Raw genomic sequence first — 53,545 nt, 5'->3', positions numbered from 1 at the left:
CAGGTGCCCAAAGGTCTTCCTGTCAGCCATCGCACTCGCAGCGCTCGTCATTTACTGGCTATGAGTCCTGACCCTAGTCATTCTCGAGACGAGAGCAAGTCATATTGGGAGCGTTTTGTTGCTGTCACAAACAAGGATCTGAACCTCACCAAAGCACACGTAAAATATCTTGAGGGGCGCCTGATCACACTATTAAAAGAGGCGAAAAAATCCAACGTCGCAAACAAGACGGACCCCAGTTTTGATAGACTTCCTGAAGCCGATATTTCCGATATGGAGTCTTTTTTGGATGAACTCCAACTGGTGCTGCCCGTAGTTGGTGTCGATTTCTTCAGAAGAGCTTCTTCATTGCCGACATCGCCTTCAAGTGATTCCACGGAAAACAACCCAACATTCACTCTTCGTCACGAAAAGAAGGGTATCTCGGCGACAGCAAAAGAAATCGATGGAGAATTTGTCCTGATTGCCGGATCTCAGGGAGATCTGAACGAGTCGGTCTCATTTCATGAAAAACTGAAATCCCTACGTGTCCAGCAAATGACTGCAGGGAAAATCAAGCGAAACGGCAGTCATAACTTCGTTCTTGTGGATGACATTGCATTCTCCAGCCCGAGCGCGGCTTCAGTTTTCTTGTTTGGCACATCACGAAATGGACGCACGGACTGGTTGGTTGAAGGTGCATCAGTAAACTACGGTGAATGGAAAGACTCCCTTCTCACCGAAAGGCCTGTGGATTAGAAAAATCCTGGCTTTTCAAAACTGTGAATGCGTCTTCCAGTGCTGAAAGCAGGCAATTGGCGTGACGGGAAGGTCAGGCGCGGACCGTTGCGTTGCGCGAAACGTCCCACCAAACCCCAATCTTTCCACGCCTTCGCCGCAGGACCATCCAGATTTAAACAAAATCTTAAGGATAAATGCCTGTAGTGGATGAACGGGCCTGGGGTATCCTCCCCTGACGTCCGACACGTCAGACAGGAGGCAACGACATGGCTGGTATCATGCTGGGAACACTCACCGGGTTCTTTTCGGCGATCTACAGCCTTGTGGTGCTGGACCTTTCGGTCCTGATGAGCCTGCTGGTCTATTCCGGTGTCGGCGTGGCGACCGCCCTGCTTGTCATCCTGGCGATGGTCCTGCGCCCCTCGGACGCGGCGCAGGCGGCTTATGAGGACACCCCGGTCGAGGCCTGATCCAAGCCGATTACGCCGGGCTTTTGACCCATCCCACGATCTGACCTTCCCGCAAGGCGCCCGACTGGCGCTTGCTTTCACGACCGCGCTCGAATGCCACCATAGTGGGGATACCGCGGATCTGGTAGCGCGCACCGGTGGATTGGTGATCCTGCGTGTTCAGCTTGACCAGGCGCGCCTGCCCCTTCAGCTTTTCCGAGGCCTTGGAGAATTCCGGCGCCATCATCCGGCAGGGGCCGCACCAGGGTGCCCAGAAATCCACCACCAGCGGCAGATCGTCGTTCTTGGCGGCCTTTTGCAGGATCGCCGGGTCGATATCCATCGGCGCCTTGGGCAACAGCGCCTCACCGCAGGTGCCGCATTTGGCCCCCGCCGTCAGTTTTTCCTCAGGCACCCGGTTGAGCTGGCCGCAGGACAGGCAGGTCAGGGTTTTCGCTCCCATGGCAAGGCACTCCAATTTGGGGCAGGCGACGGGCCTGCGAAACACATTCTGGATTTCATATAAGACCGTCAGGGCGCGACACAAGAGGGCCGTGCGCAGGCGCGCCATGCCTGATCATGGCATTGTGAACACGTCCAGGCGGCCTGACCCCATCGCCCCATTGACGGGGGTTCTGCACCCGATCACACTGATGTTGAAAGACGCATTTTGCGAACGAGGCCGATATGATTTCACGCCGCCTGTTTCTGGCGACTTCCGCCGCTGCCGCTGCCCTTCCCGGAGTTGGCGCTGCACAGGAAGACTTCGATCCCACCCCGCAGATGGTCCGGATCCGCAAGGAATTCGAACCTGGGCAGATCCTGGTGCTGCCGCGCTCTTACTACCTTTACTACGTGACCGAACCACGCAAGGCGGTGCGCTATGGCGTTGGTGTTGGCCGGGCCGGGCTGGAGTTCACCGGCAGTGCCGTGATCGGCGCCAAGCGGGAATGGCCCAGCTGGCGCCCCACGGACGAGATGATCGAACGCAGCCCGCGCACCTATGGCCGCTTTGCCGGCAACAAGTATATCCAGCCGGGCGGACCGGAAAACCCGCTGGGCGCGCGGGCGCTGTATCTGTTCCAGAACGGCGTCGATACCTATTTCCGCATCCACGGCACCAACAAGCCGGATACCATCGGCAGCTCGGTCTCCAATGGCTGCATCCGCCTGCGCAACGAACATGTGGTCGATCTCTATGAACGGGTGCCCGTGGGCACCGTCGTGACGGTTCTTTAGGGTCGGACAGACCGGACAGGCGTATTTTCGCCACACAAGGCCGCATGCTTCTATGGCGCCGGGCGCGTTTTCCTTGCGCGATGCGGGTCGCATGGCCAATTCTGTTACCGCGACGTTACGCGAATGACATTACTGTACCCCTCACAGGCACGGTCGTGACCATCTGCTACTGCGGCCGCCTGACCGCATCGACGGTTAGACTGAGACTAGACTTTAGGAGTACAGACGATGGCCACAGGCACCGTCAAATGGTTCAACACAACCAAAGGCTATGGCTTTATTGCCCCTGATGCGGGTGGAAAAGACGTATTTGTTCACATTTCCGCTGTCGAGCGGTCCGGGCTGACCGGCCTCGCCGACAACCAAAAAGTTTCCTACGAGCTGCAGCCGGGCCGCGATGGCCGCGAATCCGCGGTGGATCTCCAGCTGCTCTGAGATCGGGGACTTCCCTACCCCCGGCGTGTGTTTCCGGCGGCTCCTGCTGAGGAGCTGCCTCTTTCCTTGTGCACGACCGCGGGTCACGGCAGCACCCCAATAGGTCAGTCCGCCAGACGGTTCACCAGGTCCAGCGCGCGCGGCCCCAGGGCTGCGACATTGAGCCGGACGCCCTCTTCGTTGGGGTGGATATCATCGTCCTGCATGAATTGCTGCGCCTCAGCCGGATCGCCGCCCACCTGCTCGAATATCCCGGCAAAGGCATCGGGGTGCAAAAGCGCGCCGTATTCCGCCGCCAAGGCCGGATATACCGCGTCAAACGCCGTCCGGTAATCGGGTCCGTAGTTGTTCGGCGCCCGCATCCCGACCAAGAGAACCTCGACCCCCTGCGCCCGCGCCGCCGACAGGATCTTGGCGAGGTTGGATTTCATCTCTTCTGCCGACAGCCCCCGCAGCAGGTCGTTGCCCCCCAGAAGCACGATCAACCCGTCGGGATTATCCGCCAGGGTCCAGTCGATCCGGGCTGCCCCACCTGCCGAGGTATCCCCCGAGACGCCCGCATTTGCGATCTCCACCTCAGCGCCGTTGTCGCGCAGCCAGGCCTCCAGCTGTGGTACGAAGCCATCCTCCTGGTGCAGCCCGTAGCCCTGCACCAGACTGTCGCCCAGCGCCGTGATCCGCACAGGATCTGCGCTCAAAGCTGAGCTCCAGAGCATAGAAACGCCGATCAGAACTCCAATTCCCGCCCATACCTTGCGCATCGCTGCAATCGCTCCATATCCCAAGTAACATTTCCAACAGGCCCGGCTTCATGACAGATCACACCCGTCCCGTCCTGCATCTATCAGATGCGTCTTTGACCCTGAATGGCAATACCGGCCCGGTCCGTATTCTTCAGGACATCACGCTGGATGTGCAAAAGGGAGAGACCCTGGGTCTGATCGGCGCTTCCGGGTCGGGGAAGTCTTCGTTGCTGATGCTGATGGGCGGGCTGGAACAGGCAACCGGCGGCACCATACATGCGCTTGGTCAGGATCTGACCGCGATGAACGAGGACGCGCTCGCCCGCTTCCGCCGCGCCCATATGGGGGTGGTGTTCCAGAACTTTCACCTGATCCCGGCCATGACTGCGCTGGAGAATGTGGCAACCCCGCTGGAGCTGGCCGGAGAGGCAGACGCCTTTGACCGAGCCCAGGCGGAACTCGATGCGGTGGGGCTGGGCCACAGGTCCGGCCACTACCCGGCGCAGCTGTCGGGGGGCGAGCAGCAGCGCGTTGCCCTGGCCCGCGCCCTGGCGCCGCGTCCCGCGATCCTGCTGGCGGATGAGCCGACGGGCAATCTCGACGAATCCAACGGTGCTGCAGTGATGGACCTGCTGTTTGGCCTGCGCGACCGCTATGGCGCGACGCTGGTGATGGTGACCCATGCCCCGGAACTGGCGGCGCGTTGCGATCGCGTCGTGCGCCTGCGCGATGGCCGCCTGATGGAAGACCAGACCGCCCATGAGGCCGCCGAATGAGCCTTGCCAATGACCTGGCGCTTGCCTGGCGCTTTGCCCTGCGCGAGCTGCGCGGCGGCCTCAAGGGGTTTCGCATCTTCCTGGCCTGCCTGGCGCTTGGCGTTGGAGTGATTGCCGCCATCGGTTCGATCCGTGCCTCGATTGAGGCCGGGCTGGCGCGCGAAGGCGCGACCATGCTGGGGGGCGATGCGGAGATGTCCTTCACCTACCGCTTTGCCAATGACGCAGAGCGCGCCTGGATGGAGACCATCGCCGACCGCGTGTCAGAGGTGGCGGATTTCCGGTCCATGGCCGTGGTTGGCGATGAACGCGCGCTGACGCAGGTGAAGGCGGTCGATGGCCTTTATCCGCTGACCGGAGTCCTGCGGCTCTCTCCCGACATCGCGCTGGACAGCGCCCTTGCAGGCTCGGATGGGCTGCCCGGCGGCCTGATGGAGCGGGTTCTGGCGGATCGGCTGGGGCTGACACCCGGCGACAGCTTCCGCCTTGGGACCCAGGATCTGCGCCTGATGGCCCTGATCGAAACCGAGCCGGACGCGGCGGCCTCGGGCTTTACCCTTGGCCCGCGCACCATCGTGGCGACACAGGCGCTGTCGAACTCGGGTCTGTTGGAGCCTGGCACGCTCTATTCCTCGAAATACCGGCTGGATCTGCCCGAGGGCGCCAACCTGGCCGCCCTGCAAACCGCCGCCGAGGCCGAATTCTCCGAATCCGGCATGCGCTGGAAAGACGCCCGCAATGGCGCCCCCGGCATTACCTCGTTTGTAGAGCGTCTGGGCGGTTTCCTGGTGCTGGTGGGTCTCTCTGGCCTGGCCGTGGGTGGCGTCGGTGTCTCTGCCGCCGTGCGCGCCTTTCTGGCGGGCAAGACCGAAACCATCGCAACCCTCCGCACCCTTGGCGCCGAGCGGCAGGTGATCTTCCTCACCTATTTCCTGCAGATCGGCGTTCTGGCGCTTCTGGGCATTGCCATGGGCATGGCGATTGGCGGCTTTGGCCCCGTGCTGGTCGGCCCGCTGATTGCGGCGCAGCTGCCCTTTCCGGCGATCTTCTCCGTCTATCCCGGCGCCCTGGCCGAGGCGGCGCTTTATGGCCTTCTGACCGCCTTCATCTTTGCGCTTTGGCCGCTTGCCCGGGCCGAACGGATCCGCGCCGCCGCCCTGTTCCGCGATGCCTTTGCCGGAGGAAACCGCCTGCCCGCCCCGCGTTACCTGCTGGCCACTGCAGTTGCGCTGGCCCTGCTGATTGGTGCGGCGGCCCTGTTCAGCGGCTCGGTTGAGCTGACGCTCTGGACTGCCGGCGGGCTGGGTGCTGCGCTTGTGGTGCTGATGCTGGCGGCGCTGGTCCTTGGCCTTCTGGCGCGGCGCGGTGCCCGCGTTGCGCGTGGCCGCCCTGCCCTGCGGTGGGCCCTGGCGGCGATCGGCACCTCACGGGATGGCGCGGTTCCGGCAGTGCTGGCCCTCGGACTGGGGCTGACTGTTCTGGCCGCCATCGGCCAGATCGACGGCAATATGCGCCGGGCCATCACCGGCACCCTGCCCGATGCGGCGCCCTCCTATTTTTTCGTTGATATTCAGCGCGATCAGATGCCCGCGTTCCTGGACCGGGTCGAAGGTGATCCCGCCGTCAGCCGTATCGAAAGCGCGCCGATGCTGCGTGGTATCGTCACACAAATCAATGGACGCCCCGCCCGCGAGGTGGCCGGAGATCACTGGGTTGTACGCGGTGACCGTGGCCTCACCTACGCAGGCGCCAAGCCCGCGAACACCCAGGTCACTGCAGGCAAATGGTGGGGCGAGGATTACAGCGGCCCGCCGCAGATCAGCCTCGCCGAAGAAGAGGCCGGAGAGTTGGGGATCGCCATCGGCGACACCATGACCGTGAACGTGCTGGGCCGCGATATCACCGCGACCGTGACCAGCTTTCGCTCGGTGGATTTCTCGACCGCCGGCATGGGCTTTGTCATCGCCATGAACGAAAGCGCCCTGGCCGCAGCGCCGCACAGCTATATCGCCACCGTCTATGCCGAGGCCCAGGCCGAAGCGCAGATCCTGCGGGATCTGGCGCAGGAGATGCCCAATATCACCGCCATCCGGGTGCGCGATGCGGTGGACCGGGTTTCGGACATCCTGCGGCAACTGGCGGCGGCCACCTCCTACGGTGCGGCGGCGACGCTGCTGACCGGATTCCTGGTGCTGCTGGGCACGGCTGCCGCCGGTGAACCCGCGCGCCGCTATGAGGCGGCCTTGCTCAAGACGCTAGGCGCCCCGCGCAGCCAGATCCTGAGCAGCTTTGCGCTCAGATCCATCATTCTGGGCGCTGGCGCCGGAATGGTGGCTCTGCTGGCGGGGATCGCAGGCGCCTGGGCGGTGAATTCATACGTGTTTGAAACCAGCTACAGCATCATCTGGCCCAACGCGCTGGCGGTGGTGGGCGGCGGCATCCTGACCACGCTGCTGGCGGGGCTGGCCTTTGCCCTGCGCCCGCTGGCGGCACGCCCGGCCCGCATCCTCAGGGCACGGGATTGATGGGCATGGCGCAAGACGGCAGAGGTCAGCGCGTGCAGGTCACCGGTTGCAGGATGCGCAACAAGGCGGGGTTGTCGCAGACCAGGGAGGCCAGGGAGATATCATCGAGGGAGGCGTAAAAGGCCCGCGCCGCTTGCGACAGTGCCTCTTTCAGGCGGCAGGCATTGATCAGCGGACAGGTGTTGTCGGCATCGGCAAAACATTCGACCATCGGCAGATTGCCTTCCACCTCGCGAAAGATATCGCCGATGCGGATCTCGTCAGCGCTGCGCCCCAGGCTCATGCCGCCATTGCGGCCTCGTTGCGTATGCAGATAGCCAAGCTGGCTGAGCTGGTTGATCACCTGGGCAAGATGGTTTTCGGAAATGTTGCAGCAATCTGCAATTTCAGATTTTGTCACCAGCCTGTCGGCATTTGCCGCGCAGTACATCAGCAACCGGACGGCAATATTCGTCCTCTTGGTAATTCGCATGGTTTTGCATCCCCCAAAACATGCAGATAATACTATACAATCCATCGCCTTCCGGTTTGATTTGGATCAATTGGCAACAGGAGGCTTCCGGCGCCCATGACCGCCCCCTACTTCTTTGGCTACGGCAGCCTCGTGAACACGGCCACCCATGACTACGGCGATCCGCGGCCCGCGCGGCTGTCGGGCTGGCGCCGGACCTGGGCGCATACGGATCTGCGCGAGGTGGCCTTTCTGACCGCCACGCCCGCGCCGGACAGCGCAATCGACGGATTGATCGCCGCCGTTCCCGATGCCGACTGGCAGGCTCTGGATCAACGGGAATATGCCTATGACCGCATCCTGGCCTCGGATGCCGTGGATCATGATCTCGCAGGGACGCCGGAAATCTCGGTCTATGCGGTGCCTGCCGCGCGACAAAATCCCGGCAGCGCCCGCCACCCGATCCTGTTGAGCTATCTCGATGTGGTGTTGCAAGGCTATCTGAACGTCTTTGGAGAGGCGGGTGTGAGGGACTTCATTGCCACCACCGACGGCTGGGAGGCGCCGCTGCTGGATGACCGCGCAGCCCCGATCTATCCACGCCACCAGCCGCTCAGCGCCAGGGAGTGTCGCCTGTTTGACGACATGATCGACAGCACCGGCATGTCCCGGATTGCAGCCGGTCCATAGCCACGCCTCAATCGGGGCGACGCAGTACCCCGTATTGCGCATAACCCCGATAGAGCTGGTGGAACTCGGTCGAACCGGAGATTTCTGCGGCCAGTTTTTGCAGGGCGCGCTGCAGATACATGCGCGGATGCACGTGGAACCGAGCCAGCCAATGCCCCAGCATCACTCCAAACCAGCGGGGCCAGCCGTTTTGATCTGCAAAGTCAACCACATGCAGTTCTCCGCCCGGAGCCAGATGCGCCGCGGCCCTGCGCAAGGCCGCCTCCCAATCCGGGATCATTGACACCCCGTAGGAGATGAAGATCCGGTCAAAGCCCTGGCGCTGGAACAGCGCAGCGCCATCAAATGTGCAGGCGTCGGCCTCGGCCAAGCGCACCTCCTGCCCCAGCTTGGCCCGCGCCGAGAGCAGCATCTGCGAGGAGATATCCAGCCCGTAGAAGCTGCAGTCCGGATATCTGCGCGCGGCCACCTGCAGATTGCGCCCGGTGCCACAGGCGATTTCAAGCACATGCGATCCATCTGCGGGGGCCAGCTCCGCGATCAGCCTGTCCCGCCCGAACAGGTAGTATTTGCGCGTGAGATCATAGATCACGCGTTGATGGCGGTAGGTGTCGTCCATCAGCTTGGCATGGGTGTCGGACCTGCGCTCCAGCATCGGCTTATCCCTTGTAGCGGTAGACGTGGAAGGCGCCATAGATGGCCGAGCGATCCCGTTCGGTTCCGCGCGCCGAAGCGTCTTTGTCATAGGCCCAGTGGTTCATGAGATCCGGCCTGACCCGCCCCGGCAGGATATCGGTGGTGCCACCGGTGCGGAAAATGACCCGCGCGCCCGGGGCGGCGGTACGGGTAATCTCGGCCCATAGGACATTGAGCTGCACGTCGTTCATCCAGTCCTGAGCATCCAGCAGCACGAACCCCTGTTTGGAGCGCGCCCGCTCCCCTTGCAGGTAGTCGGTGAGTGAGCGGTTGGTGATCTGCCCCCGTTCGGCATATTCGGACAGGGCGGTGAAGTTGCGGGCCTGCAGATAGGGAGGCAGCGCGCCATCAGGGGCTGGATCATAGCAGCGGGCAAAGGCTTGCCAGGCAAAGTAATTCTCCCGGATCGGAAAATCACACATCAGCTTGCGCACCCGCTCGCGCAGAACCGGCAACACATCGCCGCCGCCATCCCGGGCCAGCTTGTCATATTGCGCGGGCGGAATGCCGAGACCAAACAACGCCGCGCGGTAGCCCGCCAGCCAGCGCACCAGCCACATGTCGAACAGGGGCGCAATGTGCTGGTCAAAATAGGCCTGCTGTTCTTCCAGCGTCCGGGCGGCCAGCAGCGGGGTGAAATTCACCCCGCCCAGGCCGGCAACCAGATGCACGGCGCCCAGGAAGCGGCCCAACAGCCCGTGACGGTAAAAGCCTCTCTGGAACAGGGAGATCCGGCGGCGGATGGGCTGGCGCGCCTCCCAATAGGCGCGGGTTTCGGGATCCAGCTCGGCGCGAATATAGCGCTCATAGAGCGCCCCATTGCTGGCCATGTCGGCGCGCGCGAAGAACTGATAGAAGGCCGCATGATCCGGCAGGCTGCGCGCCGCCGCCAGCTTGAGCCGCCCCAAGGCGATATGTGCCGGGGAAAGATCAACCGCTGCAACCGAGGCAGGGCCCGCGGTCAGATAGGACATCAGGTTACAGCTGCCCGAGGCGATGCAGACCAGATTGTCGCCCGGTGCGATCTGCAGCGCCTCCATATCCACAACCGGATCTTCCCAGATCTGCGGATAGACCAGCCCCAGGAACAGCCGGGAGAATAGCCGTTCCAGCCAGCCCGTGGTGGCATCGCTGTCTTGCAGCACGGCGGCATCGAGCCGGGCCTGTGCGGTTTGTGTCATCAGATTGGCCTTTTCATGCGTCTTGCAACTGTCTGTCCTTGCGGCGGGCCCGACGGGTGCGATGGCGGGCGCGGCGCGCGCTCCGCTCCCAGTCGATCAGGGCCAGGCGACCGTCCTCCATCTCGACCACGGCGGTGCAGCTTTCGACCCAATCTCCGGTGTTGACGTAGGAGATCTCGCCGATGTCGCGAATGGCGGCGCTGTGGATATGACCGCAGATCACCCCGTCATAGCCGCCCCGCCGCGCCTCGGCGGTGAGGACGTTTTCATATTCGCTGATGAAGTTGACCGCCTGTTTGACCTGGTGCTTGGCCCATTTCGAAAGCGACCAGTATTGCCCGCCCCACAGGTGGCGCAGCCGGTTGATCCGGGTATTGAGCCAAAGCATGAAATCATAGGCCCGGTCGCCAAGATGGGCGAGCCACTTGGCGTTGACCACAACGGAATCGAACTGGTCACCATGGGTCACCAGGTAGCGTTTGCCGTTTGCGGCGGTGAAATCGGCCGTCTGTACCACCTCGATGCCACCGAAATGGGTGCCAAGGTAGGAGCGCAGGAATTCGTCGTGATTGCCCGGGATCAGGTAGATGCTGGCGCCGTCATGCGCCTTGGACAGGATCGCCTGCACCACGTCGTTATGCGCCTGCGGCCACAGGAAGCCTTTGCGGCGGATGCGCCAGGCATCGATGATGTCGCCAACCAGATAGTAGCTATCCGCCTCATGGCGGCTCAGGAAATCCAACAGCAGCTCTGCCTGGCAACCGGGCGTGCCCAGGTGAATGTCGGAAAGGAAAATGCTGCGGTATTTCATGCTGCGTGCCCAAGCCAGTGTGCCTTGGCCGAAGCAGTAACGCAGTTCATTGACAGGAACGTGACGCTGGCACAGATGCAAAAGGGGAGCCGGCGGCTCCCCTTCAAAACATCACCTAAATCACGGGAAAAGGCGCGATCAGCCCTTGGCGCGCACCGTTTCCATCAGCGCAAGAAGCGCGCTCATGTCGGGGCCGCGCTCCATGCCGGTGACAGCGTGGCGCAATGGCATGAACAGGGATTTGCCCTTGCGGCCCGTGGCCTCTTTCACCGCAGAGGTCCAGGTTCCCCAGGTATTCGCGTCATAAGGGCCATCGGGCAGCAGGGCCATCGCCTCTGCGATGAAATCCTTGTCCTCGTCGGCGATCAGCGGCTCGGCACCATCGCGGCACAGGGTCCACCAGCCCTCAAGATCCTTGAGCGTGGTGATATTCTCCTTCGCCATATCCCAGAAGGCGGCCTGTTTTTCCGCCGGAACGCCAAGCGCATCCACCTGCGCCTGCACCGCATCCAGGGGCAGGCTCTGCAGGTAACGTGCGGTCAGCGGGAACAGATCCTGCACGTCGAACTTCGTAGGCGCCGCCCCAAAGCGGTTGATATCGAAGCCCTCGATCAGCTCAGCCATGTCAGAGCGCAGTTCCACCGGATCGGAAGAGCCCAGACGCGCCATCAGGCTGAGCAAGGCCATCGGCTGCACACCCTGCTCGCGCAGATCGCGCAAGGCCAGCGTGCCAAGCCGTTTGGACAGCGCCTCGCCCTGGGGGCCGGTCAGCAGCGAATGGTGGGCAAATTCGGGAACCGAGCCGCCCAGCGCCTCGATGATCTGGATCTGGGTGGCGGTATTGGTCACGTGATCCGATCCGCGCACCACATGGGTGACGCCGAATTCCGTGTCGTCTACCACCGAGGCGAGCGTGTACAGGAACTGACCATCGCCGCGGATCAGCACCGGATCCGACACCGAGGCGGCATCGATCGAGATATCGCCCAGGATACCATCGGCCCATTCGATGCGCGCGTGATCCAGCTTGAAGCGCCACACGCCATCGCCGCGCTCGGCGCGCAGGGCCGCCTTTTCATCCTCGGACAGGGCCAGGGCAGCGCGGTCATAGACCGGCGGTTTGCCCATATTCAGCTGCTTCTTACGCTTGAGGTCCAGTTCCGTGGGCGTTTCAAACGCTTCGTAGAAACGACCGATCTCGCGCAGCTTGTCGGCCGCCGCGTGATAACGGTCCAGCCTTTCGGACTGGCGCTCCACCCGGTCCCACTCCAGACCCAGCCACTCCAGATCCTGCTTGATCGCATCAACATATTCTTCCTTCGACCGCTCTGGGTCGGTATCATCAATGCGCAGAATAAAGGTGCCGCCCGCCTTGCGGGCGATCAGGTAATTCATCAGCGCGGTGCGCAGGTTGCCGACGTGGATATAGCCTGTCGGCGAGGGAGCAAAACGGGTGGTGGTCATCAAAGGTCTCCTGTTGATCAGCCCCATCTCACAGAAGCGGCGTTTTGTCCAGTTTCCCGAAGGGCGCGACAGGCGGCGCGGCTCACCGATCGGCGGGCTTGCCTCACGTTTCCGTGATCTGACTTCGGCAAGACCTTGCAACCCCAGCGGGCGCCCTAACTCTGCAGAACGAGACACCAAAACCAAGACCAACTGCCGACAGAGAGGAAATTCAAATGACCATCACTCTTTCCCGCCGCGCGGCCCTGACAGGCGCTGCCGCCCTGCCCCTTGCCGCCTCTGCAGCCCCGGCCCTTGCCGATGGGCACGGTGCCAAGGCCCCGGCCAGCCATAGCCGCAGCTTCAAGCTGGGCGAGTTCACCGTTACCACCCTGCTGGACGGCAGCCTGCCCCGCGACGGCGCCAAGGCGATTTTTGGCGGTGGCGCCACGGACGAGGAGTTTGCCCAGGTTTCGGCGCAGAACTTCATCCCGGCCGACATGGCACAGTTCTTCTTCACGCCCACTTTGGTCGACACCGGCAAGGAAAAAGTGCTGTTCGATACCGGTCTCGGCCAGGGCGGCATCCAGAAGGCACTGGCCGAAGCGGGCGTCACCCCGGATCAGATCGATGTGGTCGTGCTGACCCATATGCACCCCGACCATATCGGCGGCATGACCACGGATGGCGCCGCGACCTTTGCCAATGCCCGCTATGTGACCGGGCGCACCGAATATGATTTCTGGGCCAAGATGGATGCCGGCAACCGGGTCGGCGATCTGGTTGCCCAGAAGGTCACCCCGATGGCCGAGAAAATGTCCTTTATCGAGGACGGCGGCGAGGTTGCCTCGGGCATTTCCGCCATGGCCGCCTTTGGCCACACCCCCGGCCATATGACCTACATGCTGGACAGTGGCGGCCAGCAGCTGGTGCTGACGGCGGATCTTGCCAATCACTATGTCTGGTCCTTTGCCCATCCCGAATGGGAAGTGCGGTTCGACATGGACAAGGAAGCCGCCACTGCCTCGCGCCGCAAGGTGCTGGATATGCTGGCGTCGACCCGCGTGCCGATGATTGGCTATCACATGCCCTTCCCGGCTGCCGGTTTCGTTGAAACCCGTGACCAGGGCTTCCGCTTTGTGCCGGTCAGCTATCAGATGATGGGCTGAGCTTCACAGGCTTGGGTTTGGCGCAGGTCGGCTATGGCGCGGGAGGAACGGCCCGCGCCTTTTTGGTAAAACGGTCCAGCGCAAAGGGGCGCGGATCGACGATGGGCGCATCCCCGGTCACCAGATCCGCCGTCAGCCGCCCGGCGGCAGGACCAATGCCAAAGCCGTGACCGGAATAACCGGTGGAGACGAACAGCCCCGGCAGATCGTCCACCTGGGAAATCACCGGGATGGCATCGGGCGTGACATCGATCATGCCGCCCCAGCTTTGCACCACATCGGCGCCCTGCAGGACCGGAAACGCCTTTTGTGCCGCGGCCCAGCAATTGCGGATCGCCTTTTGCGAGGGTTCGGGATCCAGCACCCGGCACAGCTCGAACGGCGTGCGCTGGTCCGGCAGCCAGCGCCGGTCCTGACCCGCCTCGATGCGCCAGCGATCCGACAGGCGGAAGCGGAGCGAGCGCCATTCCTCAAGGAAGGCTGGCAGAAACTTCAAACCCAGCCGGAAACTGTCGGGCACCAGATCCACCACGTTTTCCGTGCCATCGGCAATCGAATAGCCGCCATCTTCCCTTTTGCGCAGGGCAAATCCCTTGGCCCACATGGCAACCTCGGGGCCGTCCTGCACGGAGGAGGTGCGCAGGACCGAGTTCAGCACCTTCAGTTGCGGCAGCCAGACGCCCGCATTGCCGAGGAACAGCCGCGACCAGGCCCCGCCCGCGACCACCACGGCGGAACATTCGACCCGTCCGCGCTCGGTCATCACGCCGCTGACCTTCCCGGCCTCGACCTCAACGCTGCGCACCGCGCATTCGGTCATCACCTTGGCGCCTGCCGCCCGCGCCGCGCTGGCAATCGCATGAGTGGCCAGTTGCGGTTCAGCCCGGCCATCCAGCGGCGTGTGAAGCGCCGCAATCGTGCCGGTCTGATGCCCCGGCATCGACTCGGCCAACTGCCGCCCCCGTACCATCCGGGTCGGCGCATCGAAGGGAACCATATGCTGCGCCCAGGCTTCCAGATCCGCGGCGGCCTTCTCCGTTTCGGCGGTGAACAGGATACCTGCGCGGGTATAGCCCGTGGGGTGGCCGGTACGTTCCTCCAGCCCCTCCCAGATCTCATGCGCCTTGGCCATCAGAGGCAATTCACGCGGGTCGCGCTGGGACATGCGCACCCAGCCCCAGTTGCGCGAGCTTTGCTCGGCACCGATCTGCCCCTTTTCGCACAGAAGCACGGAATACCCCCGCTCGGCCAGTTCAAGAGCGGTGGTGGCGCCGATGATTCCCCCGCCGATGACGACCGCATCAACGCGTTTGGGCAGGGCAAGATCAGCTTGGAAATGGGGCAGCTTAGGTCCAGGCATGGATCGGTTAATGCCGTGCCGCCCGGGCGCGGTCCATAGGTCAAAATGGCTCTGCTGCGCACAAGGGCCCAGCTGTGGTTTTTTGGCGTCAGCCGCCCCGTCAGCTGGGATCGCGCCAGCCGTTTGCGATCGGATAGCGCCGATCCAGCCAGAAGGCGCGCGGCGTCAACCGCGTCCCTGGAGCCGACTGGAAGCGCTTGTATTCGCTGATATAAATCAGATGCTCCACCCGTTTCGCCACATCGCGATCGAACCCCGCAGCGACGCAATCGGCGATCGAACCCTCCTCGTCCACCAGGATCGTGAGCAGCGCGTCCAGCTCGGGGTAGTCGGGCAGGCTGTCGCTGTCCTTCTGGTCCTCGCGCAGCTCGGCTGATGGCGGCTTGTCGATCACATTGGGGCGGATCACCTCGCCCGCCGGTCCCATCATCCAGGGCCGGTGATTGGCATTGCGCCAGCGGCAGGTCTCAAAGACTCGGGTCTTGTAGAGATCCTTGATCGGGTTATAGCCACCGTTCATGTCGCCATAGATGGTGGCATAGCCCACGGCGACCTCGGACTTGTTGCCGGTGGTCAAAAGCATCTCGCCAAACTTGTTGGACATCGCCATCAGCAACAACCCGCGCAGGCGGGACTGGATGTTTTCCTCGGTGATATCTGCGTCACGCCCTTCGAACAGCGGTGCCAGCGTGTTGGTGATCGCCGCGCGGCCCTCGCTGATCGGCACGTAGTCGTAGCGCACGCCCAGCGCCTTGGCGACGGCCTCGGCATCCTCCAGCGATTCCGTGCTGGTGTATTCCGAGGGCAGCATCACACAGCGCACGTTTTCAGCCCCCAGAGCATCCACCGCAATGGTGGCGACGATGGCGGAATCCACCCCGCCCGACAGCCCCAAGAGCGCTTTCTTGAAGCCGGTCTTGCGCATGTAGTCGCGCAAGCTCTCGACCATGGCGCGGTAATCCTGCTCCCATTCGTCGGGCAGATGCGCCTTTTCGCCCTCCACCGCGCGCCAGCCCTCGGGGGTGCGTTCCAGATCCAGCTGGGTAAGGGCCTCGTCAAAGGTCGGCATCTGCAGGGCCAGCGCCCCGCCGGGGTTCAGCACGAAACTGGCACCGTCAAAGACCTGATCGTCCTGCCCGCCCACCATGTTGAGGTAGATTACCGGCAGCTCCGTCTCGATGCAGCGCGCCACCATCATGTTGTAGCGCACCTCCATCTTGCCCCGGAAATAGGGCGAGCCATTGGGGATCAGCAGGAACTCGGCCCCGGTTTCAGCCAGGGTTTCGGCGACATCCTCGTGCCAGCCATCCTCGCAGACGGGGCTGCCGATACGGGTGTCATCGATGGCATAGGGTCCACCAATCGGCCCGGCGTCGAAGACGCGCACCTCATCAAAGACGGTTTCATTGGGCAGGTGATGTTTCAGGATGCGCGAGGCGATCCGCCCCTCCTTCAGGATCAGATAGGCATTGTAGAGCTTGCCGCCCTCGGCCCAGGGCGCCCCCACCGCCAGCGCCGGACCATCGGCGCAGTCCACCGCCAGCTGTTCGGCGGCGGCCATGGCGGCGCGATGGAAGGCGGGCTTCATCACCAGGTCCTGAGAGTTGTAACCGGTCAGGAACATCTCGGGCAGGGCCACCAGCTGGGCGGCGGCTTTCTTGCCTTCCTCCCAGGCCGCGCGGGCCTTGGCCGCATTGCCCGGAATGTCGCCCACCGTGGGGTTCAGCTGCGCCAAAGTGATACGGAACCGGTCTGCCATGGTGATCGCGCCCTTCGCAAAGTCTGTTACCTGCCGTTTATCAGATCCGGGGCCAAGGGAAAGAGCGGGGCGCTCAAAAGACATTGCGACAGGGCGGAGTGTCGCATAGTTTCCAAGCAGAGATGCTATGAGAGCAGGCGCCTTGCGCCGACTGACACCGCGCCCCGGACCCATCTGGCCAGGGCAGAATTGAAGGGCAGGCAGAGGTTTCATGACCCGTTTCGGCACCGCATTCGCATTTTCGACCGCTTTGGCCCTGGGCTCTGCCGGGCTTGGCAGCAGCGTTCAGGCCCAGGAGGGCCAGGTTCTCACCACCCAGGATGAAATCGGCGGCGTCTACGAGGGCACCTTTCGCGGCGGCTTGCAGCACGGCACCGGGACATACACGCTGCCCAGCGGCTACAGCTATTCAGGCGAATGGGTCGATGGCGAGATCCGTGGCCAGGGGGTGGCACGCTACCCCAATGGCGCCGTCTACGAAGGCGAATTCGCCAAGGGCAAGCCCGAAGGTCTGGGCAAGATCACCTTCGCCGATGGTGGCACTTATGAAGGGGAATGGGTCGACGGTCTGATCAATGGTCAGGGCGTTGCCATCTATGCCAATGGCGCGCGTTATGAGGGCACCTTCGTCAACGGCCAGCACCATGGCCAGGGCGTGATGCAGAACCCGGGCGGCTATGAATACGCCGGTGACTGGATCGAAGGCAGCAAGGAAGGCACCGGCAGGATCCGCTACCCCGATGGGGCAACCTATGAGGGCGGCATTGTCGACGGCCAACTGGATGGCACCGGCATCCTGACCATGCCGGACGGGCTGATCTACGAAGGCGACTGGGCCAATAACCAGATGCATGGGCAGGGCAAGCTGACCCAGCCCAATGGCGACATCTACGAAGGCCCGCTGGAAAACGGCCGCAGGCAGGGCACGGGCAAACAGACCCATGCCAATGGCGATGTCTATGTGGGGGAGTTCCTGGACGATCTGCGCCACGGCACTGGCACCTTCACCAAGACCGATGGCTATGTCTACGAGGGCGAATGGCTGGCAGGCCAGATCGAGGGCATGGGCCGGGTCACCTACCCCGATGGCTCGGTCTATGAAGGTCAGTTCCGCGATGACCTGGCCGATGGCACCGGCAAGATCACCTATCCGGATGGCTCCACCTATGAGGGCGGTTGGATCGCGGGGGTGATCGAAGGGCAAGGTACTGCCACCTACCCCAATGGCGTTGTCTATACCGGCAGCTTCAAGAACGCCCGCAACCATGGTCAGGGTGTGATGACCTACGAAAGCGGCTACCGCTACGAAGGCGAATGGCAGGACGGCCAGCGCCACGGGGCGGCCAAGGTCACCTATGCGGATGGCTCTGTCTACACCGGCGAATTTGCCAACAGCCAGCGCCATGGCACCGGTCGCATCGAAATGCCCGGCGGCTTCGTCTACGAGGGCGACTGGCAGGAAGGCAAGATCACCGGTCAGGGCGTGGCAACCTATGCCAATGGCGATGTCTATGAGGGCAGTTTCGTCAATGGCAAACGCCAGGGACCCGGCACCATGCGCTATGCCACCGGCCAGGAAACCAGCGGTGCCTGGGACAATGGAGCCCTGGTCAATGACAGAAATGCCTCCGACGCGGCGAGCGACGACAACTGATCCGGATCCCGTTGTAGCCGGGGCTTGCCGCCGGGGGATGGCGGGCTAGACGCGATCCCCCGCCTCCATTCGGGTCAGGAAATCCTCGGCTTGCGCGATGATGCGCGCGCGCCTGCCATCCTCCATCCGATCCCAGGTGCGGTACATGTTGCCCATGCGCGGATTACCCTCAAACCGCTCCCGGTGGCGCGCCAGGAAATGCCAATAGAGCAGGTTGAAGGGGCAGGCGCCCTCCCCCAGCTTCTGGCTCACCTTGTAGGCGCAGGATTTGCAGTAGTCGGACATGCGGTTGATATAGGCCCCGCTAGAGACATAGGGTTTCGATCCGACGATGCCGCCATCGGCAAACTGGCTCATGCCCACGGTATTGGGCGCCTCCACCCACTCAAAGGCATCGGCATAGACGGCGAGATACCATTCATGCACCTCGGTGGGGTTGATCCCGGCCAGAAGCGCGAAATTGCCCGTGACCATCAGGCGCTGGATGTGATGGGCATAGGCCTCTTCCCGCGTCTGCGCGACAGCCTCTGACAGACAGCGCATCTCTGTTTCCGCCCCCCAGTAAAGCGGCGGCAGCGCGCGGCGATGGTCCAGCGCATTGCGGCTTGGGTAGTCCTCCCCTTGCACGAAATAGATCCCCCGCACGAACTCCCGCCAGCCCAGGATCTGTCGGATGAAGCCTTCTGCGGCGTTGATCGGCACATCGCCCGCCTTCCAGGCGTCTTCCGCAGCGCGGCAGACCTCCAGGGGCAGCAGCAGGCCGATGTTCAGATAGGGCGACAGCACCGAATGATAGAGCCATTTCTGCCCCCGCAGCATGGCGTCCTGATAATTCCCGAACAGCGGCAGACCTTCGCGGATGAACTGCTGCAGCGCCCGCCGCGCGTCGGCCCGCGTCACCGCGAAGTGAAACGGGCGCAGATCCCCGAAATGATCGCCAAAGCGTCGCGCGACAAGATCCAGCACCGCTTCGGTCTCGGCGTCGGGGGTGAACTGCATCGGGTCGGCGCAGGTGATCTCCTTTGGCGGTGCCTTGCGGTTTTCCTGATCAAAGTTCCATTTGCCGCCCACAGGTTTGCCCCCCTCCATCAGCAGCCCGGTCTTGCGCCGCATCTCGCGGTAGAAATACTCCATGCGCAACTGCTTGCGCCCCTCGGCCCAGTCGGCAAAATCGGCGCGCGTGGCGATGAACCGCGTGTCCGGCCTCAGGCTGACCTTCAACGGCAGCGATTGCAATTCGCGGATCAGCCGCCATTCCCCCGGCGTCGTGGCGATTACCTCATCCGCACCGGTCTGCGCCGCCCGACGCAACAGTTCCCCCGCGATTGTTCCTGTGTTCTTCGCGTCATCAAGCCGGGTGTAGGCAACCCCCCAGCCCTGATCCTGCAAATGGCTCGCGAACTTGCGCATCGCGGCCAGGATCAGCGCGATCTTCTTGGGATGATGGCGCACATAGGCACCCTCTTCGGTCACCTCGGCCATCACCACCGTGTCGCGCGCCTTGTCGCCCGCCTGCAATGCAGAAAGGGTCTCACTCAACTGATCGCCAAGAATGAGAATGAGCCGCGCCATCACCATCTTCCTCTGTGACTTCCCGCCTCACTTAGGGGGAAATCCCCTCCGATCAATTCTGCAGCACCCCAATGGAAAGCCCGCCGCTAAAGGGTCAAGAAGGCTGAACTATTTTCGCTCTTTCCATTCGCCCTGCGCTCTGTATAAGGTTCCCCCATGACAGCACGCGCAGACATCCAAGGCCCGGCCACCGCCATTTGCGGTGCGGCTCTGCGCGACCTACTGATCCTAACCCGCCTCTGAGCGTGCCATTCGGCGCGCCCGCTCAGAGGAGGAGGTTTGCGCGCCAATCGAATGGATCCAGGACAGAGTTTTAAGAAAGCTACCGACATGACGAACGCACTCGAAAAAGATCGCGTATTGATCTTTGACACCACCCTGCGCGACGGCGAGCAAAGCCCCGGCGCCACCATGACCCATGATGAAAAGCTCGAGATTGCCGGGCTCTTGGACGACATGGGTGTGGACATCATCGAAGCCGGTTTCCCGATCGCCTCCGAAGGCGATTTCAAGGCGGTGAGCGAGATTGCCGAACGCTCGAAGAACGCCGTGATCTGCGGTCTGGCGCGTGCCAACTTCAAGGATATCGACCGCTGCGCCGAAGCCGTGCGCAAGGCGGCCAAACCCCGCATCCACACCTTCATCGGCACCTCGCCGTTGCACCGCGCCATCCCCAACCTCACCATGGACGAGATGGCCGAGCGCATCCACGAAACGGTGACCCATGCGCGCAACCTGGTGGATGACGTGCAATGGTCGCCGATGGATGCGACACGCACCGAGTGGGACTACCTCTGCCGGGTGATCGAGATCGCCATCAAGGCCGGTGCCACCACCATCAACATCCCCGATACGGTGGGTTACACCGCGCCGCTGGAAAGCGCCGATCTGATCCGCCGCCTGATCGACACCGTGCCCGGCGCGGATGAGGTGATCTTTGCCACCCATTGCCACAATGACCTTGGCATGGCGACCGCCAACGCCCTGGCCGCCGTCGAAGGCGGTGCACGGCAGATCGAATGCACCATCAACGGTCTGGGCGAGCGGGCGGGCAATACCGCGCTGGAAGAGGTCGTGATGGCCCTGAAGGTGCGCAACGACATCATGCCCTGGCACACCAAGATCGACACCACCAAGATCATGCATATCTCCCGCCGGGTCTCGACCGTCTCTGGCTTTCCGGTGCAGTTCAACAAGGCCATCGTCGGCAAGAACGCCTTTGCCCATGAAAGCGGCATCCATCAGGACGGCATGCTCAAGAACAAGGAGACCTTCGAGATCATGCGCCCCGAGGATGTGGGTCTCTCGGGCACCTCGCTTCCCCTGGGCAAACACTCGGGCCGCGCGGCGCTGCGCGACAAGCTGGGCCAGCTTGGCTATGAGGTCGGCGACAACCAGCTGAAGGATCTCTTCGTGCGCTTCAAGGAGCTGGCCGACCGCAAGAAAGAGGTCTTTGACGACGATATCGTGGCGCTGATGCGCTCGGGCGAGGATGCGGAGAACGACTATCTGCAGCTTGTGTCGATGAAGGTGATCTGCGGCACCGGCGGCCCGGCCGAGGCGACGCTGGAGATGGAGATCGACGGCAAGGACGTCAGCGCCACCGCATCCGGCGACGGCCCGGTCGATGCGACCTTCAAGGCGGTGCGCAAGCTCTATCCGAATTCCGCGCATCTGCAGCTCTATCAAGTCCACGCGGTGACCGAAGGCACCGATGCCCAGGCCACGGTGTCCGTGCGGCTGGAGGAAGACGGCAATATCGCCACCGGCCAGTCCGCCAATACCGATACCGTGGTGGCCTCGGCCAAGGCCTATATCAATGCCTTGAACCGTCTGATCGTGCGCCGTGGCAAGGTCGGCGAAGGCGCCGATACGCGCGAGATCTCCTACAAGGACGCGACCTGAGCGTCGAAACGATCCGGCGCCGTGCCGCAAGGCGCGGCGCCGGGCCCAACGCCTGTTCGACCATCTTTGATGGTCGAACAGGGGGCGGGAGCCTCCCCCCGCCAGAGCCTGGGATCACCCCCGGTTCAATTCTTCAAATAACTTGGAAATGCGCCCGGCTTCCTCTGCGATGCCGAAGGGGGCATTCACCACGAACATCCCCGACCCCACCATCCGGTGCCCTTCGCGCGCGGGCGGGAACAGTACCTCGTGGCGCAAGACGCCGGGCAACTCTTGCGCCTCCAGCGCGGCCAGCATCTTTTTGTGGGTGCCATCGGTCAGGATCGGGTACCACAGCGCGATCACGCCCACGTTCCAATTGCGATGGATCTTGCCGATGATGCCGGGAATACGGGCGTAGTCGGCCTTCACCTCATAGGGTGGATCGATCAGCAACAGACCCCGGCGCGGCGTCGGCGGCGCCAGCGACAGGGCCAGTTCGAACCCGTCCTGCTGGTGCACCTTGGCCCGCCAGGGCCTCAGCGCCTGCCGCAGGGCCGCGCATTCCTGCGGGTGCAGTTCCGCCAAATGCAGGCTGTCCATCTCCCGCAACAGCGCCGCCGCCACCAGCGGCGACCCGGGATAGCTTGTCTCGCCAAACCGCGCACGGCACTCGGCGATGGCCTGGCTCAAGGGGTGATCCTCGGCCAGCGCCTCTGCCTCCAGAACCCGTGTGATCCCCGCCGCCGCTTCACCGGTCTTGAGCGCCTCGGGCGAGAGCAGCTCATAGAGGCCCCGCCCGGCATGGGTTTCGATATAGCTGAGCGGTTTATCCTTGCGCGTCAGATAGGCCAGCATCCAGGCCAGCAGCGCGTGTTTCTGAACGTCCGCCAGGTTCCCGGCATGGTAGATATGTTGATAGGAGAGCATGGCACTGCTCCTAGCGCCCATCGCATCGCAGCGAAAGAAAAAACCGCACTGTACTTCGCCACGGCCCGCCCGGGAGCTGCCGGGATCAAACCCTATGTTTCACAGGCGGAAAGGCGCTAGTTGTCCGCAATCGGCCCTTTCGCGGCGGCGCTGCGCTGCTTATAAGTTCTCATGTGTGTGACAGCAGCAGAGTCGCAGGCAACACAGCAGAACTTACAGGATCCCTTCTTTATGGCGCTCTTTGGAAATCTAGGCGGTCTGTTCACCTCGGACATGGCCATCGACCTCGGCACTGCGAACACGCTGGTCTATGTCAAGGGCCGCGGCGTGATCCTGTCCGAACCCTCGGTGGTGGCCTATCACGTCAAGGATGGCGTCAAAAAGGTGCTGGCCGTGGGTGAGGACGCCAAGCTGATGCTGGGCCGGACGCCCGGCTCGATCGAGGCGATCCGCCCGATGCGCGAAGGGGTGATCGCCGACTTCGACACCGCCGAGGAAATGATCAAGCACTTCATCCGCAAGGTGCACAAGCGCTCGACCTTCTCGAAACCCAAGATCATCGTCTGCGTGCCCCATGGCGCGACCCCGGTGGAAAAACGCGCCATTCGCCAGTCGGTGCTGTCGGCCGGTGCGCGGCGTGCGGGTCTCATCGCTGAACCCATCGCGGCAGCCATTGGCGCCGGCATGCCGATCACCGATCCGACCGGCAACATGGTCGTGGACATCGGCGGTGGCACCACCGAGGTGGCGGTGCTGTCGCTGGGTGACATCGTCTATGCGCGCTCGGTCCGCGTCGGCGGCGACCGCATGGACGAGGCCATCATCTCCTACCTGCGTCGCCAGCAGAACCTTCTGATCGGCGAATCCACCGCCGAACGCATCAAGACCTCCATCGGCACCGCCCGCATGCCCGACGATGGCCGTGGCCAGTCGATGCAGATCCGCGGCCGCGACCTGCTGAACGGTGTGCCGAAGGAAATCGAGATCAGCCAGGCCCAGGTGGCCGAGGCGCTGGCGGAACCGGTGCAGCAGATCTGCGATTCCGTGATGACCGCGCTGGAAACCACGCCGCCGGATCTGGCCGCCGATATCGTCGACCGGGGCGTCATGCTGACCGGCGGCGGCGCGCTGCTGGGCGATCTGGATCTGGCCCTGCGCGAACAGACCGGCCTTGCCGTCTCCATCGCCGACGAAAGCCTGAACTGCGTGGCCCTTGGCACCGGCAAGGCGCTGGAGTTCGAAAAACAGCTGCGCCACGCCATCGATTACGACAGCTGAGGCGCCACCCCCTATAGCGGGGTGAGCCAAGCCCGAAAGGAACCCCTTGGCCAAGGACCGGTCACAGCGCGAAGATTTTTCCGGCCCGCTGCGCCGTCTGCTGATCGGGCTGGTCTGCCTGTGCCTTGCGGCCATTTTCCTGGTCTGGCGGATCGACAGCCCGCGGGTGGAACGGTTCCGTGCCCAGCTGGTCGACACCGTGGTGCCCAGCATGGATTGGGCCATGGTGCCGGTGACCGGTGCGATCAACCTGGTCCGGGATTTCCAAAGCTATCAGCGCCTGTCCGAGCAGAACCGCGAGCTGCGCTCAGAACTGCGCCAGATGCGGGCCTGGAAAGAGGCCGCCCTGCAATTGGAGCAGGAAAACGCCCGGCTTCTGGACCTCAACAACGTGCGCCTTGATCCCAAGCTCACCTATATCACCGGCGTGGTGATGGCGGACAGCGGATCCCCCTTCCGCCAGTCGGTGATCCTCAATATCGGCGCCCGCGACGGCATCCAGGATGGCTGGGCGGCCATGGATGGTATCGGCTTGGTGGGGCGCATTTCCGGTACCGGCCAGGACACCGCCCGCGTGATCCTGCTGACCGATGCGGCCAGCGCCGTGCCCGCGGTGATCCAGCCCTCGGGGCAGACCGCACTGGTGACCGGCGACAACACCGCCGCACCGGTGATCGACTTCCTGGAAAACCCCGATCTGGTGCGCGCCGGTGATCGGGTCATCACCTCTGGCGATGGATCGGTCTTTCCGCCTGGGCTGCTGATCGGACAGGTCGCGGCGGATCGCGCCGGGCGCAAGCGCGTGCGCCTTTCTGCTGACTATGAGCGGCTCGAGTTCCTGCGGGTTCTGCGCCACCAGGGCGCTGAGGCGATCACGGAACCCGGCGCCCTGGTGGTGCCGCCCCCGGATGCGGCGCTTCTGCCAGAGCGCTCCGGCGACCCGGCTCCGCAATCCCTCTCCAGCCAAGAGGGAGGCGGCAATGGCTAGCACCTCGCCCGGGCGGATCTGGTTGATGCGGATGGCCTTTCCGGCCTTGGCACTTGTGCTCTTGTTCTTCCACTTGCTGCCCCTGGACACGCTGCCCAGCCGCTGGGCGCCACCGGATCTGCTGCTGGCGCTGGCCCTGGCTTGGTCGTTGCGGCGCCCGGATTTTGTTCCGGTGCTGCTGCTGGGCGCGACCATGCTGATGGCGGATATGCTGTTTCAGCGCCCGCCGGGCCTGTTCGCCCTGCTGGTGGTGCTGGGCTGCGAATTCCTGAAATCCCGGGTCCTGCCACACCCGGAAACCGCCTTTGCCGCCGAATGGCTGGCCGTGGCCATGGTGATCTCTGGCATCGTGGTCCTGAACCGCGCCATCCTGGCCATTCTCGCCGTCGCGCAGGCGCCATTGGGGCTGACCCTGATCCAGGCGGTGCTGACCATTGCCGTCTACCCATTGGTTGTCCTGTTCAGCCAACAGCTGCTTGGGGTGCGCAAACTGTCACCGGCCGAGGCCGAAGTCCTGGGTAGCCGCTGATGAGACGCAACCCGAGAGAGCTGGAATTCACCCACCGCAAGCTGACGCGCCGGACGCTGCTGCTGGGCGGGCTCCAGCTGGCCTTTGCCGGCGGCTTGGCGGCACGCATGCGCTATCTTCAGGTCGATCAGGCCGATCAGTTCCGCCTGCTGGCCGAGGAGAACCGCATCAACATCCGCCTGCTTCCCCCGGCCAGAGGCGAGATTTTTGACCGTAACGGGATCACGCTGGCGCAGAATTCCCCGTCTTACCGCATCACCATCGTGCCCGAGGACGCAGGCGACGTGGGGCAGGTGATTGCGGATCTGTCGCGGCTGATCCCGCTGGACCCGGAAGACCTGGAACGAGCCCTGGCCGAGATGCGCCGCTCTCCGCCCTTCCTGCCGGTGACGCTCGCCGATCAGATCGGCTGGGAGGATGTCTCGAAAGTGGCGGTCAACGCCCCTGCCCTGCCGGGGATCACACCCGAGGTGGGCCTGACCCGCTATTACCCGCAGGGCGATGCCTTTGCCCATGTGGTAGGCTATGTGGGGCCGGTATCGGACTATGATCTCAGCAAGATCGAGTCGCCTGAACCGATCCTGCGCATCCCGCGTTTCCAGATCGGCAAGGTCGGCTTCGAAGCCAAGAGCGAAGATGCCCTGCGCGGCAAGGCAGGCGCCAAACGGGTCGAGGTCAATGCCACCGGCCGGGTCATGCGCGAGCTCGACCGGCGCGAAGGAGAACCCGGCGCGGATATGCAGCTGACGGTGGATGCCACCCTGCAGAGCTATGTTCAGGCGCGTCTGGGCAAGGAAAGCGCCGCCGCCGTGATCGTCGATTGCCGCAATGGCGATGTGCATGCCATCGCCTCTTCACCCAGTTTCGATCCAAACCTATTCGTGCGCGGCATTTCGGTTGGCGACTACCGCATGCTGACCGAAGACCCCTATCGCCCGCTGGCCAACAAGGCGGTTCAGGGCACCTATCCGCCCGGCTCCACCTTCAAGATGGTGACCGCCCTGGCCGCACTCGAAGACGGTGTGATCGGTCCCAACGATACCGTCTATTGCCCCGGTCACCTGGAGGTCTCGGGACGCAAATTCCACTGCTGGAAACGCGCAGGCCACGGACATGTGGATCTCAACACCTCGCTCAAGCAGTCCTGCGATGTCTATTACTACGATGTGGCCATGAAGGTGGGGATCGACAAGATTTCCGCCATGGCCAACCGCCTGGGCCTGGGGGTGCGCCACGATCTGCCGATGTCCGCCGTGGCAAGCGGGCTGGCGCCGAACCGCGACTGGAAACAGCGGGTTCATGGGCAGGACTGGCTGATCGGTGACACGGCGAACGCCTCGATCGGGCAGGGCTACATGCTGGCCTCGCCCATGCAGCTGGCGGTGATGACGGCGCGGATCGCCTCCGGCCGCAATATCACGCCGCGGCTGCTGAAATCGCTTGATGGTATCGACCAGTCAGGCAATGAGGCGGAACCGCTTGGCCTCAATGAGAACCACCTGCGCAGCGTCCGCAAGGGCATGTTCTCGGTCAGCAACGACCGGCGGGGCACCGGCTATCGCTCTCGGATCATTGCCGAAGACATGCGCATGGCGGGAAAAAGCGGCACCAGCCAGGTGCGCAACATCACCGCCGCCGAACGGGCCGCAGGGGTCATCCGCAACGAGGATCTGCCCTGGGAGCGACGCGATCATGCGCTTTACGTGGCCTATGCCCCCTTTGACAACCCGCGCTTCGCGGTCTCTGTGGTCGTGGAACATGGCGGCGGCGGCTCCACCGCTGCGGCCCCGATTGCCCGCGATGTGCTGCTACAGGCGCTTTATGGCGGCACGCCCCCGCTTGCGGCCTACCCGAAGGGAGACCGCAGCCGGATCAAGGCGCAACAGGAACGGCTGGAGCGCGAGCGCCTGCAGCGCCAGGACGCGGAGGGCAATGACCGCGCATGAGCTATCTTGAACATCACGCCAAATCCACCCCCACGGGGCTGCGCAAGATCCTGTACCTGAACTGGCCGCTGACCCTGCTCCTGGCCTCGGTCGCGGGGGTTGGCTTCCTGATGCTCTATTCGGTGGCCGGAGGATCCTTTTCCCCCTGGGCCGAGCCGCAGGCAAAACGCTTTGCCCTGGGCATGGTCGTCATGGTGGTGGTGGCCATGGTACCGATCTGGTTCTGGCGCAATATCTCGGCGCTGGCCTATGTGATGTCGCTGGTGCTGCTCTTGGCGGTGGAGTTCTTCGGCACCGTCGGCATGGGGGCGCAGCGCTGGATCGATCTTGGCTTCATGCGCCTGCAGCCATCCGAATTGATGAAGATCACCCTGGTGATGCTGCTCGCCGCCTATTACGACTGGCTTCCGGCCGAAAAGACCTCGCGCCTGTTCTGGGTGGCGGTGCCGGTCCTGATGATCCTGATCCCCACCTTCCTGGTGCTGCGTCAGCCGGACCTTGGCACCTCGATCCTGTTGATGGCAGCGGGGGGCGGCGTGATGTTCCTGGCCGGTGTGCACTGGGCCTATTTCGCCGCCGTGATTGCCGCCGCCGTTGGTCTGCTCACCGCCGTCTTCCAGAGCCGTGGCACGGAATGGCAGCTGATCAAGGACTACCAGTTCCGCCGCATCGACACCTTCCTGGACCCCTCCCAGGATCCGCTGGGAGCGGGCTATCACATCACCCAGTCCAAGATCGCCCTGGGATCGGGCGGCTGGTCAGGGCGCGGCTACATGCAAGGCACCCAGTCACGGCTGAACTTCCTGCCGGAAAAACACACCGATTTCATCTTCACCACCCTGGCCGAGGAATTCGGCTTCATCGGCGGTTTTACCCTTCTCAGCCTCTATGTGCTGATCATCATCTTCTGCGTTGCAACCGCCCTTGCCGCCCGAGATCGGTTCTCATCGCTGGTGACCTTGGGCATCGCCATCACGTTTTTCCTGTTCTTTGCGGTGAACATGTCGATGGTGATGGGGCTGGCCCCGGTCGTTGGCGTTCCGCTGCCGCTGGTCTCTTATGGCGGATCGGCCATGCTGGTGCTGCTGGCGGCCTTTGGCCTGGTGCAAAGCGCCAATATCCACCGCCCCCGTTAATCCGGCCAATCAAGGACATTGCCCCATGAGCATCTTTCACCTCGCCTATCACGTTGACGATCTGCAAAAGGCCCGCGCCTTTTATGGCGGCACCCTGGGTTGCCAAGAGGGGCGCAGCACCGATACCTGGGTCGATTTCAACTTCTTCGGGCATCAGATCTCGCTGCACCTTGGCCCGGTCTTTGCCACCGCCAACACCGGCAAGGTCGGCGATCACATGGTGCCGATGCCGCATCTGGGCGTGATCCTGCCACAGGAAGAGTGGCGCGCACTGGCCGACCGGCTGCTGGCCGAAGGCATTGATTTCACCATCGCCCCCACCACCCGTTTCGAAGGCCAGCCCGGAGAGCAGAGCACCATGTTCTTTCATGATCCTGCGGGCAACCCGATCGAGATCAAGGGCTTTGCCGATATGGCCGGAGTGTTCGCCACATGATCAACGTGCAATTCGCCGCCCTTCCCGCCCGTTGGGAGACTTACCGCGAACCGCTGAAGACCGCCTTCGACAAGGCCGGGCTGGAGGTGGACTTGCGCCTGGATCACGCTCCCGATCAGGTGGATTACGTGGTCTATGCGCCCAATTCCGACCTGCAGGACTTTACCCCCTATACCCGCTGCAAGGCGGTGCTGAACCTCTGGGCGGGCGTGGAAAAGATCACCGGCAACCAGACCCTGACCATGCCGCTGTGCCGGATGGTGGATCCCGGCCTGACGGCGGGGATGGCGGAATGGGTCACGGGCCACGTTCTGCGCTATCATCTGGGTATCGACCGCTCGATCACTGTGCAGGATCGGTGGGAGCCCATCGTGCCGCCACTGGCCTTTGAACGCCCCGTGACCCTGCTCGGCCTTGGCGCCCTGGGAAGCGCCTGCGCGCAAAGCCTTGCCCGGATCGGTTTCCCGGTCACCGGCTGGTCGCGCTCGCCCAAGGAGATCGACGGGATCACCTGCCTGCACGGCGACGACGGGCTGAAACAGGCGCTGGCAACGGCAGAGATCGTGGTGCTTCTGTTGCCGGATACGCCCGCGACAACAAATATCCTGAATGCAGAGACCCTCTCCCTGCTGCCCAAGGGCGCGCGGATCATCAATCCGGGCCGTGGTCCGCTGATCGACGATGCCGCCCTATTGGCCGCGCTCGACACTGGTCAGGTGGGTCATGCCACGCTGGATGTCTTCCGGGTGGAGCCCCTGCCCGCCGATGATCCCTATTGGGCGCATCCAAACGTCACCGTCACACCGCATATCGCGGCAGAGACCCGTGCCAGCACCGCCTCCGAGGCGATTGCAGAAAACATCCGGCGCGGCGAGGCGGGCGAACCGTTCCTCAATCTCGTGAACCGAGACCTCGGCTATTGAACGCGTTGCGCCGGGGAAGCCCCCGGCGCAGAAGCCTTACTTGGCGGCCAGACCCCGGCCTTTCAGCAGGGCATCCACCCCGGGCAGGCGTCCCCGGAAGGCGGTGTATAGTTCTGCCGGGTCCTTGGAGCCGCCCGAGGACAGGATATGTTCCTCCAACGCCTTGGCCCGCTCGGGATCAAAGGCCCCCCCAGCTTCTTCAAAGGCGGCAAAGGCATCGGCATCCATCACCTCGGACCACATGTAGCTGTAATAGCCCGAGCTGTAGCCATCACCCGAGAACACATGGGCGAAATGCGGTGTCGCGTGGCGCATGATGATCGCATGGGGCATGCCGATCTCTGCCAGAACCTCGGCCTGCCTGGCCATCGGATCGGCCGGGGCCGCGCCATCGTGGAAGGCCAGATCAACGAGAGCCGAGGCCACGTACTCCACCGTCTGAAAACCCATGTCGTAAGTGGCGGCACCCAGAACCTTGTCGAGCATCTCCTTGGGCATCGCCTCGCCGGTTTCCGCATGGGTGGCGAATTCGCTTAAGACCTCGGGCACTTCCAGCCAGTGCTCATAGAGTTGCGAGGGCAGTTCCACGAAATCGCGCGCCACGGACGTGCCGGAAATGCTTTCATAGGTCACATCCGACAACATCTGATGCAGCGCATGGCCGAATTCGTGGAACAGGGTACGCGCATCGTCATAGGACAGAAGCGCAGGCTCCCCCTTGGCGAAATTGCAGACGTTGATCACCACGGGCGCCTGTTTTTCCGGGAACTTCGCCTGGCTGCGCATGGCCGAGCACCAGGCGCCGGAGCGTTTCGATCCCCGCGCGAAGTAATCGCCGATGAAGACCGCCACATGTTCGCCGTTCCGCGTGACCTCCCAGGCGCGGCAATCGGGATGATAAAGCGGCACGTCAAGCGGCGCGAACTCCAGCCCGAACAGGCGGTTGGCGCAGGCGAATGACGCTTCGATCATCCGGTCCAGTTGCAGGTAGGGTTTCAGCTCCGCCTCATCCAGATCATGTTCGATCTTGCGGCGTTTCTCGGAATAGTAATGCCAGTCCCAGGGTTCCAGATCGCCATTGATCCCATCCCCCTGCATCATCTCGGTCAGTACCGCGGCATCCTGATCCGCACGCGCCTTGGCAGGCCCCCAGACATCCATCAAAAGGCCACGCACCGCCTCCGGCGTCTTGGCCATTTCGGTTTCCAGCTTGTAGGCGGCGAAATTCTCATAGCCCAAGAGCTTGGCGCGTTCTTCGCGCAACGACAGGATCTCTGCCGCGATGGCCCGGTTGTCCGTCTCGCCGCCATTGGCACCGCGCGCAGCCCAGGCCTGAAACGCCTTTTCGCGCAGATCCCGGCGGGGGGAGAATTTCAAAAACGGCGTGATGATCGACCGCGACGTGGTGACGACCGGTCCTTTCACGCCCTTTTCCTTGCCCGCAGCGAGGGCCGCGGCAACGGCGAATTCCGGTAGACCTTCCAGATCTTCCTCCGAAAGTTCCATGAACCACTCGCGTTCATCCGCCAACAGGTTCTGGGTGAACTCCGTGCCAAGGGTGGCCAGGCGCCCCTTGATCTCCTGCATGCGGGCGTCGTCCGCGCCTTCCAGCGCCGCACCGCCGCGCACGAAGCCGCGATGGGTCAGCATCAACACCCGCTGCTGTTCGTCCGAAAGGTCCAGATCCTCGCGCTGGTCCCAGACCGCCTTCACCCGCGCATAAAGCGCCTTGTTCGCGGTGATGGCCGAGTAATGTGCCGCCAGTTTCGGGGAAAACGCCCGCTGCAGCTCTTGCCGCTTGGAGTTACTGTCGGCACCGGCCACGGTGTAAAAAACCGACAGGACCTGCTCCATCGGGCGGCAGGGCGCCTCCAGCGCCTCGATCACATTGGCGAATGTGGGCGGCTCAGGATTGTTTGCGATCGCCTCGATCTGTGCGTTGTGCGCGGCAAGGGCCTCTTCCAGCGCAGGGGCAAAATCCTCGTCCGAAATGCTGTCGAAGGGCGCGATCTCGAAGGGTGTGTCCCAGCGGGACAAAAGCGGGTTGGTCATGGGCAAGGCCTCCTTTGGATCAGAAGCTATGCCTGCACCCCGGCAGCGTCCAGAGGGGCCGCGCGCAATCCCCCGGATCATTCAATCAAAAGCGCAGAAAACCGGGCGGCGGCAGCCCAATCAGCCATCCTTGCCTGCGCAGATCGGGCAATCCTGGCGCTGTTTCAGACCGATGCGGCGGCTTTCGCCATAAAGGGCATCGTAGATCAGCATGGAGCCGCGCAGCACCTCTCCGGCGCCGGTGATCTGCTTGATCGTCTCCACCGCCATCATCGCGCCGACGACGCCCGGCAGGGGGCCGATCACGCCGGCCTCTGAACAGCTGGGCGCAAGCCCCGGTGCCGGGGCCTCGGGGAAGATGCACTGGTAACAGGGGCCGCCTGTCTTGGGATGGAACACCGAAAGCTGCCCCTCCCACTGCGACAAGGCTCCCGAGATCAGCGGTTTGCCCAGCGCCACGGCGGTGCGGTTCGAGAGATACCGGCTTTCGAAATTATCGGTGCCATCAAGGATGATGTCATAGTCTGCAAAAAGATCGGAGGCGATCTCCTCGGTCAGGCGGCGATGATAGGGGTGCACGGTCACAAACGGGTTCTGCGCCACCATCGTGCGCTCTGCCGAAAACACCTTGGGGACGCCGATGTCTTCGTCCCGGTGGATGACCTGACGCTGGAGGTTGGCGTTTTCCACCACATCGTCATCGATGACCCCGATGGTGCCCACACCTGCCGCCGCCAGGTATTGCAGCGCGGGCGCGCCCAGCCCCCCTGCCCCGACCACCAGCACCCTGGCGTTCTTCAGCTTCTTCTGCCCCGGCCCGCCCAATTCGCGCAGGACGATATGGCGGGCATAGCGGTTGAGCTCGGTCTCGGAAAACCGCCCCGGTTTGGGATTGGCATCCCCTTGCGATGTCTCCTCATCTTGCCCATCGGCCCGTTGCCGAAGCCACGCAACCCCCCAGCTGTAGGCGCCGATCATCAGCGCGACACCGCCCAGAAGCAGCCAGGACCGCGCCGACCCGCCAGTGGCCGCGCGCAGGCCGTTGCCCTCTGGCAGGGTCAGCTGCAGCAGCAACACGGCGCCAAACAGCACCAAAAGCAGCGCCAGACGCAGCGCCCGCTGCATCCCCATGAGGCGCCCGCACCACCAGATCAGTCCCGCAAGGCCCAAGACAAGGACCATCAGCTCCTCCCTGTTGATCCAAAACCGCCGCTACCGCGCGTCGTCTCGCTCAGCGCATCGACCAATTCGAAGCGCGCCTGCAGCACCGGTGCCACCACCATCTGCGCAATCCGGTCGCCATGGGCGATCTCGAACCGCTCTTGCCCGGCATTTAGGACAATCACTCCCAAAGGCCCGCGATAATCGCTGTCGATGGTGCCCGGCGTATTTGGCAGGGTGATCCCGTGTTTCAACGCCAAGCCCGAGCGCGGCCGGATCTGTATCTCGTAGCCGTCAGGGATTTCCACCCGCAGGCCCGTGGGCACCAGCGCACGCGCGCCCGGCTCCAGCACGATACTGCCCCGCTCCGGCAGATCGGCCCGCAGATCGGCACCCGCCGCACCTGAGGTTTCATAGGAGGGCAGCGGCAGATCGGCATCTGCATCGGGCTCACGGCGAATGAGGATCGTGACCATTTCGGCTCCTTGTCGGATATATCGGGGATCTCAAAGCAGGGCGCTCAGTCTGTCAGAGCGGAGGCGATCCGCCGCGCCAGCTTGCGCGCGACCTCGTCCTTGCCCATGCGCGGCCAGTCCTCGGCACCGTCTTCCGAAATCAGGGTGACGGCATTCTCGCTGCCGCCCATGATGCCGGTCGCAGGGGACACGTCATTGGCCACGATCCAGTCGCAGCCCTTGCGCAGGCGTTTCGCGGTGGCGTTGTCCAGCACGTCATTGGTTTCGGCGGCAAATCCCACCACCAGGCCCGGGCGCCCCTGCGGCATATGCGATACGGTTTTCAGGATGTCCGGGTTTTCGGCGAACTCCAGCGTCGGCAACCCGTCCTTCGATTTCTTGAGCTTGCGGTCCGAAGCACTCGCCACCCGCCAATCCGCCACTGCAGCGGCAAAGACGGCGGCATCGGCCGGCAGGGCAGCCTCGACGGCGGCCTGCATTTCCAGTGCGCTTTCGACGGGCACCACATCCACCCCCTTGGGGGGCCGGACCGTTGCCGGGCCCGTGATGAACACCACCTCCGCGCCCAACTCGCTCAGAGCACGGGCCACCGCAGTCCCCTGCGCCCCGGAGGAACGGTTGGCGATATAGCGCACCGGGTCGATCGGCTCATGGGTCGGACCAGAGGTCACCACGATCCGCTTGCCGCTGAGCGGCCCTTGGCGGAACTGCGCGGCAATGGCCGCGACGATCTCCTCGGGTTCGGCCATACGACCGGGGCCGAATTCACCGCACGCCATGCCGCCCTCGTTGGGGCCGACAAAATAGATCCCGTCTCCCTTCAACACCTCGATATTGCGTTGGGTGGCCGGGTGTTTCCACATGCGCACGTTCATCGCGGGCGCGACCAGCACCGGCGTATCGGTCGCCAGCAACAGGGTGGAGGCCAGATCGTTGGCCAGCCCTTGGGCCATCTTTGCCATCAGATCGGCGGTGGCAGGCGCCACGACCACCAGATCGGCGCTGCGCGACAGCTGGATATGGCCCATCTCTGCCTCGGAAGTCAGATCGAACAGATCCCGATGGACCGGCGCCCCGGCCAGGGCCGAAACGGACAGGGGCGTCACGAATTCCTCGCCCGCGCGGGTCAGGACCGGGGCCACGCTTGCCCCCTTTTCCTGCAGTCGGCGGATCAGCTCCAGCGCCTTATAGGCCGCGATCCCGCCGCCGATGATCAGTAGAATATGTTTGCCAGCCAGCATTTACCCGTTCCCGGCCCATCCATGGGCGCACAGTTGCGGCGCCGACCTTACTGCGCGCCGCGCCAAGTGTGAAACGGTTTTCGGCTCAGTCCTTCTTGAAGGCCAGGCAGGGGTCCGGGCGGTCAACGCCGGGGCTGTCCAGAAGCAGATCGAAATCGCCACTGATCGCGCCGCCCTCGCTTTGGCCGAGGCTGACGATACGCGCCTCTGGGCGGGCGTGTTTCAGGTAGACCGCCAGCCCCCGATCCAGCCGCGCATGGCCATTGCCGGTGATCACAACCACCGGCCCTCCGGTTTCGCTCAGGGCGCGATCGGCCGCTTCGGCAAGGGCTGCATCGCGCAGGCGCTGGAAATCCACCAGCACCGGCAGCATCTCTTCGGGCATGGCATTGCAATGATTGGCCATCTGGTCCGCCTCGCGTGCGGATTGCTCCGCCTCTGGCAAGGGTTGATCGAGGCCGAAGTCCCCGGCGCGCGCGCCAAAATAGTTGGCAACACCCTGCTCCAGCGCCGCGCGCGCCTCGGCCCGGGGCACCAAGGCACCGTAGTGGCGGTTGGAAACCGCAGCGGCAAAGATCGGAGCATAGAGGTCAAACTCCGGCCAGCCGGAGGTCTCCCAATTCAGGGTGGAGGCTGTGTCCGAGGCATTGCCCAGGATCTCTGGCGTCAGACGCTCTGCCTGTTCCTGGGTGATCATCTCCCAGACCACGGCCGAGGGCGCGAGGCTGGACAGGATCTGTGCCTGATTGAGGTGATGCCCTGGGTTGTCATGCACCTCGCCAAGGATGACCACATCGGCGCCACGCAACTGACCCGCTGCGGCCTCAGCCGTTTCGGCAACGGGCGTTTCTGACCCAGCCTGCACCGGAGCAGTGGCAGGGATCGCTGCAAAAAGTGCCATCGCGCTCACGGCGACGGCCTTTCCGACAAAAAGAATCAACTTTCTCATGAGAGGAAGTTGTGCACCTCCCGCGAGCGCCCTTCAAGGGTCTTTCGCATCTTTTGAAACGCGGCGGCCTCCAGCTGACGCACACGCTCCTTGGACAGGTTCAGTTCCAGCCCAAGGCTTTCCAGGGTGCGCGGCTCCTCGCGCAGTTTCCGTTCGGTGATGATGAAGCGCTCCCGGTCGTTGAGCGCCTGCAGCGCCTCGACCAGCCAGGCCCGCAATTGGCGGCGGTCGTGTTCCTCCTCCACCAGTTCGGCGGCCTGGGCGCTGTCATCCTCCAGCGCCTCGATCCATTCGCGCCCCTCGTCATCCGAGGACTGCAGCGCGTTCAGCGAGAAATCCGATCCGGACAGGCGTCCATCCATCATTTCCACATCGCGCAGGGGCACACCGATTTCCGCCGCGATCTGCTGGTTGAGCTGATGCCTGTCCAACTCCACACCGGCAGCGCTGGCTTCACGTTCCAGCTGCGCCTGCACCCGGCGCATGTTGAAGAACAGCGACTTTTGCGAAGAGGTGGAGCCTGTGCGCACCATCGACCAGTTGCGCATCACATAGTCCTGGATCGAGGCCTTGATCCACCAGACCGCATAGGTCGAAAACCGCACACCGCGGTCGGGATCGAACTTGTCCGCAGCCTTCATCAGGCCGACGCCCGCCTCCTGGATGAGATCATTCATCGGGGCGCCGTAACGTTTAAACTTGGCCGCCATCGAGATCGCCAGCCGCATATAGGCGTGGATCAGGCGATGCAGCGCTTGCTCATCCCGGTTGTCGCGCCAGGCATAGGCAAGTTTCAGCTCCGTTTCAGCATCCAAGAGCTCGGCCTTCATGGCCTTCCGCGGCAGCGGGTTTTCAGTGGTCGTGTCAAGTGCCATGATACTCCCCTCGAAACATTATACTCTGTACTACGCGGCGAAGGCGGAACCGGATCATTCTGGGCGAAAGCAAATCTGCCGCCCCCAACGCGGCGGCTCGACTGGCAGGTCGACTGACAGGCCCAGGCCGCAGCGACAGTGCTTGATCCGACAGCTGGCCATCCATGGTCTTCGCACTTGTCTCAGGAAGGATCAGCAGATACCCAAATCCCCAAAACCATCAGGGATCAGGTTAAGAGACTTGTCAGCAGCTGTCACACTCATTCTCGGCGGGGCCGCATCGGGGAAGTCCGCATTCGCCGAAAACATCTGCATATCCGCTGACAAGCCAAGGGTTTACTGGGCCACTTCACAAATACTTGATCAGGAAATGCGCGCGAAGGTCACGAAACATCTGGCGCAGCGCGGCAGCGGCTGGACCACCCATGAGGAACCCTTGGAGGCCAGCAGGGTATTGCCGGATCTGCCTGCGGACGCGATCTGCCTGATGGACTGCGCCACCATGTGGTTGACCAATCACCTCCTGGCAGAGCATGACCTTGAGGCGGAAACACAGAACCTGCTGCAAGCCATCGATGCCTGCCCGGCGGAGCTGGTGATCGTCTCCAATGAAACCGGCCTCGGCATCGTGCCGGAAAATGCACTGGCGCGGCGCTTTCGCGAGGCGCAAGGACGGCTCAATATCGCGCTGGCCGCGCGCGCCGATACCGTTGTGCAGGTCACCGCCGGTCTGCCGCTGGTTCTGAAAGGCAGCCTGCCATGACCCGGCTATTCCTTGTGCGCCACGGCCCCACCCATGCAAAATCCATGGTCGGCTGGTCCGATCTGCCCGCCGATCTGTCGGATAGGGCAGCGCTGGATCGCCTGTCCTCTGCCCTCCCCGATGAGGCACTGGTGGTCTCATCCGATCTCTCCCGCGCTGCCGATACCGCCAGCGCCATCGCACGGGGGCGCAGGCGCCTCGATCACCTGCCCGACCTGCGGGAGATCCACTTTGGCGCCTGGGAATTGCGCACTTGGAAGGACATAGACGCCGAAGACCCCGCGCGCATCCGTGCCTATTGGGAAAGCCCCGGCGATGTGCGCCCGCCCGGCGGCGAAAGCTGGAACGAGGTCTGTGCCCGCGTGAATCGCGCCATCGACGGGTTGATCGCCTCACATCAGGGCCGCGACCTGATCGTCGTCGGCCATTTCGGCCAGATCCTGACCCAGATCCAGCGCGCAGAGCGGCTGACGGCGGAAGAGGCTTTCTCTCACCGGATCGACAACCTTTCCCTGACCGAGATCCACTGCGCGCCGAACGGCTGGCAGACCAAGCGGATCAATCACCTTCCGTGATGGCCTGGCGCACAAACAATCGATTTGGGACCGCGCCCGATCAAGGTAGCCTGCCCCCATGACATATGATCTTTTTATTGGTGACCGCATGTATTCCAGCTGGTCCTTGCGCGGCTGGCTCATGCTCGAAAAATTCTCGCTCCCCCATGTGGTGCATATGGTGGGGCTCTATTCCGGAACCATGGCGGCTGATCTCGCGGATCTGGCCCCTGCGCGGCTGGTGCCGACCCTGCGCACCCCCGAAGGCATCGTGATCGGCGAAAGCATTGCCATGGCCGAAACCCTGGCCGAGCGCCACCCGGAGGCTGGGCTTTGGCCCAAGGATCCGGCAGCCCGCGCCACCGCGCGCTGGCTGGTGGCTGAAATGGCCTGCGGCTTTTCCGCCCTGCGCGGCGATTGCGCCATGCAGCTGAGCCATATCTGGGAGGGCTTTGCCCCCTCTGACGCCGTGCTCAAGGACCTGGCCCGGATCGAGGCCCTGTTCGCCCACGCCCGTAATATCTCGGGCGCAAGCGAAGGCTGGCTCTTTGGCGATTACAGCCTTGCCGATGTCTTCTACACGCCGGTGGCGGCGCGGATCGTCGGCTATGACCTGCCGGTAGCGGCCGAAACCCGCGCCTATTGCCGCGCGCTGCTGTCGGATCCCGCCGTCTTGCGCTGGCAGGAACAGGCGCGAGAGGTCACATATGATCCCGAACCCTACGCCTTGGACCTGCCCCGGCGCGATTGGACCCTGAGCTAGCGCACAGCCCCAAGCACCGCGAAAACACCGTCAAAAACACACTCATAACGTGTTTATCTAACGACTCCGATCCCCCGCTCGCTATGGTTTTCATCGGCAGTTTCAGGGGGATAGAGCGGCATGATTTCGCGGGCCTATACGGTTGCCTTTCAGGGGGTGGAGGCCCGCCCGGTGGAGGTGCAATGCGCCGTGGTACCGGGCCTGCCCGCCTTTTCCATCGTCGGACTGCCGGACAAGGCGGTGAGCGAAGCGCGCGAAAGGGTGCGCTCGGCCTTTGCGGCGATGTCGATCGCACTGCCGTCGAAACGGATCACGGTGAACCTCTCGCCTGCCGATCTGCCAAAGGAGGGCAGTCATTTCGATCTGCCCATCGCGCTGGCGCTTCTGGCGGCCATCGAAGTGATCCCTGCAGAGGCCGCGAGCGAGACCATCGCGCTTGGCGAACTCTCCCTTGACGGTACGCTGATCCCCGTCGTGGGCGCCCTGCCCGCCGCCATGACTGCCGCCAGCGAAGACCGGCTGCTGCTCTGCCCCAAGGCCTCGGGGGCCGAGGCCGCCTGGGTCGATGCCGCGCGGGTCATCGGCGCCAGCAGCCTTCTGGATGTAGTGCGCCATTTCACCGGCAAGATGCCCCTGGCCGAGGCCGTCGCGGGTGAGGTCACAGATGCCCTTGGTGCCCGCGATCTGCGCGACGTCAAAGGACAGGAACGCGCCAAACGCGCGCTGGAGATCGCCGCCGCCGGGCGGCATCACCTGTTGATGATCGGCCCGCCGGGATCGGGGAAATCCATGCTGGCGGCGCGCCTGCCGACAATCCTGCCGCCGCTGACCCCGGCTGAGGCATTGGAAACCTCGATGATCCAATCCCTTTGCGGCTTGATCGAGGATGGCGGCATCAACCGCAGCCGTCCCTTTCGCGAACCACACCATACCGCGTCGATGGCCGCCATCGTCGGCGGCGGACGGCGCGCCCAGCCGGGCGAGATCAGCCTGGCCCACAATGGCGTGTTGTTTCTGGACGAACTGCCGGAATTCTCCAGGCCCGTTCTGGAAACCCTGCGCCAGCCCCTGGAGACTGGCGAAGTCATGGTGGCCCGCGCCAATGCCCATGTGAAATACCCCAGCCGCTTCATGCTGGTGGCCGCCGCCAACCCCTGCAAATGCGGTCATCTGGCCGATCCGTCCCGCGCCTGTTCCCGCGCGCCGATCTGCGCCGAGGATTACATGGGCCGCATATCCGGCCCGCTGATGGACCGGTTCGATCTGCGCATCGAGGTGCCACCGGTGCCCTATAGCGATCTGGATCTGCCCACCACTGCCGAAGGCTCCGCCGAAGTTGCCCAGCGCGTTGCCGCTGCGCGCGATCTGCAAGAGGAGAGGTTCAAGGATCAGCCCGAGGTCCGCCTGAATGCCGATGCCGAAGGCGCGCTTTTGGAAGAGATTGCCACGCTCGATACCGAAAGCCGCGCGCTGCTGCACAAGGCCGCCGACCGGTTTTCCCTGACCGCGCGCGGCTATCACCGGGTACTGCGGGTGGCACGCACCATTGCCGATCTGGAAGGAGAACCGAACATCCTCCGCCCCCATGTGGCAGAGGCGCTGGGGTTCCGGCTGGCACAATGAGTTGCGGCTGGCGCAATAGGACGCCAGCCGAAATGTCTTACAGCTTGGCTTCGATCGCCTGCCAGACCTTCTCGGCGATATTCACGCCATCAAAACGCTCCAGCTCCTGGATACCGGTGGGCGAGGTCACGTTGATCTCGGTCAGGTAGTCGCCGATCACATCGATGCCGACAAAGATCTGGCCCTTTTCCTTCAGAAGCGGGCCGATGGTAGCGCAGATCTCAAGATCGCGCTCGGTGAGGCCGATCTTCTCGGGGCGCCCGCCCACATGCATGTTCGAGCGCGTCTCGCCAGCGGCGGGCACGCGATTGATGGCGCCCACGGCCTCGCCATCCACGAGGATCACACGCTTATCGCCATTGCTGACGTCGGGCAGGAACTTCTGCACGATCAGCGGCTCGCGGCTGAAGCCGGTAAAGAGTTCATGCAAGGAGGTGAGGTTGCGATCATTGGCATCAAGCCGGAACACCCCGGCGCCGCCGTTGCCGTAAAGCGGCTTCAGGATGACGTCACCGTGCTTGGCCTTGAAGGCCTTGATGGTATCAAGGTCGCGGGCGATCGCCGTGGGCGGCGTCAGCTCGGGGAAATCCAGAACCAGCAGTTTTTCCGGGTAGTTGCGCACCCAGAAGGGATCATTGACCACCAGCGCCTGCCCCTTCAGCCGGTCCAGCAGATGGGTCGAGGTGATGTAATGCATGTCAAACGGCGGATCCTGGCGCAGCCAGACCACGTCGAAATCCGCCAGATCCACTTCACGCTCTTCGCCCAGCACCGCCGGGGCACCTGCCACGCGCTGCACCGTCATGTCATATCCGCGCGCGGTGATGCGCCCTTCCTGATAGGCGAGGTGATCGGGGCTGTAGTAGAACAGGGTATGCCCGCGCGCCTGCGCCTCTTCGGCTAGGCGGAAGCTGCTGTCGGCATTGATGTTGACGCCCATGATCGGGTCCATCTGGAAGGCGATTTTCATGAAGTGCATCCCTCTTGTTTCGACGAATAGATGGCCCAGCACGCCCCAAGGATCAATAGAGCACGGCCCGCCTAGCCCTGCCCAAAGGCGTTTTCGAGGATTTCCACGGCGCCTTCCCCGTTCACAAGTACGGCATCCAGGCGCGTCTCGGTCAGCTGACACTGCGGTTCCCCATCCAGGAACTGCGCGGCACTGGCCATGATGCGCTGCATCTGCGCAGGGGTAATCCGCGCGGCGGCACCTTCAAATGTGGCGCTGTGCTTGACCTCGGCAAAGACCACCAGCGCGCCTTTGCGCAGGATCAGGTCAATCTCGCCACCGGGGCCACGCCAGCGGCGCTTTGCCACCTGGTAGCCGCGCGCCTCATAGGCGCGGGCGGCGGCCTCCTCGGCGGCCTGTCCGGCCAGGTGTGCACGCTGGCCCTGATGCTGCCGCCCCGCCAAGGCCTTAGCCCGCGTCCTTGGCCATCGCGAGAGCCAGTTGATAAACCTTGCGCCGCGGCAGCCCGTGGGTTTCGGCCACGATGGAGGCTGCATCCTTGACCGAATTGTCTTTCAGGGCGGCGCGCAGGTCTTCCTCTAGGCTGGCTTCGCTCACCTCTTCTGCGCGCGCGCGATCCACCAGCATGACGATCTCGCCCTTCACCGGGCTGTCTTCCAGCCCTTGGACAAGGACGCTGAGGCTGCCCCGCCGCACCTCTTCGAACTTCTTGGTCAGCTCGCGACACAGCGCCGCCGGGCGATCCCCCAGAACCGCCGCCATATCGGCAACCGAGGCCGCGATGCGCTTGGGCGATTCGTAGAAGATCAGCGTACCGGGGACGTTTCGCAGATCTTCCAGGCGCTTGCGCCGCGCGCCGCTGGCATTGGGCAGAAAGCCTGCAAAGAAGAAGGCATCCGTGGGCAGCCCCGCCAAAGTCAGCGCGGCAAGGGCAGCGGACGGCCCCGGCGCTACGGTGACCTTGTGCCCGGCTTCGGCGGCCGCGCGGCTGAGGTCATAGCCCGGATCGGCAATCAGCGGCATGCCTGCTTCCGAGGCATAGGCGACCGATTGCCCATCGGCCATGGCCTGCATCAGCCGCGCGCGGGCGCCTGCGCCGCTGTGGTCGTGATAGGCGATGATCTGGCGCCCGTTCAGCGGCACCCCGTGAATCTCCATCAGTTTGCGCAAGGAGCGCGTATCTTCTGCAGCGATCACATCGGCCGAGGCCAGCACATCAAGCGCCCGCAATGTAATGTCACGGGCGGTGCCGATGGGCGTGGCCACAAAGTGCAGCCCCGGCAACAATTTGACGATCTGGTGATTCACGCTGGACCCGCCTTTTTGGTCGTTTATGATCCCCCCAAGCCGCACGTCAGGCCACCAACACGGCGCCCGCCGCCGGAACAGGGGAGTTTAGAGGTTTATTATGTTCGCCGTTTTCAAACAGGCCCGCAAGGCGGCATTGGCCGCCGTCACCGCAGTTTCCGCATTTGCCCTTGCCGCCTGTAATCCGGTCACCACCGGCGGCGGCCCGTCGATCAACACCTCCAAACCGGTTCCCGTCGCCCTTCTGGTGCCAAAGGGATCGGCGCAGTCCGGCGATGCGGTTCTGGCGCAAAGCCTTGAGAATGCGGCCCGGTTGGCGATGGGAGACCTGAAGGGCGTGCAGGTGGACCTGCGTGTCTATGATACCGCAGGCGATCCGGCGACGGCGGCAAATGCCGCCACACAGGCCATCAACGAAGGGGCACGCATCCTGCTGGGGCCGGTTTACGCCGAGGCCGCCAATGCCGCCGGTGTGGCTGCCGCCAAGCGCAACGTGAACGTTCTAGCCTTTTCCAACAACACCGCCATCGCCGGCGGCAATGTCTTTATCCTGGGCTCAACCTTTGCCAATACCGCCCAGCGCCTGACCACCTATGCCGTGCGCCAGGGGCGCGGGAACATCGTGATCGTCGGCGGCAATGATGCCGCAGGCCGGGCCGGAAGCAGCGCCATCCAGGCCGCGGCCGGGCGATCGGGGGCAACTATTGCAGGCACCATCGGCTATGAATTGTCCCAGAAGGGCGTGATCGACGCCATCGGTCCGATCCGCGACACCGCCCGCAATAACGGCGCCAATGCCATCTTCATGACCGCGACCACCGCAGGCGCGCTGCCCTTGTTGTCGCAATTGCTGCCCGAGTCGGGGCTCGACAAGGAAAGCTTCCAGTATATCGGCCTGACCCGCTGGGATATCCCCAGCCAGACGCTGGAGATGCCCGGTGTCCAGGGCGGCTGGTTCGCCCTGCCCGATCCTGCGAAATCGCAGCAGTTCGTGTCGCGCTACAGCGCCGCCTATGGCGGTGCGCCGCATCCGATCGGCGGGCTCGCCTATGACGGGATCGCGGCCATCGGCGCCCTGGTCAGCGCAGGCAAGAGCGATGCGCTCACCGGTGCGGCCCTGACCCAATCCGCGGGTTTCCAAGGCACCGGCGGCATTTTCCGGCTGCGCCCCGATGGCACCAATGAACGCGGCCTTGCCGTGGCAACAATCCAAGACAAGAAGGTGGTCGTCATTGACCCAGCTCCCAGCAACTTCTCCGGCGCAGGATTCTGATCCGGCCCAGCCCCAAGACAGCCTCCTGCCTCCGGTCAAGACCCCGCTGATCTGCCCAACGGATCGGATTTTCGACGCGCGCTTGATCCGCCAGCAGATCGCAGAGGCCGCCCAAACGATGGAGGCCGCCCCCCTGCGTGCAGAGGTGGTGCGCCTGTTGCGCGACGCCAACAAGGCCGGGCGCGCCGCCATTGCCGACGCCTTTGCCGCGGCGCCCTTCTCGGCGCGCGCGCTGACCCAGTCCTACAGCCACCTGACGGATGGGTTGGTCACAACCGCATTCCACGTGGCCACCCAACACCTGCATCCGCTTGCCACCCCGACCAGTGGCGAACGGATCGCGGTGATGGCCGTGGGCGGCTACGGGCGGGCCGAGATGGCGCCCTTCTCGGATGTGGATCTGCTGTTTCTGACGCCCTACAAGATCACCGCCTGGGCCGAGAGCGTCATCGAATCCATGCTCTACATGCTATGGGACCTGCGCCTGAAGGTGGGTCACTCCAGCCGTACCATCAAGGATTGCATCCGCCTGGGCTCCGAAGATTACACCATCCGCACGGCCATGCTGGAACACCGGTTCCTCTCGGGGGATGCGGATCTTGCGGATGAATTGGATCGCCGCTTGCGCAGCGATCTGTTCTCAAAGGATGCCCGCGAATTCGTCGAGGCGAAACTGGCGGAACGGGACGAGCGCCACCTGAAACAGGGTGAGCGCTACATGGTCGAACCCAACGTCAAGGAGGGCAAGGGCGGATTGCGCGATCTGCAATCGCTGTTCTGGATCTCCAAGTACCTCTACCAGGTGCAGGACGTGGCCGAACTGGTCCCGCTTGGCCTGTTCAACGAGGATGAGTTCGAGTTCTTTTCCGAGGCCGAGAATTTCCTCTGGGCGGTACGCTCGCATCTGCACCTGGTGACAAATCGTGCCACCGAACAGCTGACCTTCGATCTGCAGGTCGAGGTGGCAGACCGCATGGGTTACAAGGACAAGGCCGGACGCCGCGCGGTCGAGATCTTCATGCAGGATTATTTCCGCACCGCCACCCATGTGGGGGACATCACCCGCATCTTCCTGACCAAACTGGAAGCCAGCCAACAAAAGAGCGAACCTCTGCTGGAGCGGATCTTTCGCCGCCGCCCGCGGATCAAGCCCGGCTACAAGATGGTGCACAACCGGTTGGACATCGAGGATCCCGACGTCTTCCTCGAGGACAAGCTGAACCTGCTTCGGATCTTCGAGGAAGGCCTGCGCACCGGCATGTTGATCCACCCCGACGCCATGCGCCTGGTCACCGCCAATCTCGATCTGATCGACGATGAGATGCGGGCAGACAAGGAAGCCAACCGCATCTTCCTGGATCTGCTGCTGAAACACGGCAATCCCGAACGCGCCCTGCGCCGGATGAACGAATTGGGCGTGCTCTCGGCATTTCTGCCCGAGTTCGAGCCCATCGTGGCGATGATGCAGTTCAACATGTACCATTCCTACACGGTGGACGAACACACCATCCAGGTGATCTCCAACTATGCCTCGATCGAGCGGGGCGAGCTGGAAGACGAATTGCCGGTCTCCTCCGAAGTGCTGCGCCAAGGCATCAACCGCAAGGTGCTGATAATTGCCATGTTGCTGCATGATATCGGCAAGGGGCAGGAGCAGGACCATTCGATCCTGGGCGCGCAGATCGCCCGCAAGGTGGCACCGCGCCTGGGGCTGAACAAATCCGACAGCGAAACGGTGGAATGGCTAGTCCGCTATCACCTGCTGATGTCGGACATGGCGCAGAAACGCGATATCGCCGATCCGCGCACCGTGCGCGGCTTTGCCAAGGCGGTGCAATCGGTGAAACGGCTGGATCTGCTGCTGCTGCTGACCGTGTGTGATATTCGCGGCGTCGGCCCGGACACCTGGAACAACTGGAAGGCCGCACTGCTGCGTTCGCTGTACAACCAGACCCGCCGCGCGCTTGAGGATGGCATGGAGGCGCTCAACCGCGAACATCGCGGCACCGCCGCCAAGAAGGCCCTGCGCGAGGCGCTGCCGAAGTGGAGCAAGGCCGATCTCAAACGCGAAACCGGACGGCACTACCCGCCTTACTGGCAGGGGCTGCATGTCACCGCCCATGTGGATTTCGCCGAAATGCTGCAGGAACTGGAGGCCTCGGGCAATCCTGGCGAGGTCGTCATCCGACTACACCCGGATGAATACCGCGATGCCACCCGCGCCTGTTTTGCCATGGCCGATCATCCCGGTATCTTTGCGCGTATGGTCGGCGCCCTGGCGCTGGTCGGCGCCAATGTGGTCGATGCGCGCTCCTACACCACCAAGGACGGCTATGTGACCGATGCCTTCTGGATCCAGGATGCCGAGGGCCACCCCTATGAGGCCTCGCGCCTGCCGCGCCTCACCCAGATGATCCTGAAAACCCTGAAAGGAGAGGTGATCGCCCGCGAGGCCCTGGTGTCGCGCGACAAGATCAAGAAGCGCGAAAAGGCCTTCAACGTCCCGACCCATATTACCTTTGATAACGAAGGATCGGAAATCTACACCATCATCGAGGTGGACACCCGCGACCGGGCTGGCCTGCTTTACGATCTGGCCCGCACCCTGGCGGATGCCAACGTCTATATCGCCAATGCAGTGATCGCCACCTATGGCGAGCAGGTGGTCGATACCTTCTACGTCAAGGACATGTTCGGCCTGAAATACCATGCTGAATCAAAGCAGAAGACGCTGGAGCGCAAGCTGCGTGACGCCATTTCGGCCGGGGCCGAACGGGCCGGTTCATGAAGCCGATCAAGCTTCTGTCCGGCTTCCTGACGGTCGGGTTCTGGACGCTGGCCAGCCGGATCTTGGGCTTTCTGCGTGAGATCCTGATCGCCGCCTATATCGGCCCCGGTCCGGTGCTGGATGCCTTTGTGGCGGCCTTTCGCCTGCCCAATATGTTCCGCCGCTTCTTTGCCGAGGGCGCCTTCAACGCCGCCTTCGTCCCGCAGTTTGCAGATCGGCTGGAAGGGGAAGAGGACGCCGCCGGTTTCGCCCAGCAGGCCTTCAACCTCTTGGCTGCCGCGGTGCTGGCGCTGACCGGGCTTGGTATGGTCTTCATGCCCGCTCTGGTCTGGCTGACGGCGGAAGGGTTCACCGGCGATGCGCGCTTCGATCTGGCCGTGGGCTATGGGCATATCGTCTTTCCCTATATCCTGTTCATGTCGCTGGCGGCGCTGTTTTCGGGCGTTCTGAATGCCACCGGTCGCTTTGCCGCCGCGGCTGCTGCCCCCGTATTGCTCAATATCTTCGCCTGTTCGGCGATGATTGCCGGGGCCGTCCTGGGCCAGGCGGTGATCACCTGGCTGGTCTGGACCATCCCCGTGGCCGGGATCGGGCAGCTGGCGCTGGTCTGGATCGCGACCGAGCGCGCGGGCATCCGCATCCGCCCCGGCCTGCCCCGCGTCACCCCCGCCATGAGGACCCTGATGCGCGTCGCCCTGCCCGCCGCCCTTGCCATGGGCGTCACCCAGGTCAACCTGGTGGTGGGGCAGCTGGTCGCCTCGGACATCGAAAACGCCGTCAGCTGGCTCTTTATCGCGGACCGGCTCTATCAGCTGCCGCTTGGGGTGGTCGGCATTGCCGTCGGCATCGTGCTGCTGCCCGATCTGACCCGGCGCCTGCGCGCGGGCGATGATACGGGCGCCCGCGAAGGCCTGTCGCGGGCGGGAGAGTTCTCTCTGCTCTTGACCCTGCCCTCTGCCGCCGCCTTTATCGCGGTGCCGGTGCCGCTGGTCTCCGTGCTTTATGAGCGCGGCGCCACAGGCCCCGAGGATGTCGCCGCCATCGCCCTTGCGGTAGCGATCTATGGCGCGGGCCTGCCCGCCTTCGTGCTGCAAAAGGTGCTGCAACCGCTGTACTTTGCCCGCCAGGACACCCGCACCCCGTTTCATTTCGCGCTTGCTGCCATGGTGATCAACGCAGCGCTGGCCGTCGGGCTGAAACCCCTGGCGGGCTGGATCTCGCCCGCCATCGCGGCTTCGGTGGCGGGCTGGGCCATGGTGGCGCTGCTGTGGCTCGGGGCCGGGCGCCGCATGGGCGATAGCGCGCGGTTTGATGCACGGTTCTTCCGGCGGGTCTGGCGGATCCTCGCCGTCTCGGTGCTGATGGGCGCGATCCTGCACCTTGGCAGCCAGCAGTTCGCCTGGCTGTTCTACCTGCCCAGCTGGCGCTACCTGTCACTTCTGGGGCTGATCATCCTGGGGGCCGTGATCTACTTCGGCGCCGGTCAGGCTCTGGGCGCCTTCCACCTGTCGGAATTCAAACAGGCCCTGAGCCGGAACCGCAGGTCTGAGTGACGCGCCCGCGCCGTGCGGCAGCACGGCGCCCCGCCCAACGGGATAAGGCATGTGTCATGCCGCGATCCGGGCGGGAGCGCGCCGTTTGCGCCTCAGTCGTGGCGGATGTTGTTTCGAAACCGCGCCCAGCCGCCCGGTGCCAGGAAGAAGGACAGGAAGAACCCGGTGGCAAAGCCCGCAAGATCCGCGATCCAATCCGGCTGGCCGCCAAACAGCAGCGCGAACAACAGCTGCACCCCCATCAGGAAGGCAATCAGCGAAAAGGCCCGGCTTTGCTGTGCCCCCACCAGCGACAACTGCCGCCACAGGATGTAGGTAAAGGCCCCGATCAGCCCGTAGACCGCCGGGAAGCCGCCAATCAGCGGCACCTGCCCGCCTGCAAAGACCGCATAGCCAAGGGCGCCGCCAATGGCCGAGAGGACGAAGATCACGATCATCGCCAGATCGCCAAAGACCTCTCCGACCATCCTGCCCATGGCCAGCACGAAGACGCAGACGAACAGCGCATGGGTGAAACTGCCATGCACAAAGGCAAAGGAGACAAAGCGCATCAGGTGCTCCACCGGCCATTGCCCGGTCTCCCACATCCACCAGAATATCTCGGCCGAGAAAGCGTAGGACTGAAACGCCTCCAGCCGCCAGCCCACCGCCGTGGGTCCGCCAACGATCCCTCGTGTGCCCAGGGAAAAGGCCGCCTCGATCCCCATGATCAGCAGCACCAGCGCCACCACCACGGGGGGAAGCGGATTGACGGGAGAGTGGTTTTCGCTGCTGCTCATGTCTTGATGCCTCTTTGCCTGCGCCAGCCGTTTCACGCGCCCGTGTTGCCCCGCGCAGGGGGACGGGCTGTTGACGACCGTTGCGCCCATGGTTAAGCCACCGCAGGCCCTATTTCCAGACGGGAGTTTCTCGATGAGCGAGACCACCTTCACGCCGCGTGTCTTTTCCGGCATCCAGCCTTCGGGCAACCTGCACCTTGGCAACTATCTGGGCGCGCTCAAGCGTTTTGTCGACTGGCAGGCCAAGGATGTGGAGACCATCTACTGCATGGTGGACCTGCACGCGATCACCGTCTGGCAGGACCCTGCGGATCTGAAGAAATCCACCCGCGAACTCTGCGCGGGCTTTATCGCGGCGGGGCTGGATCCCGAACAATCCATCCTGATCAACCAGAGCCAGGTGCCCGAACATGCGCAACTGGCCTGGGTGTTCAACTGCGTCGCCCGCATGGGCTGGATGCAGCGCATGACCCAGTGGAAGGACAAGGCGGGCAAGAACGCCCAGAACGCATCGCTTGGGCTCTTTGCCTATCCGGCGCTGATGGCGGCGGACATCCTGGTCTATCACGCCACCCATGTGCCGGTGGGTGAGGATCAGAAACAGCACCTCGAACTGACCCGCGATATCGCGATCAAGTTCAACCACGACTATGGCGTGAACTTCTTCCCCGAGACCGAGCCGGTCATCGAAGGCGCCGGAACCCGCGTGATGTCGCTGCGTGACGGCACCAAGAAGATGTCGAAATCGGATCCTTCGGATGCCAGCCGCATCAACCTGACCGATGACGCCGATGCGATTGCCAAGAAGATCCGCAAGGCCAAGACCGACCCGGATGCCCTGCCCTCCGAGGCGAAGGGTCTGGAAGAGCGTCCCGAGGCCCGCAATCTGGTCAATATCTACGCCGCCATGGCGGAACAGTCGGTGGATCAGGTACTGGCAGATGTGGGCGGCAAGCAATTCTCCGAGTTCAAGCCGATGCTGGCGGATCTCGCCGTGGCCAAGATGGCCCCGATCACCACCGAGATGGCGCGCCTGATGCAGCATCAGGACGAGATCGACAAGATCCTTGCCCGCGGCGCCGAACGTGCCCGCGAGATCACCGCGCCGATCCTGCGCAAAACCTATGATATTATTGGCATGGTCGGACCGAGCTCCCTGTGATAGGTATCTGCCAAGCCCTCGCACGTTGCGGGGGCTGTCTACTTGGAGATATCGGATGGCCAACGGCACCGTAAAATGGTTCAACGCAACAAAAGGCTACGGCTTCATCGAGCCCGAAGCCGGTGGAAAAGATGTGTTCGTGCACATCTCTGCGGTTGAACGCTCGGGCCTCAACGGTTTGAACGACAACCAGAAAGTTTCCTATGAGCTGGAAACCGGCCGCGACGGCAAGCAGTCCGCAGGATCCCTGCAACTGCTCTGAGGTTGTTCGCCAGGCGCCTGCCTTGCACAAACCGAAATAAAAGAATGATGACGGCGCTGTTGCTTCCCGAATCACGTAAGGCCGCCCTTTTCCGGGCGGCCTTTTTCGTTGGCTGAGGCTCAGCTGGGGTTCTGAACGCGCCTCTGTCAGATCAAGAGACGATACCTTGGCTACAGGCCCCTCACGCCATTCAGCGTGAGCGTTGCGACCATATCGGCATAGCCTTCGCGGGCCTCGGATCCGGCACCGGAATTCCACATGTAGTACCAGTTCAGCATGCCAAAGACGGACATGGTGGCCGCGCGCAATTTTGCCGGGTCGCCCTCAAACACCTGCGGCGCGACGGCGCTGATCGCATCGCTCATGAAGGTGACAAGTTCCCGCTGGTAGCCCCGCAGCAGTTTTTGCTGTTCTTCCGGCAGGGCCGACATGGCGCTAATCTGCACCTGGTGTTCGTGATCGGCGCCCTGATAGGCCAGCAGGACCTCGGCCACGATGCGGCGCAGGCGCGCCTCTGGTTCAAGGCCCGTAAGATCCAACTCGCAGACCCTGTCCCGCAGATCGCTCAGATAGGTTTCAAGGAGGCCGAAAAGCACGGCATCCTTGCTGTCGTAATAGTGGTAGATATTGGCCTTTGAGATCCCGCAATCGCGCGCCAGCTGGGTCATCGAGGCGCGGTCATACCCGGCTTCGGCAAACACCTTCGCTGCAGATTTCAGGATCTGCGTGCGTTTCTGGTCATGGTCTTTTGCAATCGTGCGGGCCACGGATATCTTACCCCTTGTCGCGGTTGTCGACGACGCGCTTGGCCTTTCCCTGGCTCCGCTCGACCTCGCCGGGTTCACCGACGATGATCTCGGTGGAGACGCCGACCATATCCTTGATCCGCTTGGTCAGCATCCGGGCCGCGGCGGTCTTGGACAGCTCGTCGGTGGCATCCGGGTTGGCTTCCACATAGACGCGCATCGCATCCATGCGGCCGGATTTATAGAGCTCGATCTGATAATGCGGTGCAAGACCGCCGGTGGCCATCAGCTGCTCTTCGATCTGGCTGGGGAAGACATTGACGCCGCGCAGGATGATCATGTCGTCGCTGCGGCCGGTGATCTTCTCCATCCGCCGCATGGTGCGGGAGGTGCCGGGCAGCAGGCGGGTCAGATCGCGGGTGCGGTAGCGCACCATCGGCAGGCCTTCCTTGGTGAGCGTGGTAAAGACCAGCTCGCCCATTTCGCCATCGGGCAGCACTTCACCGGTAACGGGGTCGATGATCTCGGGCAGGAAGTGGTCTTCCCAGATCACCGGGCCGTCCTTGGTTTCCACGCATTCGCTGGCCACACCCGGCCCCATGATTTCGCTGAGCCCGTAGATATCGACCGCGTGCATGTCAAAGGCCTCTTCGACCTCACGGCGCATGGCATCGGTCCAGGGTTCGGCACCAAAGACACCCACCTGCAGCGAGCTTTCACGCGGGTCGAGGCCGACCTTGTGGTACTGCTCGAGGATATTCAGCATATAGGATGGCGTCACCATGATGCCATCGGGCTGGAAATCGGTGATCAGGCCCACCTGTTTCTCGGTCTGCCCGCCAGACATCGGCACGACGGTGGCGCCAAGGCGTTCGATCCCGTAGTGCGCACCCAGACCGCCGGTGAACAGCCCATAGCCATAGGCGTTATGCACCATGTCGCCCTTGCGCAGACCGGCAGCGCGCAAGCTCCGCGCGACCAGATCGGCCCAATTGTCGATGTCATTCTTGGTGTAGCCCACGACGGTCGGCTTCCCGGTGGTGCCCGAGGAAGCATGCAGGCGGATGATCTCTTCGCGCGGCACGGCAAACAGGCCGAACGGGTAGTTGTCGCGCAGGTCGTTCTTGTAGGTGAAGGGAAACTTCGCAAGATCCGACAGCTGCTGCAGGTCGTCGGGATGCACGCCCGCCTCGTCGAACCGCTGCTTGTACATCGGCACGTTGTCATAGGCATGGCGCAGCGACCACTTCAGGCGCTCCAGCTGCAGGCTGCGGATTTCGTCGATGGAGGCGATTTCGATGGCGTCGAGATCGCTCTTGTTGGGGGTCAGGTCTTTCATGGCGTATTCCTCACCTACTCTTCGAACAGATGGCCCTTGATCGCGCGGGACTGGCCCCGAAACTCTGCGATCACCAGGTCATCCTGATTTCTTACGGTCACATCATAAATACCGCTGCGCCCGGTCAGGGAGACCTCGCGCGCATCGGCGGTCAGCCGGTCGCCCAGGCGGCCCGGCGCGGTATAGGTAATGGCGTTGCTCTGCGCGACGGTCGACTGGTTGCGGCTGTTGCAGGCAAAGGCAAAGGCGCTGTCGGCCAGTATGAAGGTGACGCCCCCATGGCAGATGCCATGGCCGTTGCAATGATGCGCCTCCACCGTCAATTGCAGCACGGCGCGGCCTTCGTCGACCTCGACAATCTCCATCCCGGCCCATTTCGACGCGTTGTCGCTGGCCCACATGGCAGCGCTGGATTTCTCGGCGCGTTCTTTGGGTGTCATGCTCATTTGCCCTTGAAGACCGGCTGGCGTTTTTCCAGGAAAGAGGCAACGCCCTCGGCATAATCGGCGCTTTCGCCGCAGGTTTTCATCGCGTCCGCTTCCATCTCCAGATGGTCGGTCAGCGTGTCCACGGCTGCGGCCTGGATGCATTTCTTGGTCAGGCCCATGCCCAAGGTCGGACCATTGCCGAACTTCTCGGCCATGGCGCGGGCCTCTGTCATCAGTTCCTCATCGGGCAGCGCCTTCCAGATCAGCCCCCAATCCTCGGCCTTTTTCGCGGGCAGCGGCTCGGCGGTGAAGGCGAGCCCCTTGGCGCGGGCTTCGCCCAGCAGACGCGGCAGATGCCAACTGCCCCCGGTATCCGGGATCAGACCCACTTTCGAGAAGGACTGGATGAACTTGGCGCTTTCGGCAGCCAGAACCACGTCACAGGCCAACGCGATATTGGCCCCTGCCCCGGCAGCGACGCCATTGACGGCGCAGATCACCGGGAACTCCAGCGAGCGGATCAGCCGCACCAGCGGCGCATAGAAGGTGCGCACGGTGTTGCCGAGGTCCGGCGGGCCATCCATCTTGCGCGGATCGCGGTCGCCCAGATCCTGCCCGGCGCAAAAGCCGCGGCCAGCGCCGGTCAGCAGAACCGCACGGGCGCCACCATCGCGGGCAGCCTCCAATGCGGCGCGCAAGGCATAGTGCATTTCATCGTTGAAGCTGTTCAGGCGGTCCGGGCGATTGAGGGTGATTT

The 53,545-nt window shown here is 63.4% G+C and carries 51 protein-coding genes (1 of these 51 cut by a window edge); 26 read left to right on the top strand and 25 right to left on the bottom strand.

From position 1 onward, the window contains the following. Positions 1–60: 60 nt before the first annotated feature. Both PXK07_RS18590 and PXK07_RS13955 read left to right on the top strand, forming a co-directional pair. The gene (locus PXK07_RS18590; RefSeq protein WP_342455877.1) at positions 61–738 is read left to right on the top strand and encodes a GIY-YIG nuclease family protein; all 678 of its coding nucleotides are present in this window, start codon (positions 61–63) and stop codon (positions 736–738) included. Positions 739–986: 248 nt separating this feature from the next. Continuing rightward, positions 987–1,190 carry a hypothetical protein gene (locus PXK07_RS13955; RefSeq protein ID WP_274848944.1) on the top strand — a complete coding sequence of 68 codons (204 nt, stop codon included), beginning with the start codon at positions 987–989 and terminating at the stop codon, positions 1,188–1,190. Positions 1,191–1,200: 10 nt separating this feature from the next. Here PXK07_RS13955 and trxC read toward each other — a convergent pair whose 3' ends face one another. Beyond that, positions 1,201–1,632, bottom strand: a complete 432-nt coding sequence (gene trxC / locus PXK07_RS13950) for a thioredoxin TrxC (protein WP_274848943.1) — start codon at positions 1,630–1,632, stop codon at positions 1,201–1,203. A 224-nt stretch (positions 1,633–1,856) separates the two neighbouring features. On the opposite strand from trxC, the gene PXK07_RS13945 reads away from it, so the two are divergent. Together PXK07_RS13945 and PXK07_RS13940 are read left to right on the top strand one after the other, a co-directional pair. Beyond that, on the top strand, positions 1,857–2,408 hold the full coding sequence (locus PXK07_RS13945; RefSeq protein WP_274848942.1) for a L,D-transpeptidase: 552 nt from the start codon (positions 1,857–1,859) through the stop codon (positions 2,406–2,408). Between the two features lie 228 nt (positions 2,409–2,636). Next, entirely contained in the window at positions 2,637–2,843 is a 207-nt protein-coding gene (locus PXK07_RS13940) for a cold-shock protein (RefSeq protein ID WP_065272777.1), read from the top strand. A gap of 104 nt (positions 2,844–2,947) precedes the next feature. Here the strand turns inward: PXK07_RS13940 and PXK07_RS13935 are convergent, their stop codons facing one another. Further along, positions 2,948–3,604 carry an arylesterase gene (locus PXK07_RS13935; protein WP_274848941.1) on the bottom strand — a complete coding sequence of 219 codons (657 nt, stop codon included), beginning with the start codon at positions 3,602–3,604 and terminating at the stop codon, positions 2,948–2,950. Between the two features lie 50 nt (positions 3,605–3,654). Between PXK07_RS13935 and PXK07_RS13930 the strand changes: the two genes are divergently transcribed. Beyond that, positions 3,655–4,362, top strand: a complete 708-nt coding sequence (locus tag PXK07_RS13930; protein ID WP_274848940.1) for an ABC transporter ATP-binding protein — start codon at positions 3,655–3,657, stop codon at positions 4,360–4,362. Beyond that, positions 4,359–6,887, top strand: a complete 2,529-nt coding sequence (locus PXK07_RS13925; protein WP_274848939.1) for an ABC transporter permease — start codon at positions 4,359–4,361, stop codon at positions 6,885–6,887. The genes PXK07_RS13930 and PXK07_RS13925 overlap by 4 nt, the downstream gene beginning before the upstream one ends. 25 nt (positions 6,888–6,912) lie before the next feature. Here PXK07_RS13925 and PXK07_RS13920 read toward each other — a convergent pair whose 3' ends face one another. After that, positions 6,913–7,359, bottom strand: a complete 447-nt coding sequence (locus tag PXK07_RS13920; protein ID WP_274848938.1) for an RrF2 family transcriptional regulator — start codon at positions 7,357–7,359, stop codon at positions 6,913–6,915. 96 nt (positions 7,360–7,455) lie between these two features. Here PXK07_RS13920 and PXK07_RS13915 point away from each other — a divergent pair, with 96 nt between their 5' ends. Beyond that, positions 7,456–8,028, top strand: a complete 573-nt coding sequence (locus tag PXK07_RS13915) for a gamma-glutamylcyclotransferase family protein (RefSeq protein WP_274848937.1) — start codon at positions 7,456–7,458, stop codon at positions 8,026–8,028. Between the two features lie 7 nt (positions 8,029–8,035). Here PXK07_RS13915 and PXK07_RS13910 read toward each other — a convergent pair whose 3' ends face one another. From PXK07_RS13910 to gltX, 4 genes are all read right to left on the bottom strand, one after another. Continuing rightward, positions 8,036–8,683, bottom strand: coding sequence for a class I SAM-dependent methyltransferase (locus tag PXK07_RS13910; RefSeq protein ID WP_274848936.1), 648 nt, complete (start codon positions 8,681–8,683; stop codon positions 8,036–8,038). A 4-nt stretch (positions 8,684–8,687) separates the two neighbouring features. Further along, positions 8,688–9,905, bottom strand: a complete 1,218-nt coding sequence (locus PXK07_RS13905) for a DUF3419 family protein (RefSeq protein WP_274848935.1) — start codon at positions 9,903–9,905, stop codon at positions 8,688–8,690. 13 nt (positions 9,906–9,918) lie between these two features. Beyond that, entirely contained in the window at positions 9,919–10,716 is a 798-nt protein-coding gene (locus PXK07_RS13900; RefSeq protein WP_274848934.1) for a UDP-2,3-diacylglucosamine diphosphatase, read from the bottom strand. A 138-nt stretch (positions 10,717–10,854) separates the two neighbouring features. Beyond that, positions 10,855–12,180, bottom strand: a complete 1,326-nt coding sequence (gene gltX, locus PXK07_RS13895) for a glutamate--tRNA ligase (RefSeq protein ID WP_274848933.1) — start codon at positions 12,178–12,180, stop codon at positions 10,855–10,857. Positions 12,181–12,395: 215 nt separating this feature from the next. On the opposite strand from gltX, the gene PXK07_RS13890 reads away from it, so the two are divergent. Beyond that, positions 12,396–13,328: an MBL fold metallo-hydrolase gene (locus PXK07_RS13890; protein WP_274848932.1), complete on the top strand. Its 933-nt coding sequence runs from the start codon at positions 12,396–12,398 to the stop codon at positions 13,326–13,328. A 31-nt stretch (positions 13,329–13,359) separates the two neighbouring features. Here PXK07_RS13890 and PXK07_RS13885 read toward each other — a convergent pair whose 3' ends face one another. Together PXK07_RS13885 and PXK07_RS13880 are read right to left on the bottom strand one after the other, a co-directional pair. Continuing rightward, positions 13,360–14,688: an NAD(P)/FAD-dependent oxidoreductase gene (locus PXK07_RS13885; RefSeq protein ID WP_274848931.1), complete on the bottom strand. Its 1,329-nt coding sequence runs from the start codon at positions 14,686–14,688 to the stop codon at positions 13,360–13,362. Between the two features lie 100 nt (positions 14,689–14,788). Next, positions 14,789–16,447, bottom strand: a complete 1,659-nt coding sequence (locus PXK07_RS13880) for an NAD+ synthase (RefSeq protein ID WP_274848930.1) — start codon at positions 16,445–16,447, stop codon at positions 14,789–14,791. A 211-nt stretch (positions 16,448–16,658) separates the two neighbouring features. Between PXK07_RS13880 and PXK07_RS13875 the strand changes: the two genes are divergently transcribed. Then, entirely contained in the window at positions 16,659–18,101 is a 1,443-nt protein-coding gene (locus tag PXK07_RS13875) for an MORN repeat-containing protein (protein ID WP_274848929.1), read from the top strand. Positions 18,102–18,146: 45 nt separating this feature from the next. Here the strand turns inward: PXK07_RS13875 and PXK07_RS13870 are convergent, their stop codons facing one another. Next, positions 18,147–19,673: a cryptochrome/photolyase family protein gene (locus tag PXK07_RS13870; protein ID WP_274848928.1), complete on the bottom strand. Its 1,527-nt coding sequence runs from the start codon at positions 19,671–19,673 to the stop codon at positions 18,147–18,149. Between the two features lie 330 nt (positions 19,674–20,003). Between PXK07_RS13870 and PXK07_RS13865 the strand changes: the two genes are divergently transcribed. Continuing rightward, positions 20,004–21,578: a 2-isopropylmalate synthase gene (locus tag PXK07_RS13865; protein WP_274848927.1), complete on the top strand. Its 1,575-nt coding sequence runs from the start codon at positions 20,004–20,006 to the stop codon at positions 21,576–21,578. 114 nt (positions 21,579–21,692) lie between these two features. Here the strand turns inward: PXK07_RS13865 and PXK07_RS13860 are convergent, their stop codons facing one another. Then, entirely contained in the window at positions 21,693–22,487 is a 795-nt protein-coding gene (locus PXK07_RS13860; RefSeq protein WP_274848926.1) for a 23S rRNA (adenine(2030)-N(6))-methyltransferase RlmJ, read from the bottom strand. A gap of 231 nt (positions 22,488–22,718) precedes the next feature. On the opposite strand from PXK07_RS13860, the gene PXK07_RS13855 reads away from it, so the two are divergent. From PXK07_RS13855 to PXK07_RS13825, 7 genes are read left to right on the top strand one after another with little or no spacing between them, the layout of a single operon-like run. Further along, positions 22,719–23,765, top strand: coding sequence for a rod shape-determining protein (locus PXK07_RS13855; protein WP_192965834.1), 1,047 nt, complete (start codon positions 22,719–22,721; stop codon positions 23,763–23,765). 46 nt (positions 23,766–23,811) lie between these two features. Then, positions 23,812–24,753 (top strand): rod shape-determining protein MreC, encoded by a 942-nt coding sequence (gene mreC / locus PXK07_RS13850; protein WP_274848925.1) that lies wholly within the window; start codon positions 23,812–23,814, stop codon positions 24,751–24,753. Continuing rightward, positions 24,746–25,282 (top strand): rod shape-determining protein MreD, encoded by a 537-nt coding sequence (locus PXK07_RS13845; protein ID WP_274848924.1) that lies wholly within the window; start codon positions 24,746–24,748, stop codon positions 25,280–25,282. Before mreC ends, PXK07_RS13845 begins: the two co-directional genes overlap by 8 nt. After that, positions 25,282–27,228, top strand: coding sequence for a penicillin-binding protein 2 (gene mrdA / locus PXK07_RS13840; RefSeq protein ID WP_274848923.1), 1,947 nt, complete (start codon positions 25,282–25,284; stop codon positions 27,226–27,228). Before PXK07_RS13845 ends, mrdA begins: the two co-directional genes overlap by 1 nt. Beyond that, positions 27,225–28,364: a rod shape-determining protein RodA gene (gene rodA, locus PXK07_RS13835; RefSeq protein WP_274848922.1), complete on the top strand. Its 1,140-nt coding sequence runs from the start codon at positions 27,225–27,227 to the stop codon at positions 28,362–28,364. The genes mrdA and rodA overlap by 4 nt, the downstream gene beginning before the upstream one ends. Before the next feature lie 25 nt (positions 28,365–28,389). After that, entirely contained in the window at positions 28,390–28,800 is a 411-nt protein-coding gene (locus PXK07_RS13830; RefSeq protein WP_274848921.1) for a VOC family protein, read from the top strand. After that, the gene (locus PXK07_RS13825; RefSeq protein ID WP_274848920.1) at positions 28,797–29,723 is read left to right on the top strand and encodes a 2-hydroxyacid dehydrogenase; all 927 of its coding nucleotides are present in this window, start codon (positions 28,797–28,799) and stop codon (positions 29,721–29,723) included. Before PXK07_RS13830 ends, PXK07_RS13825 begins: the two co-directional genes overlap by 4 nt. Before the next feature lie 36 nt (positions 29,724–29,759). On the opposite strand, the gene PXK07_RS13820 is transcribed toward PXK07_RS13825, so the two are convergent. The 6 genes from PXK07_RS13820 to PXK07_RS13795 form a co-directional block, all read right to left on the bottom strand. Further along, positions 29,760–31,775 (bottom strand): M3 family metallopeptidase, encoded by a 2,016-nt coding sequence (locus PXK07_RS13820; RefSeq protein ID WP_274848919.1) that lies wholly within the window; start codon positions 31,773–31,775, stop codon positions 29,760–29,762. Positions 31,776–31,895: 120 nt separating this feature from the next. Continuing rightward, positions 31,896–32,957: a HesA/MoeB/ThiF family protein gene (locus PXK07_RS13815; protein ID WP_274848918.1), complete on the bottom strand. Its 1,062-nt coding sequence runs from the start codon at positions 32,955–32,957 to the stop codon at positions 31,896–31,898. Beyond that, a complete protein-coding gene (dut, locus tag PXK07_RS13810; protein WP_274848917.1) occupies positions 32,957–33,412 on the bottom strand; it encodes a dUTP diphosphatase in 456 nt (151 codons plus the stop codon). The genes PXK07_RS13815 and dut overlap by 1 nt, the downstream gene beginning before the upstream one ends. Before the next feature lie 44 nt (positions 33,413–33,456). Beyond that, positions 33,457–34,653 carry a bifunctional phosphopantothenoylcysteine decarboxylase/phosphopantothenate--cysteine ligase CoaBC gene (gene coaBC, locus PXK07_RS13805; RefSeq protein WP_274848916.1) on the bottom strand — a complete coding sequence of 399 codons (1,197 nt, stop codon included), beginning with the start codon at positions 34,651–34,653 and terminating at the stop codon, positions 33,457–33,459. Positions 34,654–34,738: 85 nt separating this feature from the next. After that, positions 34,739–35,554, bottom strand: coding sequence for a ChaN family lipoprotein (locus PXK07_RS13800; RefSeq protein WP_274848915.1), 816 nt, complete (start codon positions 35,552–35,554; stop codon positions 34,739–34,741). A gap of 44 nt (positions 35,555–35,598) precedes the next feature. Beyond that, the gene (locus PXK07_RS13795; RefSeq protein WP_274848914.1) at positions 35,599–36,477 is read right to left on the bottom strand and encodes an RNA polymerase factor sigma-32; all 879 of its coding nucleotides are present in this window, start codon (positions 36,475–36,477) and stop codon (positions 35,599–35,601) included. On the opposite strand from PXK07_RS13795, the gene cobU reads away from it, so the two are divergent. The 4 genes from cobU to PXK07_RS13775 all read left to right on the top strand — a co-directional run bounded on the left by cobU (position 36,431) and on the right by PXK07_RS13775 (position 40,180). Then, positions 36,431–37,240 (top strand): bifunctional adenosylcobinamide kinase/adenosylcobinamide-phosphate guanylyltransferase, encoded by an 810-nt coding sequence (cobU, locus tag PXK07_RS18585; protein WP_342455876.1) that lies wholly within the window; start codon positions 36,431–36,433, stop codon positions 37,238–37,240. The genes PXK07_RS13795 and cobU overlap by 47 nt on opposite strands. Then, the gene (locus PXK07_RS13785) at positions 37,237–37,815 is read left to right on the top strand and encodes a histidine phosphatase family protein (protein ID WP_274848912.1); all 579 of its coding nucleotides are present in this window, start codon (positions 37,237–37,239) and stop codon (positions 37,813–37,815) included. The genes cobU and PXK07_RS13785 overlap by 4 nt, the downstream gene beginning before the upstream one ends. Positions 37,816–37,873: 58 nt before the next feature. Further along, positions 37,874–38,557 (top strand): glutathione S-transferase, encoded by a 684-nt coding sequence (locus tag PXK07_RS13780; protein WP_274848911.1) that lies wholly within the window; start codon positions 37,874–37,876, stop codon positions 38,555–38,557. A 120-nt stretch (positions 38,558–38,677) separates the two neighbouring features. Then, positions 38,678–40,180 carry a YifB family Mg chelatase-like AAA ATPase gene (locus tag PXK07_RS13775; protein WP_274848910.1) on the top strand — a complete coding sequence of 501 codons (1,503 nt, stop codon included), beginning with the start codon at positions 38,678–38,680 and terminating at the stop codon, positions 40,178–40,180. A gap of 37 nt (positions 40,181–40,217) precedes the next feature. On the opposite strand, the gene gshB is transcribed toward PXK07_RS13775, so the two are convergent. The 3 genes from gshB to rsmI all read right to left on the bottom strand — a co-directional run bounded on the left by gshB (position 40,218) and on the right by rsmI (position 42,458). Beyond that, positions 40,218–41,150 carry a glutathione synthase gene (gene gshB / locus PXK07_RS13770; RefSeq protein WP_274848909.1) on the bottom strand — a complete coding sequence of 311 codons (933 nt, stop codon included), beginning with the start codon at positions 41,148–41,150 and terminating at the stop codon, positions 40,218–40,220. 71 nt (positions 41,151–41,221) lie between these two features. Continuing rightward, a complete protein-coding gene (locus PXK07_RS13765) occupies positions 41,222–41,593 on the bottom strand; it encodes a YraN family protein (protein WP_274848908.1) in 372 nt (123 codons plus the stop codon). A gap of 4 nt (positions 41,594–41,597) precedes the next feature. Further along, positions 41,598–42,458, bottom strand: coding sequence for a 16S rRNA (cytidine(1402)-2'-O)-methyltransferase (gene rsmI, locus PXK07_RS13760; protein WP_274848907.1), 861 nt, complete (start codon positions 42,456–42,458; stop codon positions 41,598–41,600). A 100-nt stretch (positions 42,459–42,558) separates the two neighbouring features. On the opposite strand from rsmI, the gene PXK07_RS13755 reads away from it, so the two are divergent. From PXK07_RS13755 to murJ, 3 genes are read left to right on the top strand one after another with little or no spacing between them, the layout of a single operon-like run. Further along, positions 42,559–43,731, top strand: a complete 1,173-nt coding sequence (locus PXK07_RS13755; protein ID WP_274848906.1) for a penicillin-binding protein activator — start codon at positions 42,559–42,561, stop codon at positions 43,729–43,731. Then, positions 43,691–46,519 (top strand): [protein-PII] uridylyltransferase, encoded by a 2,829-nt coding sequence (locus PXK07_RS13750; RefSeq protein WP_274848905.1) that lies wholly within the window; start codon positions 43,691–43,693, stop codon positions 46,517–46,519. Before PXK07_RS13755 ends, PXK07_RS13750 begins: the two co-directional genes overlap by 41 nt. Further along, on the top strand, positions 46,516–48,072 hold the full coding sequence (gene murJ, locus PXK07_RS13745; protein ID WP_274848904.1) for a murein biosynthesis integral membrane protein MurJ: 1,557 nt from the start codon (positions 46,516–46,518) through the stop codon (positions 48,070–48,072). The genes PXK07_RS13750 and murJ overlap by 4 nt, the downstream gene beginning before the upstream one ends. A gap of 92 nt (positions 48,073–48,164) precedes the next feature. Here murJ and PXK07_RS13740 read toward each other — a convergent pair whose 3' ends face one another. After that, a complete protein-coding gene (locus PXK07_RS13740; protein WP_274848903.1) occupies positions 48,165–48,851 on the bottom strand; it encodes a rhomboid family intramembrane serine protease in 687 nt (228 codons plus the stop codon). Positions 48,852–48,984: 133 nt separating this feature from the next. Here PXK07_RS13740 and trpS point away from each other — a divergent pair, with 133 nt between their 5' ends. Further along, positions 48,985–50,013 (top strand): tryptophan--tRNA ligase, encoded by a 1,029-nt coding sequence (gene trpS, locus PXK07_RS13735; RefSeq protein WP_274848902.1) that lies wholly within the window; start codon positions 48,985–48,987, stop codon positions 50,011–50,013. A gap of 55 nt (positions 50,014–50,068) precedes the next feature. Continuing rightward, entirely contained in the window at positions 50,069–50,275 is a 207-nt protein-coding gene (locus tag PXK07_RS13730) for a cold-shock protein (protein WP_274848901.1), read from the top strand. A gap of 170 nt (positions 50,276–50,445) precedes the next feature. Here PXK07_RS13730 and PXK07_RS13725 read toward each other — a convergent pair whose 3' ends face one another. The 4 genes in view from PXK07_RS13725 to paaG are tightly spaced (at most 14 nt apart) and all read right to left on the bottom strand, a layout consistent with a single transcriptional unit that may run on beyond the window. Then, entirely contained in the window at positions 50,446–51,042 is a 597-nt protein-coding gene (locus PXK07_RS13725; RefSeq protein WP_274848900.1) for a TetR/AcrR family transcriptional regulator, read from the bottom strand. A 7-nt stretch (positions 51,043–51,049) separates the two neighbouring features. Beyond that, positions 51,050–52,360, bottom strand: coding sequence for a phenylacetate--CoA ligase PaaK (paaK, locus tag PXK07_RS13720; protein ID WP_274848899.1), 1,311 nt, complete (start codon positions 52,358–52,360; stop codon positions 51,050–51,052). A 14-nt stretch (positions 52,361–52,374) separates the two neighbouring features. Then, positions 52,375–52,800 (bottom strand): hydroxyphenylacetyl-CoA thioesterase PaaI, encoded by a 426-nt coding sequence (gene paaI / locus PXK07_RS13715; protein WP_274848897.1) that lies wholly within the window; start codon positions 52,798–52,800, stop codon positions 52,375–52,377. A gap of 2 nt (positions 52,801–52,802) precedes the next feature. Beyond that, positions 52,803–53,545: the 3' portion of a 2-(1,2-epoxy-1,2-dihydrophenyl)acetyl-CoA isomerase PaaG gene (paaG, locus tag PXK07_RS13710; protein WP_274848896.1), read on the bottom strand. Its footprint extends 43 nt past the window's final position; the window shows 743 of its 786 coding nt (coding positions 44–786); its start codon lies beyond the right edge, outside the window; its stop codon occupies positions 52,803–52,805.

Origin of the sequence: Phaeobacter sp. QD34_24 (assembly GCF_028890115.1) — a bacterium.
Classification (GTDB): Bacteria; Pseudomonadota; Alphaproteobacteria; order Rhodobacterales; family Rhodobacteraceae; genus Phycobacter.
Note: the sequence above shows the minus strand (reverse complement) of the source record. Positions and strands in the feature narration are given on the sequence as shown.

Bases quoted from the DNA above. Each gene is read 5' to 3' on its own strand.
- PXK07_RS13915 (WP_274848937.1), top strand. From the start codon at position 7,456: ATGACCGCCCCCTACTTCTTTGGCTACGGCAGCCTCGTGAACACGGCC.
- PXK07_RS13875 (WP_274848929.1), top strand. From the start codon at position 16,659: ATGACCCGTTTCGGCACCGCATTCGCATTTTCGACCGCTTTGGCCCTG.
- gshB (WP_274848909.1), bottom strand. From the start codon at position 41,150: ATGAAAATCGCCTTCCAGATGGACCCGATCATGGGCGTCAACATCAAT.
- PXK07_RS18590 (WP_342455877.1), top strand. From the start codon at position 61: ATGAGTCCTGACCCTAGTCATTCTCGAGACGAGAGCAAGTCATATTGG.
- trpS (WP_274848902.1), top strand. From the start codon at position 48,985: ATGAGCGAGACCACCTTCACGCCGCGTGTCTTTTCCGGCATCCAGCCT.
- PXK07_RS13825 (WP_274848920.1), top strand. From the start codon at position 28,797: ATGATCAACGTGCAATTCGCCGCCCTTCCCGCCCGTTGGGAGACTTAC.
- PXK07_RS13795 (WP_274848914.1), bottom strand. From the start codon at position 36,477: ATGGCACTTGACACGACCACTGAAAACCCGCTGCCGCGGAAGGCCATG.
- PXK07_RS13945 (WP_274848942.1), top strand. From the start codon at position 1,857: ATGATTTCACGCCGCCTGTTTCTGGCGACTTCCGCCGCTGCCGCTGCC.
- PXK07_RS13890 (WP_274848932.1), top strand. From the start codon at position 12,396: ATGACCATCACTCTTTCCCGCCGCGCGGCCCTGACAGGCGCTGCCGCC.
- PXK07_RS13740 (WP_274848903.1), bottom strand. From the start codon at position 48,851: ATGAGCAGCAGCGAAAACCACTCTCCCGTCAATCCGCTTCCCCCCGTG.
- mrdA (WP_274848923.1), top strand. From the start codon at position 25,282: ATGAGACGCAACCCGAGAGAGCTGGAATTCACCCACCGCAAGCTGACG.
- PXK07_RS13940 (WP_065272777.1), top strand. From the start codon at position 2,637: ATGGCCACAGGCACCGTCAAATGGTTCAACACAACCAAAGGCTATGGC.
- PXK07_RS13870 (WP_274848928.1), bottom strand. From the start codon at position 19,673: ATGGCGCGGCTCATTCTCATTCTTGGCGATCAGTTGAGTGAGACCCTT.
- PXK07_RS13780 (WP_274848911.1), top strand. From the start codon at position 37,874: ATGACATATGATCTTTTTATTGGTGACCGCATGTATTCCAGCTGGTCC.
- PXK07_RS13855 (WP_192965834.1), top strand. From the start codon at position 22,719: ATGGCGCTCTTTGGAAATCTAGGCGGTCTGTTCACCTCGGACATGGCC.
- cobU (WP_342455876.1), top strand. From the start codon at position 36,431: ATGGCCTTCCGCGGCAGCGGGTTTTCAGTGGTCGTGTCAAGTGCCATG.
- PXK07_RS13955 (WP_274848944.1), top strand. From the start codon at position 987: ATGGCTGGTATCATGCTGGGAACACTCACCGGGTTCTTTTCGGCGATC.
- rodA (WP_274848922.1), top strand. From the start codon at position 27,225: ATGAGCTATCTTGAACATCACGCCAAATCCACCCCCACGGGGCTGCGC.
- PXK07_RS13935 (WP_274848941.1), bottom strand. From the start codon at position 3,604: ATGCGCAAGGTATGGGCGGGAATTGGAGTTCTGATCGGCGTTTCTATG.
- PXK07_RS13880 (WP_274848930.1), bottom strand. From the start codon at position 16,447: ATGGCAGACCGGTTCCGTATCACTTTGGCGCAGCTGAACCCCACGGTG.
- PXK07_RS13785 (WP_274848912.1), top strand. From the start codon at position 37,237: ATGACCCGGCTATTCCTTGTGCGCCACGGCCCCACCCATGCAAAATCC.
- trxC (WP_274848943.1), bottom strand. From the start codon at position 1,632: ATGGGAGCGAAAACCCTGACCTGCCTGTCCTGCGGCCAGCTCAACCGG.
- PXK07_RS13775 (WP_274848910.1), top strand. From the start codon at position 38,678: ATGATTTCGCGGGCCTATACGGTTGCCTTTCAGGGGGTGGAGGCCCGC.
- PXK07_RS13925 (WP_274848939.1), top strand. From the start codon at position 4,359: ATGAGCCTTGCCAATGACCTGGCGCTTGCCTGGCGCTTTGCCCTGCGC.
- PXK07_RS13800 (WP_274848915.1), bottom strand. From the start codon at position 35,554: ATGGCACTTTTTGCAGCGATCCCTGCCACTGCTCCGGTGCAGGCTGGG.
- PXK07_RS13905 (WP_274848935.1), bottom strand. From the start codon at position 9,905: ATGACACAAACCGCACAGGCCCGGCTCGATGCCGCCGTGCTGCAAGAC.
- gltX (WP_274848933.1), bottom strand. From the start codon at position 12,180: ATGACCACCACCCGTTTTGCTCCCTCGCCGACAGGCTATATCCACGTC.
- PXK07_RS13865 (WP_274848927.1), top strand. From the start codon at position 20,004: ATGACGAACGCACTCGAAAAAGATCGCGTATTGATCTTTGACACCACC.
- PXK07_RS13730 (WP_274848901.1), top strand. From the start codon at position 50,069: ATGGCCAACGGCACCGTAAAATGGTTCAACGCAACAAAAGGCTACGGC.
- PXK07_RS13815 (WP_274848918.1), bottom strand. From the start codon at position 32,957: ATGGTCCTTGTCTTGGGCCTTGCGGGACTGATCTGGTGGTGCGGGCGC.
- paaI (WP_274848897.1), bottom strand. From the start codon at position 52,800: ATGACACCCAAAGAACGCGCCGAGAAATCCAGCGCTGCCATGTGGGCC.
- PXK07_RS13885 (WP_274848931.1), bottom strand. From the start codon at position 14,688: ATGCCTGGACCTAAGCTGCCCCATTTCCAAGCTGATCTTGCCCTGCCC.
- PXK07_RS13845 (WP_274848924.1), top strand. From the start codon at position 24,746: ATGGCTAGCACCTCGCCCGGGCGGATCTGGTTGATGCGGATGGCCTTT.
- PXK07_RS13930 (WP_274848940.1), top strand. From the start codon at position 3,655: ATGACAGATCACACCCGTCCCGTCCTGCATCTATCAGATGCGTCTTTG.
- paaK (WP_274848899.1), bottom strand. From the start codon at position 52,360: ATGAAAGACCTGACCCCCAACAAGAGCGATCTCGACGCCATCGAAATC.
- PXK07_RS13900 (WP_274848934.1), bottom strand. From the start codon at position 10,716: ATGAAATACCGCAGCATTTTCCTTTCCGACATTCACCTGGGCACGCCC.
- PXK07_RS13910 (WP_274848936.1), bottom strand. From the start codon at position 8,683: ATGCTGGAGCGCAGGTCCGACACCCATGCCAAGCTGATGGACGACACC.
- PXK07_RS13860 (WP_274848926.1), bottom strand. From the start codon at position 22,487: ATGCTCTCCTATCAACATATCTACCATGCCGGGAACCTGGCGGACGTT.
- murJ (WP_274848904.1), top strand. From the start codon at position 46,516: ATGAAGCCGATCAAGCTTCTGTCCGGCTTCCTGACGGTCGGGTTCTGG.
- PXK07_RS13820 (WP_274848919.1), bottom strand. From the start codon at position 31,775: ATGACCAACCCGCTTTTGTCCCGCTGGGACACACCCTTCGAGATCGCG.
- PXK07_RS13755 (WP_274848906.1), top strand. From the start codon at position 42,559: ATGTTCGCCGTTTTCAAACAGGCCCGCAAGGCGGCATTGGCCGCCGTC.
- dut (WP_274848917.1), bottom strand. From the start codon at position 33,412: ATGGTCACGATCCTCATTCGCCGTGAGCCCGATGCAGATGCCGATCTG.
- PXK07_RS13830 (WP_274848921.1), top strand. From the start codon at position 28,390: ATGAGCATCTTTCACCTCGCCTATCACGTTGACGATCTGCAAAAGGCC.
- coaBC (WP_274848916.1), bottom strand. From the start codon at position 34,653: ATGCTGGCTGGCAAACATATTCTACTGATCATCGGCGGCGGGATCGCG.
- PXK07_RS13920 (WP_274848938.1), bottom strand. From the start codon at position 7,359: ATGCGAATTACCAAGAGGACGAATATTGCCGTCCGGTTGCTGATGTAC.